This window comes from Photobacterium rosenbergii (assembly GCF_033022775.1).
GTDB classification, from domain to species: Bacteria; Pseudomonadota; Gammaproteobacteria; order Enterobacterales; family Vibrionaceae; genus Photobacterium; species Photobacterium rosenbergii_A.
The window spans coordinates 230,687-288,357 of record NZ_JAWJZI010000005.1; the positions used below are offsets into that span (position 1 = coordinate 230,687).

The window sequence follows — 57,671 nt, forward strand, 5'->3', positions numbered from 1 at the left end:
ATACCCTTGCTGGCCGTACTGTTGCTGTCACCGGTAACCAGCCAGCGGTTACCCGCCAGCAGCAGCGCATCAACCTACAAAACGGTATCGTGCTTTCTGACACACCGGGGATCCTGTGGCCCAAAGTAGAAAACCCGCACAGTGGTTTCCGCTTGGCCGCGACAGGGGCGGTTAAAGACACGGCCATGGACTACATCGATGTGGCCTTCTTTACCATCGAGTACCTAATCAAGGCATACCCTAACCTTATCAAGGCCCGTTACGATCTTGACGAAGATGAAGTTCCAGAAACTGAAATCGAGCTAATGGAAGCCATTGGTCGAAAACGTGGCTGCCTGAAAGCCGGTGGCCGTGTTGATCTGCACAAAGCGTCCGAGATCCTAATCAATGAGCTGCGTAACGGTACACTAGGCCAAATCACCATGGAACGCCCTGAGATGATCACTCAGGAGCTGATCAACGTAGCAATCGAAGCTGAGCAGAAAGCAGAGCAAAAAGCGAAGAAGAAAGAAGAACGCCGCAAGCGCTACCTAAAAAACAAGCGTTAATCTGATTTCGTGCTTTACGGCACAGCCGAAATACGAAGCCCTCATGTGCTCAGCTCATGAGGGCTTTCTTTATTTCACTAATTTATAGCATGCAAACAACGCCTATTTACATATTCGCCTTGCACATCAGTTGCGGTATAGAAGGAAAAAATAGAAAATGACCGTCAGCCAACTTACAGTGAAACTTTTTTTTCCGCGTACGGTCTGAATGTCATTGCAATAAATCAAATAGTTACTGAGAGAGTTAATGAGCAAAGCGGTAAACCGAAGCCAAACAGCGAGATATACCCTGCTGTTAGTAATGGCCGTCATTTTTGTCTGTTCCGGGCAAAATTTCGGCTTTGCATCGGCGTGCACCTTGAACTCATCATCAACCCATGAAGGCACTCAAGCTAAACAAACTGTTGCTCAACTCACGGTAACAGACAACTCCAGTACTGACTCATCTGAACAGGGTCACTGCTCGCTTGCAGACCATTTACTTCAGATGCATCAACACTCGGTTGATCATGCCATTGTAAGCCTGTTTGTCATAGTACTGGCACTGTTAATCTATGCTGCCTTCACCAAAGCTACACCAGTATTCACTGAACCTATTGCTCCCACACGGCGACGTCATCTAACGTTGTGTGTGTTCCGAGAATAAACCTAAGCCTTTTTCTATCAAGCCTTGCTTGAGTTTGCTTTAGTTATTCTTGGAGTTATTACATTGAAAAATATGATTTTTAAACGATTTTCCGTCCTGACCTCCCTGCTTATTTTGCTGGGTAGCCTTTTCTCATTCTCGGCTTCTGCGGTTGAGTATTCTACCGGCTGGTTACAAATCCCTGACCACCCACCTGTCCAACTTCGCTATATGCTGACAGGCCAACAAGACCCACAAAACAAGACAGTCGAAGCCCTGTTAGAAGTGAAGCTCGACACAGATTGGAAAACCTACTGGCGCAGCCCGGGCGAAGGTGGCGTTGCGCCATCTATTGACTGGTCGCTTTCCAACAATCTCGAAAACGTTGACTGGCATTGGCCGATGCCCAAGCGTTATGAGTTTTTGGGGGTTGAAACACTAGGTTACAAGCACACTATCATCTTCCCGATGACTATCCACATCAAAGACATGTCCAAGCCTGTATTTCTCTCGGGCGTCCTGACTATGTCTTCGTGTACCAATATTTGTGTACTGACTGATTACGAAATCTCACTCGATTTTAACCCGGCCAATTTGACTGCTTCTGAGCAGGCAATGCATTTGTACAACCAAGGAATGAGCCACGTACCGACAGAGCAACCAAGCGTCGAAATCAAGGCCCTTTCTTGGGACAAGAATAAGAAAGTATTGTCTGTCGTCGCCAGCAATACACTTGGTTGGAACCAGCCAGACGTGTTCATTGATGGCGAATCACAGAACGTTCAAGATGCGTCTTTCCTAAAACCCAAAGTCAATGTGGACGGCAACACGCTTACTGCACAGATGAAAGTCAGCAGTTGGTTCGGTGAGCCGAAACTGCTTGGGGAAACGCTTAATATCACCATCAGTGACACCGACTTTTCAGTTGAAACCAAAGGTGTTGCCAATGATATTCCCGTTACCATTACAGCAAGTAGCAATAACTTACTCGAAATCATCGGTATAGCCCTGCTTGGTGGTTTGATTCTAAACATCATGCCTTGTGTGCTACCGGTATTGGGTATGAAGTTAAGCAGTGTGATTGCGGCTGAAGGATTGGAAAAACGCCAAATCCGCATGCAATTCCTGTCATCTGCAGCCGGTATCCTGACCTCTTTCTGGCTATTGGCAGGCTTCCTGATTGCACTTAAGCTTTCAGGGCAAGCTCTTGGCTGGGGTGTGCAGTTCCAAAGCCCTTATTTCATTGGCGCTATGGTGATCATCACCGCCCTGTTCGCCGCTAACATGCTTGGTTTGTTTGAAATTCGCCTATCAAGCGGCGCCAATACATGGATGGCGACTAAAGGTGATGACTCTTATGTTGGTCACTTTGTACAAGGTATGTTCGCTACCTTGCTGGCAACCCCCTGCAGCGCCCCTTTCCTTGGCACCGCCGTCGCTTTCGCACTCGGTGCTGATGTCGTTACCCTAGTTGCAATCTTTACAGCCCTGGCGATAGGCATGGCTGCACCTTGGCTACTGATTGCCCTGTTCCCACGCCTAGCTAATCTACTGCCGAAACCAGGCATGTGGATGGACAAAGTTAAAAGCTTATTCGGTTTGATGATGCTGGCTACCAGCTTATGGCTACTGAGCTTGATGACCAGCTTCTTCTCAACCGCTGCAGTCATTCTAATTGGCGTATTAATGGTTGTGGTATTGCTGTGGCGCCTAGGTAAGGTCAAAGGCCGCAAGCCGGTCATTCTGGCGATGGCTTTCATCATTGTCGGCTCTGGTGGTGGTTTGATCGCAGGCAGCATGACTGCCGATAATTGGGCGACACCTCTGCCAAAAGAGCATGCATGGCAACCGCTCAATATCGATGCTATCCAACAACAAGTCAGCCATGGCAAGACTGTGTTTGTCGATGTGACCGCAGACTGGTGTATTACCTGTAAGGTCAACAAGGTCAGTGTACTGCTTCAAGATCCGGTTTACTCAGCCCTCGAGCAAGACCATATGGTGCTGATGAAAGGGGATTGGACCAAGCCTTCTGACTATGTCACCGGCTACCTGCGCTCCAATGGTCGCTTTGGTGTGCCATTCAACATCGTTTATGGGCCAAATGCCCCCACGGGCATTGCCCTACCGGTTATCCTGACCAGTAACGATGTTATCAAGGCGATTGAAGCCGCCAGCGGCAAAGGAGTTGAGTGATGGCATCGAAATCAACTGATGAGTCAGATAAAGCTAAACCCTCGAGGCTGATAAAGTGGATAAGAGAAGCGCTGCTAATGGGCCTTGTACTCATTGCTGTTTCGACGGGGTTGGATGTTTGGCGTAGCCAGAGCATGCCACAAGACGAAATTCCGCCCTTGGTCGCCAAGTCAACCACAGGTGAACATATCGATCTTATCACTCGTAGCCATGAAAAACCGGTCTTAGTCTATTTTTGGGGAACCTGGTGCAGTGTCTGCCGCTTTGTCAGCCCAACGATAAATTGGCTGGATGACAGCTTCGATGTGGTCTCTATCGCGGTGAAATCTGGCGATAACCGCCGCCTGAACGCTTACCTCGGTCACCATGAATATGGCTTTACCACCATCAATGATAACCGTGGTAGTTTGATGCAACAGTGGGGAATTTCAGCAGTTCCTTCAGTTTTCATCATTAAAGACGGTGAAGTATCTTCAGTCACCACAGGCTTTAGCACCCCGCCGGGTTTATGGCTCAGAATGAAAATGGCTAGTTAAGCCAGAAAAAACAGCCCAGTCGATGACTGGGCTGTTTTCTTCATAAGATGCTAGACCATATATATCAAAGTATATTCCAGACAATTCCTACTTCTACTCCCACTCCCAGTGCCTGCCTTCATGGCCATCAGAAAACATCATCCGGTATCCGCTGATGTTCCTATGGGGGATATCATGCATGATTTTGTGGAACTGCTTACTGTCGACATGGATCAAGTTCTCATGATCCCCTGACTCAATAAATAGCTCGTCTTGATCAAACAGCATATCATCCACCAGCATATCTACCTGATAAGCTTGGCCAATTGATGGAACCGCTCCGGGTTCACAGTCTTGGAAAATACCTGAAAGTTCATGCTCACCGACAAGGAAAAATTGTTTCCCCATCATGCGGCTGATCTTATCTATCATTACGCGGCGGTTTGAAGGAACCACAGCCATCAAGAACTCACCGTTTTGATCTTTCAGCATTACCGCTTTCGCAACCTGTGAGGTTGGAACATGGGCCGATATGGCCGAGCTAAATGATGTATCGGTATGTTTGTGTCGAGTCAGACTAAAATCGACATTGTGGCTGTTGAGGAATTGCCCTACTGTCAGTGCCATAGCCATGGGATCACCTCCTGATCAATCATCAAGCCACTTCCCAACACTAGAAATCGGGCCTGATGGAAACTGGGCCTACAGCCTCAGTATGGAAGGTGATGGCCAATTTCGCGAGCTAAATTCGGCACCAGAACCGTAAAGAAATTCACACAGAAAGAAGTGCTATTGGACAACCCGTCTAGCTTGCCAGTAAGTGCTACGCCAATAAGGGTTTTTAAGATTCGAAATCATCACACCTTGTGATGTTGAGGCATGTAGGAATTGTGAGTCTCCAAGATATATCCCAACGTGTCGTAGGGTTCGGCCAGTCTTGAAGAAAACTAAATCGCCTTCTTCCAGCTCTGTAATCGCCACCCACTTGCCCTGCCTTACCTGCTCACCGGTCGTTCTTGGGAGCTTTTTCTGAAACACCTCGGCAAGACCAATCTGGACAAAGGCCGAACAGTCGATACCAGCCTTAGTCGTGCCACCCAAGCGATATGGCGTACCTCGCCATTGGCGGTAAACAGAATCAAGCGAGGTGGACTGATGAATGGGCACATTCATTTCGACAAATTCAAAGCGCGGGGTATTGGCTTTTTGTTCACTAGAAGCCTCATCGCTTTCTAGAGAGTCAGGGGAAGAGGAACAACCCGAAAGCCAAATTGTCAAAGCCAGTGATAGTAACTGCTTCTTCACTGCGGTTGACTCCTTTACTGCGCTGAAATGGTCAGGCTGTGAAATATTTGTGGTAATAATTTACTAGGTTAGTCAAAAATATCCGATTCGGAAACACTATCGTGCGTTTAAGGCAAAAATTTGACATAACTGATGAGAAAGTCAGCAAAGGCAGTACAATGCTGGAAGGCAAGCAAAAAAAAGGCTGACAGAAGTCAGCCCACAAAACTCCACACAACAGAAGAGATAGATACCTTGCGCTCACCCAACCAAGGAGAGCATATTGCATCTATCGGAAGTATTTATCTCTTTAATTCAGCAGCTTATCCAGTTCTTTTTGGCTAGTACGACCACAACTGCGAGCAACTTCACGCATTTATGAACGTCAACTCATTATTTGTTCAATAATTTACATTTTTGACCATACACCTAATTTTTATAGGCAAATCAATGAAAAGTAAATTTGTTACTGAATCCCGATGAACAAGATCTAAACATTTGTAACCTTCTATCAATTATTCAAATAAAACTTGCATCGATTTACTGGTCATACAACTAAAAAGATTTCATAATGCACACAGTTTTTCATTAAATCGCTAAGGAGTAAGCGTGCTTGCATTCTTCCGTATTTTCCTCGCGGCCATTTTTATAGTCTTTACTACACTCTTCGCACTGGTGTATTGCACCCTGTTTAAACCACGCGATCCCAAGCACGTGCATTTCTTCTGCCGCTGGTTTAATCAACTGCAGCGCATCGTAGGGGTCGAGCTCATTCATCGGGGCCAAGAAAAGATTGCTGACACTTCCAAGGCCGTTTACATCTCGAACCACCAGAATGTCTTCGACTTTGTTACCTCGCCGGGCATGCTGCCCCCTCGAGCAGTCACCATCGGCAAAAAGAGCCTGTTATGGATCCCTTTCTTCGGCCAACTATATTGGATCACAGGCAATATCCTGATTGACCGTGAAAACAAGTCCAGCGCCCGCAATACCATCCAGCAGGTGGCTGATGCTATTCATAAGCGCAACCTGTCAGTTTGGATGTATCCGGAAGGTACTCGTAGTAAAGGACGTGGTCTACTTCCATTTAAGACAGGTGCTTTTCGTATGGCCATCGAAGCGGGTGTGCCGATCGTCCCTATGTGCGTAAGCTCGATTCACAATAAGATTTCACTCTCAAACCGTGACAATGGCATTGTCATTGCCGAGATGCTGGACCCAATTGATGTCTCAGGCTATGAGCTAGCTGACGCCCGTAAATTAGCCGATCACTGTCATGAACTGATGGAAAAGAAAATTGCAGAACTAGACGCAGAAGTTGCCCAGCTTGAACAAGCTCGCACGGGTGATAAAGTCACTATCAGCTCTTAACCTACCCCCTTAATCAACAACAGGCTTGCCAACCAGCAAGCCTGTTTTGTTTCAAGCGCTTACAACAACCTATTGCAACAAGTGTCCTTAGTGCTCACCCTTGATTAGCAAATCGAACCCACTCTTGAGCTGATCACTTTGCAAGATCCTGCCATGGCCCAGGCCTTCTGTCGCAATCAAGGTGACATGCTGGTTAGCACTCGCTAGCTCAGAGTGCGTATAAGAAGCAAAGCGGTCATATCTATCATGGACAATTACCGCTTTCGCCTCCCTACCCTCGAGACGATCCATAGGGTTAATACTCTCTAGCGGGTATTGGTATTGCTCAGCAATATCATCTACCACTTCATGAAACAACTTCATGGAATAACCCGACTGCGCAACGGTCGACACCAGGTTCTCGGTATAATTTAATACCGGTGCAACCAGCAATACGGGTTTATCTTGTAATAAAGGGTGGCGGCTTTCCAATACCATTGCACCACCCATGCTATGCGCTACAACGCCAGCAATCGATTCCTGTTGCTCTAGAACACTATCAAACGCTGCGATAAAGCCCGGCAAGTGGCCAAATCGCCCTTCACTCTCGCCATGGGCAGGGTTATCGAAAGCCAATGCCTTGTAACCTGAGGCGGCAATATGCTCCATCAAGGAAAAGAACTGACGCGATGAACCCGACCAGCCATGGCCTAGCACCCATGTCGGCCCTTCTCCCAAGCTATAGGTCATCAACATACCTTCAGAGGTTGCGATAGTTTTTTTCTCCATACCCATTGGTTCTGCAACCATTTTTTTGCTTCGTACCGGCGTGAGCAGTACCTTACGTGCCATACGCTTTGCGTGCTCAGGAGCAAGACGGTGATGTAGGCTGGTTGTCAGGTTGATAAGCTTTCGACGTACATCAAAGCCTCGACTTTTTTTGAAATAAATCTTGCTGCTCATGACTTTCTCACTTATTTAAATAGAACGACCGTGCTATTTGTGTTCATTGTAATTTTCACATATGCGGCTTCATCACTGATGAAACTACGATAAAGCTCAATTGTTGACTAAACTCGCCACTGACCAAGAAGACCTTCTACCCCTTGCCAAAACCGCTGGTGATCATCCGTTTCTAGCTCCATGCTAAGGAACAAGTGACTACTAAGATAAACACCATAAACCTGGTAAACACACTGCCAGCTATCCAACGTCGATTTAAACTCGCCTTGCTCCTTGCCTTGCTCAATCTGACGATACAAATAGCCAAGCCAGCGCTTGGTGACTTCTTTTAGCCTCAGCTGCATTGACGGCTCTTTTTCGCCCCGTTCAGTCCAGGCATCCAAAAACATACAGCTGCCCTGAAACGAACGATTCCAGGCCAACCAATTTGTCAGCAAAAGCCGTAACTTTTGCTCAATGGTAACTGGATTTTGCCGGCGAGCAGGTTGAATGACCCGTTCCACAAATTGCTCTCCGGCAAAGTCAAGGACGGCAATCTGCAAATTCTCGCGTGAGTTAAAGTGGGCAAACAAACCGCTTTTGGACATACCAGAGGCTTTCGCCAACTGACCAATCGTTAAGCTATCAAGCCCTTCTCGACTCGCCAACGAAAAAGCGGTATTCAAAATGTGGAGGCGAGTGGCCTCTTTCTTACTCATTGCTTGTTTGTCCATTACAAAAACTCATTGTTAGCGTCAGTTTTCGATCACCTTGTATTTTTAGCACGATCGTACTTTTATGGGAAGATTTAATTAAGCTGGTACACGATCCTTCGTACCAGTAGCTAAGATACAGGCACGAAGGAGGAGGAATTAACGCTCAGCAAAGCGGAACAAGCTATCTATGCGAACTGGACAGTCACCAACCTGGTGAACTATATCTTCCGCTTGTTTAAGCGAATCATAACTACATGGAATCCCGTAACTATCCGTTATGGGATACTCATTACCCTGATCATCGATAAAATTAACACCCCATCCAGCACTGAGAAAATCATGCACCAAACGCGCTTCCACAATTGCATTTTCTGCCATCAATTGGCGACATTCTGACAGGACCATAATACCCTCCTAGCAGAAAGAGCCTGTTACCCAGCTAACTCTCCATCGCTCGAGTAAGAATCGGCTCAGCTAATGATAGTTTTATTATAGCAAGGGTATTAAAAAGGCCACCAAACGGTAGCCTTAAGAGTTCTTGTTGAATGGGATGTACTTATAGGTACATTTTCGCCACATCAGAAGGCTCAGCTTCAGAACCTTCAAGTTGATCAGTCCAGTTCAAGCCAACCAATACACCGTCTTCAGCCAGTGTAATCATCCAATCTTCAACAAACACATCTAGCGGGATCATCACTGCAGTAAACTCAGCCCACTCATCAACACAATGAACGGCTGCGTCTGCTTCGTTAGACCAGAAAGGCATTACTTCAGATTCTTCGAACTCGCTAGAGTCAACAGAAAGCCAGTCACCCTCTTCGTTACAAAGACCCCATACCTGCTGAGTATCTTTGGTTTCTTCAACAAACAGATCGCAATTTGCCTTAATGTCTGTGGTTAACTTAGTCATTCTATTCTCTCTTATATATGTTTATATCCAAGTAACTCGGATACAGCATCAGTAACTTGATGTGAGCTAATAATACCAGAGATTCATGGCAGAAGATGTACAATTTATCGTGATATCTGCTGCTTACCTCATCAGATTATTATCTCTTCAACCTGTGCATCGATAAGGTAGCTATACTTGTTTAGATCACCGGAACAATAATACTTAACGGGCAGTTTTAGAGGATATCGCATGGCAACCGTTGACTGGCTTTCTAACCTGAGTAATCAGGCTCTTCTGAATCCGCGATCTCACCTTATTGAAGCCCACGAGTACATCGGCGAGCGCGGTGACAGAAAAGTTGCAGTTGATTGTGCTTGCGGTAACGGCAGAGATACTCTTTATCTATTGGAGCAAGGCTACCATGTCTATGCCTTTGACAATGATCGCCCTAGACTAAAAGCCTTATCGGAACACCCGCTAATAGGGGTTCACCCCAATTTGGACATCCAAATTAGTAGTTTTGCCGAATATGAGTTCCCACGGGCGAACCTAATCAATGCCAGTGCCTGTCTTTTCTTTTGCACCCCCCATGACTTCAACACACTGTGGACCAATATCTCCAGCAGCTTAAAGAAAAGCGGGATTTTTTGTGGCCACTTCTTAGGTAAAGAGGCCCTAGAGCCCAATGAGAATTTACCGATTCTTACCCATAGCCAGTTTGAATTAGAGCAACTGTTCGCGGACTTTTACATTATTTCCTGGAAGAAGAAACAAGAATACTCCGCTAACCTAACCGGGAAAAAGCGCCTATGGCTTATCCACACCATCATTGCGATGAAGAAATAACACCCAATACATCACCTCACTAAATGTATTTAAAAAACTAGCGCTATATGTTCATTTTTTGTTCTTGTTTAGAGAAATACATGACAAAATAGAACGTCCCCAGCAGGTTTAACCTGCTTTTCACCGAATCACATTCAATCAAATCCTTGAATGAGTGTGATTGGGGTTTTGTCTTTCATGTACTTATGTAGGTTTGCTGCTATGCACACTCAACGTGCCGGAAATGCACTTGCTGCATTTTCTTTTGTGCTTTGGGGGATCCTCCCTCTTTACTATCAGTTTCTGCCGAAAGCAGATATCAATGATTTGCTGGCATTGAGGATTGTTTTTTCAATCCCGTTTATGTTGCTCGTCATGTTGCTATTACGCCGACCGATGCCGAAACTCACACAAGTTTGGCAGGACAAGCGTTCTCTGATCATGGCTGGCCTGGCCGGGATAATCATGTGTGTATCTTGGTATGCTTTCACTTGGGCTATGACCCATGATCAAGTGCTTGCTGCCAGCTTGGGCTTTTTTATCAACCCCCTGTTTGCCATTGCCCTAGGCGTTCTATTTCTCAAAGAGAAACTCAGCAAAGCACAATCGGCAGCGGTTGTATTAGGCATCGTAGGCATTGGCTACCAAGTTTGGCACTACGGTGAACTGCCGTGGATCTCACTGATTATGGGCAGTTTTTTTGCCATTTATGGGCTGTGTAAAAAACACATCCGCTACGATGCACTCACATCCGTAACTCTTGAGGCAGTGATCCTAGCGCCGTTTGCCCTGATGTACTTGGGGTATACCTATGCCAATGACACCTCAACGGCATTGTCAGCAGACTTTAGCACCCTGCTACTCTATATCGGCTCGGCACCTGTAACACTTGCGCCTTTGATATTCTTCGCGCTGGCTATCAGCCGTACTAGCTTAACAATGGTTGGATTGATGCAATACATCGAGCCGACGCTACAATTTTTACTTGCTGTATTTCTGTTTGGTGAAGTCTTCGATCAAGTCAAAACGATCAGCTTCAGCTTTATTTGGTTAGGTTTACTACTGTGCAGCCTTGAAGCGCTAAGTGGCTTGGCCTTAAGGCGACTCAGAACATCGTAATAGCTCATTAGCTACTAAGCCACTGTTCGCTATCAATGATAACTTTCAGTGGCTTACCTATTTATGTCCAGTGTTGCATACTTGTTTTTTATTGCCATAATATGTGTATGGCTTTAAACAGAGGCTCGCTGCGGTATGGATACCCACGAAATCTTTAATGACAGTTACGAGCGTTGTCAACGTAACAAACAGTTCTACCACATTTTCTACCACCATTTCTGGCAACAAGACCAACGTTTCAAAGACATGTTCGATGGCGTCGATATGGAACGACAAATTAGTATGCTCAAGCTCTCAATTTCTATGATCATGCTGGCATCTACCTCTGATCAGGCAAGGGAAGTTGTTCGTCGCTATGGGAAAGCTCATGGACCAAATGGAGTCGGGGTTAAACCCGAAGATTTTGAGTTATGGCTAGAATCTCTAATTGAAACTGTCCAGCTTTGCGATCCGAAATTCAATGATGAGATTGCCTTGGCATGGAGAAACTGCTTCAAAGCAGGTATCGCTATAATGAAAGAGGAATGTATATAGAGAAATGTGATGCCTTCAAACTTTCAGTCTGATGACACCTCACCCCAGCAAGACAAGAAGCCAGCGGCAAAGGAGCGTTCGCTATTTGACTGGCGGTATGTCCTTCTTATCGCAATTGCTTTGATCCTTGGCGCATTGGCGGTCTATTTCTCACCGATTAAACAAAGCCGTAATTTCTATGACTATGCCGACCAGCGGCTGTTATTGGGTATTCCTCATTTTTGGAATGTCATCAGCAATGTGGGTTTTCTCATCGTCGGGGTCATGGGTTTAATAGAGAACAAGCGCCAATCACTCGCGATTAAACCCTCCATGTCTTTTGCCTATCAACTCTTTTTTATCAGCCTTATCGGTGCTTTTTTAGGCTCTAGCATTTATCATTTAGCTCCGGGCGCCTTCACCTTGATGATAGATAGGATCCCTATCACTATTGGCTTCATCAGCTTATACTGCATCATTCTCGCTGAATACCTATCACCGAAACTTGGTAGAGCGATGCTAGTGCCAACACTAGCATATGGGGTGATTTCGGTAATTTATTGGTATATGACGGATGTCATCACCGGACGTGGTGATATGGCCCCTTATGTACTGGTTCAGCTCTTGCCTATTATTCACATCCCACTCATTGTGTGGCTCTATCCCAACAAGCAAAACCCGACTCGATACTACCTTTACGCTCTGGGTTTATATGTACTGTGTAAATGGGCTGAATCAAACGATGATGAGATCTATGAACTTACTTCGCAGGTTAGTGGGCACTGCATCAAGCATATCCTGGCGGCTATAGCTGGCTATTACGTCTACCTTGGCTGGAAAAGTACGGCGACAAAAAAGCCCTGCGGCTAGCAGGGCTTCTGGGTGCAGCTTAACGGCTTACTTCTTACCGACACCACGATTTTCTTTTTGCATCAATGCAATCTTGCCAAAGCCAAGCTTGCGGAAGTGGCTATCACGGAAATCCCTCACCGCCTTACTACCGGAAGATACAGCTTCAACCTGCTGCTCCATTTTAAGGTATTCAGTCAAATCAATGCCTTCTGCTGCTGCAACCGCCTCATGAATCGTATGATACTGAGAGTAAGAAAACGTGATTGTTTTCTCTTCTTTCTTGTAGGTATAAATAATAGTGCGTGACATAACGCCTCCAACAGCAAAATCAAGACAGGGAATTTACCCTACTTCAATTTCAGAAGAAACCTTTTTTCCAGTTTGGCTAGAACGTGTCGGCACAATATGTTCAACCATGATCTGCGTTTTAGTCATTGGTCGGTAAAAAAAGAATCCCTGTACGTACTGCACGCCTTTTTCTTGGATAAAGTCTAGCTCTTTAGCTGTCTCAACACCTTCTACGACAATCTTGGCCTGTGTAATGTGGCCCAGTTGGACAACAACATCAAACAAACTGCGACCGCGCTCTGAATCAAGGTTTTCAACCAGTGAGCGATCAATTTTAATCTTATCAAAGTCAAATCGAGAGAGATAAGCCAATGACGAATATCCAGTACCAAAATCGTCCAAGGCGACAGATACTCCAAGAGCCTTGATATCTTGAATAACCTTCGCAGTGCGCACTTCATCTTGAATAAGCATCTCTTCAGTCACTTCAATTTCAACTTGGTTATAGTCCAAATGACTACTGTCAATGACCTGCTTAAGAGACTGAACAAACCCTCTCTTTAGTATTGTATCTGCCGACACATTGACCGAAATGGTAAAGTTAGGGGTATGCACCATTTCAGATGCGTCGGAAATGGCCCTTTCAAGCACCCAAAAATCCACATCGGAAAGCAGGCCTAGCTGGCCAAAAGATTTCAAAAAAGTCGGTCCCTTAACCCTCCCCTTAACATCTTCATGTCGAATCAAAGCTTCAAGAGCAACAACTTCTGCACTGTGAATATCCACTTGCGGCTGATAGTGCAACACAAATGAACCACTATTCTGAAGCTGCTCCACCTCACGTTGGGCATTCATGTTGTCCTGTATAGAAGGAATAAAGCTGTTCAGCTTCGACTTTACAGGAACTTCATCGTCCTTAAAGACATGGGTCCGGAACATAGAGGAGACATCTACCCCTAGAGAACGTTTGTCCATCACTTTAAAGAAAGGGTAATAGATCGCAACACCCAGCAAAATAAGAAACAGCTGAAAAGCAGCTACCGAGACAGCGCCACCTGAAGACACATATCCGCTGATTATTGGCGGGATCAACCAGCTATGCACTTCGCTCAAAGGAGGAATAAGCCCTGCAGCGATTGCCCCATAGGCAAGCATGAAGCTGATGAGCGGTACGCACAGGAATGGGACTATCATTATCGGATTAAAAATCACCGGAATACCGAACAATATTGGTTCGTTGATATTGAAAATGGTCAGAATCAACGCAGCCTTCGCTAGCAGGCGATATCCTTTACCTTTTGCAAAAAAGAGCATGCAGATTACCAAACTTATCGTGTTACCACTTCCCCCCATACCGGTGAAAAAGTCATAGAAGTTAGTGCTGATTATGTTGAGGTCAGTCCCAAAGTTTTTCCAGTCTGCCATATTAGCTATACTGATATCGTATAACTCAGTCTTGTACATATGTAGAATATTATGACCGTTTACACCAACACTCCATAACAGCCCACGAATAAATTCATATAACAGCCCATCATAAAATGATGTTGGATCTAGTTTAGGAAAGACTATTTCCGGCTCAATAAATTGAGTAAAGATAAAGGATAATAAGTGTGAACCAATAATTAGTATTGCCAATGTAAATACACACGTAACAATCATCTGAATAGATGCATCAACAGTACTGATAAACTTGTCAAAGTTGAATAAACGTAGCTTATTTACTTTCGCAATAATGATACAGGAAGCATATGCACTCAGTAAGGAGAGAGCGAAATTATTAGGTAACGCTATTACTGGTGAAATAAGATCCCATTGCTGTGAAATAATGAAAAAGGAGGCAAGCGCACATGATATCGGCGCAGCCTTAGGTAACCTGAGTATCGACGCGTAGTATGTTGCCAGAAAGATATTCAGCAACAGTGGGAACATATGTCCTGTCATCTCTCCCACATAACCCAGTGTCACACTGACGCTGTCGTAACCCAATCTCCCCGAAAATATGGACAGTAAGTTAAAAAACGCTGCTATTAATGAGACCGGCAATGCCATGATGAAGACATTGCTAATAGCAACTAAAAAGGGATTAGTAGATAACTTTGAAAGTAAAAGAGGCAATGTACACTATCCAATTTCTAAAACACTAAGTCACTTACACCTAGTAATAAAGGCACCATAGCAACTTGATTAGCTGTTAATTTTAATCATATCAAATTAGATTTATAAGCACACTACAATTACGTTTTATATAGCTGATTGTCATATCTTATAGTTGGGAGATATTCTATAAACCACGAAATAAATCAGAAGAAAGAATAATTGAAATTTTATTCATCAACATTGATTATACCTTCATAAAATGAGAAATTCCTGAAAGTTATTCAATCGATACTTCCTTAGGAAAATAAACAAGAGAATATATACTTTGATTCATAATCAATGTTGAAGCTAATTTAATTTTATGAAAGAAAACAAAGAATTATTTACTAGAGATTACATCAGGTATCGAAATGTCATGCTTAAAAGTCATTCCCTTATTCATCGACATCATCTATTCAAACTGTTTTCCCAGAGTTATGCACAGAAACAGTGGATAACCCTCTGATTTAAACAAAAGTTTAACAAAAGAGGGCTCTTTAGAGCAAACTTGGCCTATGTAGAGTCAGAATTACAACTTAACTCCGATCATTTTGCTTACTTTGGGTCTTTAAGGTAGTGGATAACTTGATTACTACTACCCCGCCAAATCAACTCAGGGTCATGCAGTTCAGTTTCAAATTTACCATCAACCACAACATCAACATATTCAAGCACTGCCTTCTGTTGGTCATCAAGTTCTTCTAGTCGGTAGCCACTCCACAACCAAATATCCTTACCCGGGCATTCTGCATGTACACGTTGAACCAATTGCAAAATAGCGGGAACATTCGCTGGATGAAGTGGGTCTCCTCCGGACAAAGACAAGCCTCGGCGCTTTATGCGGCTGTCATTAAGATCTGCAATGATTTGGTCTTCCATCTCCTGAGTATAAACATGCCCTGCATCAATACGCCATGTACTCTGGTTGTAACAACCACGGCATTGATGCACACACCCTGACACAAACAAGGTACAACGCGTGCCAGGACCATTGACTACATCAACAGGATAATAGTTGTGGTAATTCATTGCAGCTCCAAACAAAAAGTGCCGATAACTCGGCACTTGATTCAATATGAGGTGTTTAAACCAGTAATTACATGTGTTTTACGCGGCGTTTAACTTCTTCTTGTTTACCGAAGTTAAATGGACGGGCATCCGGGCTGCCTAGGTAACCACATACTCGGCGGGTAACCGACACTTTGGATGGCTCATGGTTGCCACATTTAGGACACGTAAAGCCTTTGCTGGTACAGTCGAACTCACCGGTAAACCCACACTCGTAACACTCATCAATCGGTGTGTTTGTCCCATAGTATGGCACACGGGTGTAGCTGTAATCCCAAACGTTTTCTAACGCTTCTACGTTGTGCTGAATATTCGGGTATTCGCCGTAACAGATAAATCCACCATTTGCGATTTCAGGATATGGCATCTCGAAATCAATCTTGTCGTAAGGGTTTACCTTCTTCTCTACATCTAGGTGGAAGCTGTTGGTGTAGTAACCTTTATCGGTAACGCCATCTACCACACCAAACTCTTTGGTGTCGATAGAACAGAAGCGGCTACACAAGTTTTCACTTGGTGTGCTGTAAAGGCTAAAGCCGTAACCTGTTTCGTTTTTCCAGCTGTCTGTTGCTGCTTTCAGGCGCTCAACGATAGCAATCGCTTTTTGGCGAAGTTCTTCACTATCGTAAACATGCGTTTCTGTGCCGTACAATGCATTAATAGTTTCATGGATACCAATGTAGCCCAGTGAAATCGAAGCGCGGCCATTTTTGAAGATCTCAGACACATTGTCATCTGGTTGCAAACGCACACCACACGCACCTTCCATATACAGGATAGGTGCAACACGTGCTTTCACACCTTCAAGACGGCTAATACGGGATTCCAAAGCACGGCGCGCAAGGCCAAGCTTTTCATCCAGCAATGCAAAGAACTTCGCTTCATCGCCTTTAGCTTGCAAAGCGATACGCGGCAAGTTGAGGCTGACTACACCTAGGTTGTTACGACCTTCATGGATCAGTTCGCCATTTTCTTCATAGGCACCCAAGAAGCTACGGCAACCCATAGGGGTTTTGAACGAACCTGTTACTTCAACCACTTTGTCGTAGTTCAAGATATCCGGGTACATACGCTTAGATGCACACTCTAGTGCTAGCTGCTTGATATCATAGTTAGCATCACCCTGCTTATGGTTCAAGCCATCACGAATAGCAAACACAAGTTTAGGGAAGACAGCTGTTTTACGGTTTTTACCCAAGCCTGCGATACGGTTCTTCAGGATCGACGATTGGATCATGCGCGATTCCCATGAAGTTCCCAAGCCGAAACCGAAGGTCACGAACGGTGTTTGGCCGTTTGCGGTGTGAAGGGTGTTTACTTCGTATTCAAGAGACTGGAATGCGTCGTAACACTCTTTCTCAGTACGCGCCTTTGCGAATTCCTCTGGCTGAGGAATATCCCACTCTTTCGCTACTTTGAGGTGTTTTTCGTAGCTCACAGTGACGTACGGTGCCAGCACTTCATCGATACGGTTAATTGTTGTACCACCGTAAATATGGCTAGCAACCTGGGCGATGATCTGAGCGGTCACGGCAGTTGCTGTAGAAATCGATTTAGGCGTATCGATCTCTGCATTACCCATTTTAAAGCCATGGGTCAGCATGCCATTAAGGTCAATCAACATGCAGTTGAACATAGGGAAGAATGGTGAATAGTCCAGATCGTGGAAATGGATGTCACCGTCTTCATGTGCCTTCACAATATCACGAGGCAGCAAGTGCTGCTTAGCGTAGTGTTTAGCAACAATACCCGCCAGCAGGTCACGCTGGGTTGGGATAACCTTGCTGTCTTTATTCGCGTTTTCGTTAAGCAAAGACGCATTGCTTTGCTCAATCAAACCACGAATTTCGTTATTGAGGTGACTTTTCTTCTCACGGGCAATATCACGATCGTGGCGGTACTCGATATATGCACGCGCAACCGCTTTGTGTGGACCCATCATCAGATGATTTTCAACCGCGTCTTGAATGGCGTGGATCTCGACCTGATCCTGGTCAGCAAACTGAGAAAGTACTAGCTCAGCAACAGACTCAGCATAAGTGGCATCCATTGCCTCTACAGATTCGGCAGCGCTTAATACCGCTTCTTTAATACGCTTGGTATTAAACGGTACAAGGCAACCATCACGCTTAATCACAACAGGGTTCACACAAGGCTCCTAAAAATGACAGTGTCACGAAAACCACTAAATATAGGGCTAACTAAATTGACCAATACAAGATGTGGTGTATTAAGCGAGAATTCAGGAATGGAAACATTGATCTATGTCAGTATTTTACCAAGAGCGTACACCTATCGACCGATGTTTTCGGTGACCTCTCAAATTGGACATTTTCACTCGTTGCATTGCAAAAATGTCAACCCATTTATTTTCCCTCGATGCTGAAAACACTAAAAAAATCACTTGAATTAATTTTAGAGTTTAAGTTCAAATTTAGATCACAATTCGAGCTTAATTCGGGAGCATTTTGTCGGTTACCCTCTCGCACTCTATACTCAAAAGCATTATTGTGAAGAGTATTGCCTATGCGAACCGCATTGCCTTTCTTGTTCATGATTGGCGTACTGTTGTCTTCCGTCAGCGGCGCATTCCAAATCACCCCGCAGAAATACGAAAGATACACTGGTGATCTTCCTGTGATGGAAGAGAAGCGTGTGATTAGAGTTCTCGTTGCCGCAGATCTTGGGTTTTACTACCTGGATAGAGGTCAACCTAAAGGTCTCATTTCTGAGATGCTGTTACTGTTTGAAAAATTTGTCATAGAGAAAACCCAGCGTAAATTTCGCATACAAATCATCCCAGTAAACCGCGATCAACTCCTGCCTGCGTTAACTGCTGGAATTGGTGATCTGGTCACGGCAAACCTGACCATTACCCCAAGACGTATGAAGCTAGTGGACTTCAGCACCCCTATCCTCTCTGATATTCAAGAGTTGTTCATCACCCACTCAACTCGTAGCCCTATCACAAACATTAGGCAACTATCGAAAAAGAGTGTCTGGCTACGTGCCAGCTCCAGCTATTACCAAAGTATTCGCCGCATAAACAAACGACTTGAAAAACTCGGAAAAGAGCCTATGTTCGTCCATTTTCTTGAGGAAACACTTCAAGACTTTGAAATGTTACAGATGGTTCAGGAAGGCATCATTCCAATGACGGTGCTGGATTCTCACAAAGCAGAGTTTTGGGATCTCGTTACCGACGATTTACAGATCCACTACGAATACCCAATCCGCAAAAATGGGGCTATCGGCTGGAGCTTTCGCAAAAATAGCCCTGAATTTGAAGCATTAGTCGATGAGTTTGTAGAGAATAATCGACGCGGGACACTCAACGGTAACGTCTTGTTCAACCGCTACCTCAATGGTAAGCAGTGGTTCCAGAAAGTGATGAGCCAAGAAAACATTCAACATTTCAAAGAGCTGGAGGATAAGTTTATCCGTTACGGTAACATGTACGATATCGACTGGTTAATCATTGCTGCCCAGGCCTATCAGGAATCAGGATTTGATCAATCAAAGCGCTCACATGCCGGCGCTATCGGTATCATGCAAGTTCTACCACAAACGGCCAGTGAACCTTACATCAACATTCGCAACATCCAGAACATTGAAAACAATATCCATGCCGGGGTGAAATATATGGACTTCATCCGCGAGCAGTACGTAACGGACGACGATACCGATAAGCTCAACCAACTCTACTTCGCCCTTGCGAGCTACAATGCCGGGCCAAACCGGATAAGACGACTGAGAAAAGTCGCTGAAGAACGCGGCTATGACCCAACCAAGTGGTTCAACAATGTCGAAGTGATCGTCAAAGAGGAGGTCGGCATGGAGCCGATTACCTATGTGGGGAATATCAACCGCTACTTCACTATCTACAAACAAATATTTTCTTTACAGAATGCCGCCGGACAACGCATGGCGAGCCAAAACCGACTGCGTTTTAAGCTGTCTCGTTAGACTATTTCGTTCAGCCATCTCCCTGCTTAAAATTCATCCAAATAATAGCAAGGCGGGCTTGATGGTGAGATCAATGTCTCGCTTTCATCAATCTGTCATTTAACGCCTCTACTCTTGCCAGTACAACATTAAGTAATGGAAGTCCTCTTGAGGATAAACTGGCTATGGGCCTCTGCCATAGCGCTATACAAGGTGTGTAACTATGGATTTACTGAACAATACAACAATTGTCGTACCAACAGATGAAGAGCTATTGGCAAACTGCCCCGATAGCCTTAACTTAAATGATGAAGAAGGCGAGCTTGCCAATGAGATTATTGTGCTCTAGCTCTCGATGCTGCTGTCATCAAAGTGCTCCAAAAGAGCGAGTCTGTGACTTGCTCTTTTTGTATTAACATATAGAGGCAGGGATTTTCTTCAGCTTCGACTCGATTAACCGTTAGAGGCATAATCCGGCCTGATCCGCGACATCAGCACCATATCAATATACCTACCCGCCTTGAACGTACTCAGTCGCTTGATCCCTTCGGTTTCAAAGCCCACTTTTTGATACAGCGCACATGCCACTTCGTTATCCACATGGACTTCAAGCTCAAGACGGATCAAATTTAGCCAGTTGTCAGCTTGCTCAACAGCTTGCTCCATAAGGTATCGTCCTACCCCTTTACCGTGGCACGAAGGATGCACGGCTATCGCCAAGAAAGCCGCATGCCTATCCCTGACTTTGTTGGTCAAAAACAAGGTAACGTGACCAACGACCTTTTCATCGACTTCAGCGACCAGCGTGTAATTTTCAGGGTTATCAAACAACTGCTCTACCTTATCCGAGTTGATATACGGCAGTTGTGAAGTATTCGCCGTGACTTCCGGTAGGCGGTAAATCTCGAACAAATCAGCATTGTCCGTTTTCTCGTAGTGTCTAATCGATATTTCCACAAAATTCCTTTCTGCTTTGCTAACGTATTAATCCCGTCTCAATGGACGTATAACGCTCTCCAGCCCTTCAATTTTCATCTCGAGGGCTAATGCCATCAGTAAACCCAGTTCCCCCTCAGGAAAGCCTTTTTTCTGGAACCACAGCAAGTACTCTTCCGGCAGATCGATAATGACCCTTCCTGCATACTTACCAAACGGCATCTTCACATTAGCTAGCTTTACAATTTTTTCTTTATCAAACACGCTTAGGCTTTCTCTTTCGATATGACGTAGTTTATTCAACGTCTTACTTGGCAACCCATTGCGTTGAAACGATAACCTCTTCACCCGCCGTTACCTGAGCCTCAAACTGACTCCCGGCTTGTACTTTACCCACACCAGATGGTGTACCTGTCATCACAATATCACCATCATTAAGCGTCATGAAGGTTTGTACTTCTTGCAAAATCACATCAGGCGAATAAATCATCAGGGAGATATTTCCTTCCTGGATCACCTCACCATCAATATACAAACGTAAGCCTAGCTCTCCCAGCGCCTCTGAGGGCAAAGGGACAAACTCGCTAAACAGGGCTGAACCATCAAACGCTTTACTACGCTCCCAAGGAAGCCCTTTTTCTTTTAGCTTGCTTTGTACTCCACGCTTAGTGAGATCTAACCCCACAGCCACGGCATCAAAGCGGCCATTGCGAAAAAGAAAAGAAAGCTCAGCCTCGTAGTGAAGTTCATCACAGCGGTGGGAGGATGACAGTTCTTCAGCAATCGCCGAGTTAGGCTTGATGAAGAGTACCATCTCATCTGGGACTTCGTTGCCTAACTCATGAATATGGGCCACATAATTACGGCCAACACACACCACTTTATTTGGCACAACAACTTGTTTTTCGACGATAACTGTTTTCATTTCAATCCCTTTCAACATGTCCTTGAATTAGCAAAGTAACACCGATAAAAAAAGCCGACAATGGCCGGCTTTGAAAAAAGATGTACTACGGGTATTGGTTGTAGGTACAACCTACTGGGAATAAACTATCAACACTGAAGTGTTTGCCTACTCCGCAACAAACACCAAGTTTGCATTAACGGGTACTGTTAACAGAATCGAGTTGAGCTTTGCGATATCTCTGAGCTTACCAACCCCGGTATCAAGGCCGAAGGTGCCTGCCTGCACTTCAACTGGACTAATCGTCGACACCAACAAGCCGCCACCGTCTAGCCCTGTCACTTGAACTTTGGCCTTCAGCGCTTCTTCCTTGCCATGCAGATCGAGTTTAAACTCAACATCTTGCACCAGTGTTTGTCCGGCACTCAATCCACTAATAGCATCTCCATCCACTTTAGCTTCAACCGTAGTAAGCGGGTACTCTTCGGTATTAAAGAGCTCTTTCTTCATTCTCTCATCACGGATCTGGATCTTGGTATCTACACTGGTTAAGTCAATCGACAAAGATACATCACCACTATCAGAAATAGAGCCACTCAAGTTGCGAAAAACGTGTTGCTCCATCACGCTATCGTTTTTAACCGACGAGAACCCAACCGAGGAGTGAGTGCTGTCTAACTTCCAACCTGCCCATGCACTGCTAGCTCCTAGCATTAAGGCAACAGACATCCCCCCCACCACTAATTGCTTTTTCCAATTTTCCGCCATTGACTTCCCCTTCTCTTGTTATTTCTTTGAAATATCACTTAGAAATATAGGTCAGTAATTTACTTAGCGTTAATTGGAGGAAAGCTCACCCTCTGCCCTTCAGCCGTCAAGATAGCAATATCAACAGGCTTACCGTCGGCATCCAGCCTGACTTCTCCGATAGCACTGCGGTTGACCAGGCGATGATCCCCCGGCAAATCAGGATCACGCTTGAAGATTTTAAGGCGCTTGCGCTTGGTGAGCCAATTCAAAGGAGAACGAGGGCTATATAATATACGGTCCATGAAATCACAGAACCGCAGTAACGTGTTGGGAAACTCGTTTTTTAACCCACTTGAGGTGATCTGGTAAATGCTGGGAGCAGAGTTTCTAGAGCGCAGCTTGAGGTCGTAGGCGAACGAATAGTGGACATCGCCAGAGAGAATAACAAAGTTGGTTGGAGTTTTGGTATGGGTAAAAATACTGATCAAGGTATTGGCCGAGCCTGGGTGTGCCATCCAGTTTTCGGCGTCGATTAGCAATGGCTGTCCTAGCCATGTCATCCCGCGCTGTAGCGATTCTATAAACTTGACCCCGAACATCGGTGCGGCCGAAACCAGGATCACGGCGGGCTCGTTGAGCAAAGACATCTGCAGCTCGCAGAGGGCTTCCCAGTCCATTAAACCTGAGGGTTTGTTCATCTTGGACTCTGAGCGCCAGCGACGGGTACGGGTATCCAGTACCAGCATTTTAGGCGTGACATCGATGGTATAATGCCACTGTTCAAAGCGATAGAGATAATCAATCAAACTGTCTTGGCTATCACTGGTGGGAAGCTCGAAATAGGCATTTACATGGTTGTGAAACGTCTCGTCGAAGCTCTCCGGGGCATTTCCCCAACCCTGGCATAACCAATAGCTGATTAAACCGTTACCGATGATCCGCCGAGAGAAATGATTATGATAGGCTGCTTGCTCCCACCCCACAGTCAGATTCCAGTCGTCTGTTATGTCATGGTCATCAAAGATCATATAGGTTGGAATATGCGCCATCAACCGACGTACTTGTGATAATCCCTCAACAAACAGATCAATCTGGACTTTCTCTTCGGCCCATAGCGTCTGCCATTTCTCCTCTAGGGTATTGCCTTGCCACTGGAAGTGGTTGTTCTCCAGTCTTGCGTTATCGACCAACCTCCACAGCTCCGGCGACCATACCAACAAATACATGGCATTGAACTCACTCAGATTGATCAGGTGGTTACCCGCTTCTCGAGAGCTGAACACCGGCGACCTTCGCTTCAGCCAGTTTGCGACGAAGGGAATGCGCTCAAGAAGCTCGTTACCCCCTTCTAGATAATGGGGTAAAAGCTGCTCCCTGCCATAGAAATTATTAGCATGGCAAAACAGCTCCTGCGTGTTGTTGACCGGCGCCTTACCGAATTCCTCACCATAAAGCCCGAGTAACTCAATAACCTGCTCAATACTATCAAGCGTTGGGCCGGCAACATGATCGGCATAGATCTGATCACCACTCATCATTAGTAGTGATGGCCTCTCAAGAATATCTTGGCCTGCCACTTTAACATCAGCCGCGACTAAGCTGTCTTTGCTCGGATAATGCGGGTTTCGGCAAGAGCCGTGCATCACATAGTCGGCTTGGGTTTTGATGATAAAGGCCGGGCGAGATTCACCGTCATAAAGCAGATCAGGAATGAGTTCAGTGACTAAACCATGCTGTGTTTCAACCTGATATTCCAATGGTGTATCAGCAGGAAACTCACCGAAAAAAGTAACTTGGTAAACCCAAGCCCGCTCACCGATTTGGATATGTTTGCCCTGCGAAAGATCACCGGAATAAAGCTGTGCTTGGTCGGCTCGCTGATAAAGCACAAAGCGACCTTCAAGCGGACTTGAGACCGCAAACCACAACGTCAGCTCCTTGGGTGTTACCTTGCGCAATATTGGCCCCGCAAGGATAAGGGGTAATGGCTGAGAGTTAACTTGGGTCGTATTTGACGGTGATTCAACGGTCATAACTTGGCTTTACTCTACTTTTTTATATTTTGCTTTGTTATAAGTACGACATTAGCAGCAACAATTTGTTTAATAAAGATAACTAGAAATTGATACACAACTAAAATATTTTTGCCAACTCGTCATACATCCAATTCATCACTTGGCCGACTCCCTTGTCCCTGCGCTTAACTACCCCCATCTCAACCATTAGAGGCTCAGGGATTTCTTCACAGGATAACTCCACCAGTTCATCGACATACCATATTTCCTTCGCAACGTGCTCCGGAACTAATGCCCAGCCTATGCCACGAATCACCATGGAGGAAATCAAGTAATAGGAATCAATATGCCAGTAATTTGAAGAGATAGGTTTCGCCTTGCCTATCCCCATCCGATCGCGAATCACTAGCTGCCTGTACCGGGTTAGATCAGCAATTTCTGGGATAGAGATCTTTGCCAGGGGGTGTGCTCTTGACACAATCAAGGCATGTTTAAACTGGCCTATTGAAGTAAATTCCAAACTCTCAGGTAAGACATCTTGGTGAAACAGCACCCCAAGATCAGCCTTTTCAGCCTCCACCCACTGGGCAATGTCTTGCTGCGAGCCATTAATAATCGTCAGTTTCAGCAGTGGGTAGCGCTCTGACAGCAAAGCAAACAAACTCTCGAACGCGGTAATCGGCACTGCTTCATCGATTGCAATGGTAAACGTCGACTCCTCACCCGAAGATACGGTCATGGCTCTGGCCGATAATCGCTGGCACTGCGCAAGTACCGTCTGGGCTTCAATGTACATCTCTTCACCTGCGGGAGTTAATACCGGTAACCGGGCACTCCGATCAAACAACTCAAACCCTAAATCCAGTTCAAGATTGCTAATAGCGTTACTCACTCTAGATTGGGCTTTACCCAGGTGACGGGCTGCGGCTGAAAAAGACCCTTGTTGCACTGCACAAACAAAAGCGTCCAGTTGATCTATCGTCCAATTCACACTGTTCATCTCACTGTCATTCGATACTCTACCATTTTAACCCATCCGAAAAGCGGATAGATACTAACTTCAACCAATCTTTAAAATAGCGATAATAACTCCAAAGTCATAAAAGCCAGATATCCCTATGCAAGAGAACAGCACCCAAGCGTCACCACAGTCAAACAACAGAATCGATAACAAGAGTATCAGTAAAACATTCTGGCGATATGCAATTCCTTCCGTTGCCGCCATGTTGGTTAACGGCCTGTACCAAGTCATTGATGGTATATTTGTTGGCCACTATATTGGTTTTGAAGGCTTGGCTGGTATCAATATGGCCTGGCCTATCATCGGCCTGATTGCTGGTCTCGGCTTGCTTGTTGGCATGGGCACAGGCAGCCTAATTTCGATCTACAAAGGTGAAGGCAACCAAACCAAAGCGCATCAGGCACTATCAACTGGTCTGGGTCTGATCGCTATCTTTGGTTTATTGGTGATGGCATTACTCACCATGATTGCACCATCCCTGTTGCTCGCTCAGGGCGCAACAGGAGCACCTTTGGCAATGGGCAGCGCCTATATCGAAGTCTTCACTTGGGGAGCGGTATTTACGATCGCCGCAGGTGCCCTGCCCATGCTCATTCGTAACGATGATAGCCCTAACTTCTCAACCGCGCTGATGATGGCGGGTGCAGTAATTAATATCATCCTCGATTATATTCTCATTGCCCAATTGGACATGGGGCTTAAAGGGGCTGCGATTGCGACAATCATTGCCCAGATTTCTATCACCATTGTGGCGGTAGGCTATTTTTTTACGCATTACTCAAAGCTAAGACTCAATTTAAGCACACTGAGATTTAACTTCCGTATCGCCGCCAATGCGGTAAGCCTGGGTACATCCAGCTTGTTCATGTACGTCTATTTCAGCTTTATTATTGCCGTACACAACAAGCTTTTCATGGATTACGGCAGCGCCGTCCATGTCGGGGCATTTGCCATTGTTGGCTACTTGATGACTATGTACTACCTACTGGCGGAAGGTATCGCCAGCGGTATGCAACCACCAGTCAGCTATTACTATGGTGCAGGCCATGGCAAAAAGATCCGGGCAACGCTCATTCTTGCCAGCAAAGTGGTTGTACTCACTGGAGTCGGTTCAGTTATCTTCCTGAACCTGTTCCCAAATACCTTGGTAAGCTTGTTCAGCAACGGTGCCCCTGCTCTTGCCACTGAAACAGTCAATGGGCTGCGCCTGCATCTGTTTGCTATGTTCCTGGACGGCTTTATTGCCCTAGCCTCCGTTTACTTCATGTCGGTTAACCAAGACGGGAAGGCGCTCGGGATTTCTGCAGGTAACATGCTGGTGCAATTACCATTCCTGTACTTTTTGCCGCAATGGCTTGGTGTCAATGGTGTTTGGCTGTCGGTGCCGCTATCGAACATTCTACTGGCAGCGATTGTTGTGCCTTTGGTATGGAAAGATATTCAGAGAAAGCAGCGTAACGATGTTTCATTTAACACTGTGACGGCTTAATACAGCCATAGAAATTTAAGCAAAACCCAATACAAAAGTACACGCCTAAAGCGTGTACTTTTACCTTAATTTGCAGCAGGAGGATATTGCTAGAAAATCCCTTTCTTCTTGATCTTCTGCACATGGGCTAGGCGCTCATTGAGATCAACAACAGGCGTTTCATTCTTCTCTTGTGTTGATTGCTCCTGTTGAGCCCCAACACTGCCATTAGCTAAGTTACGGATCAATTCGGTCTGAGCTGTGAGTAATCTCTTCAGCTCAGCAATCTCTTGCGATTGTTCCTCTACCCGCTTCAACAACTCTGGCTGTGGTGGTTGCTGCACTTGTGATGCCTGCTTTTGAGACAACAGCTCACGGGTATGGCTTGCTTCAGTTTGAATGTGCTCGACAATTGAGGCTTTCATCGCCTCAAGCATTTCACTCTGTGCCTGTTGGCTGGCCTCCGGCTCAAACTCTTTAACTAAAAGGCCCAATCCATTCAGGGTTCTCTCTAATGTGGAAGCCGACACCTGCGATTCCGTCACCTGCAAACTCAGTTGCTGGGACAATTCAGGATTCAATAAGTGCAGAAACAAGCCACTTAGATAGACCTGTTTCTGAACATTCCGTGCATTGATTAATGCCAACCCGTTTTCTTCTGGCGACTCAGCTTTCAAGCGCGAAAAATCATCAGCCCATTGATGAAGGATTTTACTCGCATAAAGATCAGCCGGGTTGTTCAGCGGGTCGAGGTAAATCGAATAATTAATCCGCTTCAAACGATCAGCCATTGACAGCCTCTTGCACAGGCATGTTCACGGCCTCGCCGTCTGCATGGTACAAGCACAGTTCGCGGGCCAAGGCTTCTTGTGGCTCTTCCACCAGCACGACTCGCTCGCCCAAGGTCTCATAGGCTTTTTTCACAGCCGGATAGATTAAGCTAGCTCCACCGCCAACCAAATAGACACGATTTGGGTTCTTGGCAAACTTCTTTGCCTCGTAAGCAACTTGCTTACCCAATTCATCAATTTTTGTTTCAATTTTGTCGAGAATGACTGAGATCTGGCTTTCGTCATTGACCACCTCGCGAACAAAATCTAGGTTATCACGTTGCTTGATAAGCTCGTTTGCCACCAGATAGCTTGAATCACTGTCAGCAACGGCCAGCGACTTGCGCGCCACATCCGTCACCATGGATACACCGATTTCATTATTCCCGTAGATGGCCGACACATCATCAAACTCACCGACAATCACGCCCATATCCAATGTTGTACCACCGATATCAATCACCAGAGAACGGTTAAACTGGCTAACAGACTGCATAGTCAGGGTAGAAAGCACCGCAGGTAAGCTTTCCGGCATCACCTCTACATCAACGATTTCAAACAACTCGCCTTTGTTAAGCTCAATCTGGCGCATCAAATTGTCACGCTTACGGGCAATTTTATCTTCGTTCTTCTGACAGTCTTCAGCGTTGTAGTATTCCGTAATAGGCAGGGTCACCACCAATTTTACTGGTCCTGGTGCAATGCCAGTTTGTAATAAAGCATGATGGACAGACAACAGGTTCAAATCATCATACTGGTAGTCGACATGCGTTGTTTCCAGTGCCTTGTCTGAGGTCATGTCGTAGGTATATTTGGTTGAGCCAATCGTATAGTTAAAGATCTTCTTGTCTTTTCTTAGTGCGGCACTTTTCCAGTTTTTACGGAACGAATTAGGAGAGATAACGGTATGTAGTTCACCTTGTTCAATCCAACTTACTTTAACGTTGGTTGAGCCATCATCAACCGCAAATTTACGTGGCGTCATTGTTTTCCTGCTTTTCTCGGAAGAGTGATTTGTCTGCGCGAAAGTAAATAAAAACCGCAGGCTAATGGCAAACGCAAAGAGAGAGATTTGAAGCAGTTCAGCAAAATAGAAATAATCTTAATATTTCATTTAATTTCTTCGAAAACACGTCGTTCCGCTTGCTTAACTGGAATATCCCGCCACTTAAAATGAAAAGTTAAATGACAAAAAAACAGCGGCTTACTGAGCCGCTGTTTTTCAAATTATCGCCATCTTCAAGTTAGTCGCGCGTTAGCTTCAACTCAACCCGATCCCACTCAATGACCTGCTCTTCAATATACCCCGTCTCTTCCGACGGCATATCCGCGGTTCGGTAAATGACAAAAGGCTGCACGGTATCCCACTCGCCATCGTAAAAATCGTACCTGTCTATCAATGACTTGTCGACAACCGTATAGGTAACAAGACGGTTTGTCGGCCCAAACAGGCAGTAGTTTGATTTATGCAAAGGCAATGCTTGCTTCTGTGCCGCTAATTCAGCCAAGTTCAAGATATTCACGGATGTTGCGCACCCCTCATAACGCTGAACATATATACGCACTGTCTCTACACGTTGATGCCCGGTATCCCCAATGGGTTCTGCTGAGATCACATCAACGGACAACGCTTTACCCACCCCCAACTTTTGGATTTCCTCCATGGTTGGCTGCATGACTTTTGCCCCCGCAAAACGAAGCTCCGTCTCATGATATGGCGTTTTGCTGTCATCGATAGTGCTCTCTAACACATTGAACACATTAGAAAGGCTCACATCTCGACTGGCTTTTCCCTTTGCAGGGGGCACAACTGACATAAAACTGGCTAACACCGGCCCCACAGGTTTGTAGAACTCGCTTTCTTGCTCACTCACTTGCAAAGAAAAAGACGTGGACGGCGCATAGTCCAGCAAGGAGAGCTCCCCGGTATTGGGTTCAACACTCAGGTACTGACCTACCCAGCCTCCGGTGACACTTTGCAAGCTGTAGCTTCTTGCTCCGTATTCAGCAGCAAGATCGAGTGTGACTTTTTTCAATGGCTCGTATTCCAGCGCATCACGGCGAACAGCAAAGCCAGGATGCTCGGCCTTGTCGATAAACGCACCGGCATAACCAGAAGCGGCTAAGTAATTTCGCGATTCCGCCGCATCAAAGTAGACAAAGAACGAACCTGTCGAGTGCATTTTCACTGTGCCGGTGCTCGTTACGGTCACCGGTGAGGTATCTGCTTCATACACACGAAAACTAATGGTCCCTTTGAGGTTTTCGATTGTCGGTATAATTTCCCCATCTTGCGAATAGACCGTATCGGGGTAAGTCACCGTCACTGGGTTTACCGCCTTGTCGATCTTCACGGCAAACGAAGTAGTCGCAGGGCCATAGAGTTCATCGCCAGCGTCAGAGACCTCAACAACGGCATGCCCGGCATTAAGGATAGTGATGTCGCCGTTTGATTCATTGACAGCAATAACACCGCTTTCACTTTTCTCCTCAAGCAACTTAAAGCTTAAATTACCAGTTCCACCACTCACTGCAGGGGCATGCACAATAGGCTGGCCTGCGGTAAATGTTCGTGATAGATCGTCCCCCACAAGCAACCGAGAATCAGCCGCATGGATGACAACACTCATGCGCTTGGGTTCTGACGCAAAATAGTTTTCGCTTTCTTCACGTACAACATTGAAATTGGCAATGCCGCTGCGCTTGAGCAAAAAACAGTCTCTTGCTGAATCGTATTCTGCAATATCGCTATCGTTACCTGATACAGGGGTAACCAGCAGTGCTCCAACCTGAGCCTCAAAGCTTGCCTGTTCACAACGATCCGGAGAGTATGTGGTCGTCAGGTTGCTAACAGTAAAACCGGGATGCGGAGCCTTAAGCACGTTAACGGTCAGCAAGGCTGGAGCTGAAGGCTGGAAATTGTCGCCACCATCATCGATTGCGGTGAGCTTAGCTACACCGGCCCGCAGCACTGTTAACTTGTTGCCATTCAACGAAACGACATTCGTGTCTCCGCTTAGGGACAAATCACCGATTTGCCCTTCTAAAGTCGGGGTTACCAACTTCGCCTGCGAATAGGTATAGGTCACTTCCCCGGCCTTAATGCCTGGGTGTACCGCCGGAGCCACACTTACCTTGAACTGGCGTTCTTCCGCGGCATAGTTGGCATCCAGATCATCGATAGCTTTCACTTCGGCTTGGCCTACCCCCAACATACGGAGCAACCCGGTTTGAGCATCAACTTCTACCACATCCTCACCGCTAAGGATCTCATAGCGAACCGGGGCGATATTGTTGTTTACCGCAGGCGTAAATAGCTCACTCCGGTCAAACAACAAGACGGTATCCTCTACGGACAAGTCAGCTCGCTGTCCAAGCCCAATACGAACATTGAAATAGGCTTCCTGCCGTGCATTACCATATTCATCGCCTAAGTATTGCGTCGCTTTGACCTTAGCTTCACCCACTTTCAGGACGGTTATCAAACCTGAGTCTGCTGATACCGAGATAACAGGGTCGGCCTCATCTCCCTCTACCAATTCATATTGAAAACGTCCCCCATCAGGACCACCTACTTGGATGGGGCTCAGCGTTAAACCGGTCTTGAATGGACGCTCCAACGACGAGAATACGAGCGAATCAGGGGCAAGCGCCTCAATCGAAATGGTGGAAGATTTAATCGTTTCTCGGTAATTTCGATCGCCACTATCGGTAACGATTACTTCAACCTCGCCGGGAATGCCTACTGCAGAGATGATCCCCGTTTTTGGGTCAAAGCTCACTAGCCCCTCTGGCCTAAACTCAACCGATACGTCACCTTTACTGCCGAGGAAAGGCAGTAATATTTCCTTATTAGAGAGGGTCGGAAGGGTAAAATCTGACAGCTCTAAAGCGTTATTAACCGCTTTTTCAACCACAACATTAAATTTTGCGGTTGAAGTCTTATACTCCCGGCTGCTGTCGACCACAGTGACTTGAGTCTCCCCCGCGGCAAGTATTGTTATCAACCCTGTGTTGGGATCGATCGCAATGACATCTTCGGGCTCTCCATCAGAAATACTGAACACAGTATCACCGACTTGATGATGTACCTGTGGGGTAGCAATGCCTCGCTCAGAAAAGGTTAAGGAAAGGTCTTGAGCCGATAGCGCTGCGCGTTCTTCTTTTTCAAGCGGCTTCACGGCTGAACCAGATTCACTAGAACCTCCGCCGCCACCGCCGCACCCACATAAAAGCAAGCTTAAGATTAATGCAGATAATTTTAATTTAATAGTCATGTCTTATTGCCTGAAACCCATATTTACCATTAAAGTAGTAACCCATCATTGAACACTGTTTTATTTTCGCGGCATTATATGTTCAGCAACCATTAAGGTTCAAGACATTAAATGAAGAAATATGTACAGAAGGTATATAAATATTTTATAAAACACTTAAACGAAAAATTTTTAATCTCTGTTAAACAAAAACTTAGCATAGATTATTTAATGCATTTAAAAGTCATAAATTGTTTTAGCCAAACAAACTTTTCAAATTTGAAAGAGATGCATCCAGTTAGTTTCATGTTTCTGGACGCAGAACTTATCAAGGAGTTCATTTCAAAAGGAGTTAAGGTAGATGTCCTTGTCATTTTTATCATCCAAGGACATAGATAAAGAGCCAAATGCCCGCTCAGCGGGGCAGGACAAATATTTATTGCTGAAGTAGCTGTACTGTCGTGACAACTTTGTCATTAAGATGCGGATGAATAATGCCGCCATTTTCAGCATCGAAATTCTCATAGAAACTTGGTACCGAAAGTGTTGCCTTCACTTCTGCACCGAAGAATGGCATTGATGCCTCTGCAGCTGCCAATACGTTCTTGGCACCACCAGGGCCTGGTGAAGTTGATAGCAAAACAACGGGTTTATCTTGATACACTTTAGGCTCGATGCGAGAAACCCAATCAAACAAATTCTTATAGGCCGCTGTGTATGAACCGTTGTGTTCCGCAAATGAAATCAGCAGTGCATCTGCAGATTGAACCTTCTTAAGGAATGCATGGGCGAATGCGGGTTGTCCCAGTTCATTTTCCTTATCTTGGCTGAATAGTGGCAACTCGAAGTCATTGAGATCCAACACTTCAACATTGATGCCTTCCAATTGCGAGGCGGCATAGGTGACAAGTTGTTTATTAATTGAGGAGCTGCTGTTGCTTGCGGCGAAGGCTATCACTTTCATTCTGTCATCCTTTTCAATGAGTATTATTTTACTTGCCGGATAACAGTAGCAACCCCTTTTAGGTAAGTAAACCTAACAGCTTATACAGTACCATTCCATATAACCCTATGAAAAAAGAGGAGAACTCAGTTCTCCCCTATTGATAACCCATTCAAACCTGTAATGTAGAAGGCTGATAATATGGCAGTTTTAAAATGGCGCCGTTGTTAAATCGACAAAATAACACCGGCAATAGAAGCACTCATCAAGTTTGCCAGTACACCGGCAGCAATGGCACGGAAACCCATCTTCGAAATAAAGGTACGACGCTCAGGGGCTAGGCTGCCCAAGCCACCAATCAGGATCGCCATGGTTGAAACATTGGCAAAACCACACAATGCAAAAGTGACAATCGCTTGTGAGTGCTCGCTCAGCTGCTCTTTCACTTCCATCATTTGAATGAAAGCCACGAATTCGTTGACCACCACCTTGCTACCAATCAAAGAGCCAGCCACCAAGGCCTCGTTCCATGGCACACCAATGAGGAATGCAATCGGCGCAAACATGTAGCCAAGGATAATTTCAAAGCTCAGCTGAATACCAAACAAGTCGCCGGCACTACCCAACAGGCCGTTAAGTAGCGCAATCACACTAATGAAAGCCAGCAGCGTTGCACCTACCGCAACGGCAATACGCACGCCGGACATAGCCCCGTCTGCCAAGGCTTCAACCACATTGGTTGCACGAGGCAGTTCAACAGAAGTGATTTCGTCTTCATCATTACTCTGCTCGCTTGGTGGTACCATCATTTTTGCCATCAACAAGCCAGCCGGGGCTGACATGAAGGCCGCAGCAATCAGGAAGTTCAATTCCACCCCCAGGGATGCATAGCCGACCAAGGTTCCACCTGCCACTGAAGCGAGGCCGCAAGTCATAACAGCAAAGAATTGCGAATCACTCATTTTTGTCAAGTAAGGCTTAACCACCAGCGGTGCCTCAACCATACCAACAAAGATATTAGCGGTTGCGGATAGCGATTCCGCACGGCCCGTGCCCAACAAGCGCTGAAGAGCACCGCCGATAACATTGATCACTTTCGGCATCAAGCCAATATGATAAAGCGCAGAAATAAGCGCAGAGAAGAAAATGATGATGCCCAGTACATTAATGGCAAACACAAACCCCACACTGCCGGTTGCCAAACCACCAAACAAAAAGCTAATTCCTTGCTGCCCATAATCGATAACACTGGATACACCTGCTGTAACTGCATTTAGGGCATCTTTACCTGCCGGGACATACAGCACCAACAAGGCAAAAATGATTTGCAGGCCGAATGCCAGTGATACAGTTCTGACAGGTATATTGCGGCGATCTGTTGATAGAAGATACGCAATAACCAGAATGGCGAAAATACCCAGTAAGGAAGACATGAAATTAGCACCTTTGCTCTAAATGTTGAGCCGCGCATTCTAGAGAGCAAAGGATTGCGTACAAGGCGGGTTTGCTATTTGTTTGTTACACGTTTAAACCACCCGACATAAAGGTAAGTTTAAGCACCTGATTTTAAATGACTTAACTGCATGTCTTTTTTGATTATTGCCGAATAGAAAAAGTATTTATGCCTTCGCGAACAATTATTTGCTATCAACTGTTGGAAATATCAGCAGTTTCTAGATTTTCACCCAAGGCTTTAATGCTTCATCCCAATAAGGGGCATCACCGATGTATTGTTTAAAGAAATCGATCACTGCACTTATCTTGCGGGGTAAGTGCTTGCGGCTTGGGTAAACGGCATAAAACGGCATGGTCTGATTCGCCGTCCAATCAGGTAATAGTTGAATCAATTTTCCATCCCGAAATTCATCAGTTAATAGATAACTGGCAAGATAGGCAACTCCCCAACCTGCGATTGCCGCATCCCTAACCGCTTCGGCCAAATCAACCCGGTAGTTTCCTGTCACCTTCACACTCAAAGACTCCCCCTCTTTGGAAAAGTCCCAACAGCTGTAATCTCGCTGACGGCTTTGGTAGGTCACACAATTATGGCTGGCAAGCTCTGACGGATGGTTGGGTGCAGGGTGTTCAATCAGGTATTTGGGTGAAGCGGTGACAATAAAACGCGTCTCTGCCAAACGCTGGGCAACATACCCTTCCGGAATATGCTCAAAGTTGGTGATCCACAAATCCAAACCGTCAGCCAGCATATCCGCTTTGTGGTCAAACAGGCTTAGCTCAACCTGCAAATCAGGATAGAGCTGACGCAGTTTTTCTATCGCAGGGATAATATGCATAGTGCCAAAAGACTGAGAGAGCCCCAATCGAATTACACCGGTTACGTCGTCACGCTCCAGTGCCATACTGTCATTGGCTTCATTAACTGCAGCAACAACCTGCTTGGCATAAGTAGCAAAGTGATGCCCTGCCTCTGTCATGGTTAAGCTGCGCGTTGTCCGCTGGATCAGCTTGACGTTCAAGTCACTTTCCAACATTCCTAACTGCTTGCTGACGTGGGAAGTCGATACGCCTAGAGTGCGCGCTGCCGCGGTAAAGCTCCCCACCTCGACTAAGGTATGAAAAATCACCATCTGGCTGGCTCGGTCATGGATCATGGTTTGTCCTCTTTACACACCATCCATGGCTCACATTCCAATACAAGGAATAAAAAAGCTCGCCAGTTTACTCCTGCACAGCAAAAAGTCACGTTTTAATGGGTTAATCGGTATTCAAGTATGAACCCATTTCCTACCATTAGAGACTATGATTAATTTCATGCCAAAACTTTTACGATTTACGCCACTTCTTATTGCTTTCAATGCGTCTGCCACGTTTGAACGGCCTGCAGTCCAATTTAGCGACGAGAATATTTCGTCCTGGAAAGTGAAACACTTCCAAGGGCGCACGCAATACTCGCGGGTTTGGCTTGATGATCAGCAAGTACTCAAAGCCACTAGCAGCAATAGCGCTACCATCATCACCAAACCGATACGTATTGATCTCGAGGAAACCCCCTACCTCAACTGGTCATGGCGGGTGGAGAACCAATTAAAAGGGCTCAATGAAACCACTAAAGACGGTGACGACTACGCGGCCCGGATTTATCTTGCCATCGGCTCTAACTGGCTTTCCTCCACCAGCAAAGCCATTAATTATGTGTGGTCCAGTAACCAACCACGCTTTTCTCGCTGGAGTAACGCCTTTGCAGGGGAAAGAGTGCAGATGATTGCGATACGGGGCACCACTGACAGCGTTTCGACATGGCAAAATGAAAAACGCAATGTCTACCAGGATTTCATCAATACATTCGGGGACAAAGGCAGCGAGCAAGCTAATCGCAAAGCCTATCGGTATCTCAATGGAATTGCCATCATGACCGATACCGATAACAGCGGCCAAGTGGTTACCGCTTATTACGGTGATATCTTCTTTTCAACCAAGTAACAAAGAGACAAATAACAAAGAAAAAAGTGTAATGGCAAACAAGCAGACGTTCGTTGCCATCACACTCCCCCAACCTGAGGTAAATAGACGAGATTTTAATAAAACATCATCAAAGGTCACGCAGACCGCATATTATCAGTACCAAGTACGGAACATCATACCATATAGTGGGTAATTTCATTTTTAAGGCATTTCGCGAGCATCAGGCCCTTCATAAGACCAAAGCAGGTTACGCGGAATCGGTCCTTTATTTCTGCCGCCCTGCCCTGTTTGCTCCCATGCATGGGCTAATATCCCCACCGAGCGAGACAGGCAAAACAGCCCCCTAGCAAGCGGGGCAGGAAAACCAAGCTCGGCATAAATCACAGCCGTAGCCCCGTCGATATTCATCGGAATACGTTTGCCTTTTTGCTGAAACAGGTAGTTTTCTACCCCCATGGCAATCTCGGCGAACTGCCCGGTTACAGTCCCACTGTCTGCAGCTTGCTTCACGAGCGCCATCAAAGCCGGGGCTCGGGGATCAACAGGATGGAAACGATGGCCAAAGCCAGGAATGAATTTACCGTGTAGCTCTTTGTGCGCAGTCACCTCTAACTCTATCGCTGCCTCCAACGACTCACCTTTGCCACAGCGGGCTGCAATAGCTTGGTATAAAGCGACGGCTTGCTCGCCCGCTCCACCATGTACATCGCCCAACACATTGACCGCCGAAGCCATGGCATTATTGAGGCCAACACCGCATGTCGCCGCCATTCTGGCAATCGCGATACTTGGGGCCTGAGGACCGTGATCGACCGCAGACATCAGCGCCGCATCAAGCAGCTTTGCCTGCGAGGGCGATGGAAGCTCACCGCTTACCATCAGCCAGATCATCTGGGCAAAGCTGACATTGCCTATTAGATCTTCAATGGGGTAACCATAATAGCGAATTACACCCGGTGACATATCAATGATATCGGTCTTCCACCAGTCGCTCACATCACGGCCAATTCCTTGCTGCGGTCTTTCGATACTCATATTGCCCCCTGTCCTTGTAACTGCTCGATGTCTTCCTTGCTCAACCCCAGATTCGTCAACCACTGTTCGGTATGCTCGCCTAACCGAGGAGGCGGCAATGTCACTGCCGGGCGCTCACCATCGAGTTTGAAGCCAGTTCTGACATAACGGACGTCTTGGTTTACCCCGGGGGAATCGACAAAACACCCGGTAAAGTCACGGCCTTGTACCTGAGGTAAATCCAATGCCTGTGGGACACTCAGCACCCTACCAGCAGGCACACCAATATGGTTAAGCGCAGATTCCCACTCTTTTGCTGATTTAACCGCAAAGGCAGCTTCGATGTGGCCGGTGAGTAACTCGCGATTTTCCAGCCTCGCCTGCCGCTCGGCAAAACGGGGATCGGCTATCAAATCGTCCCGCCCAATGAGTTGGCACAAAGCTTCAAACTGCTCCTGTTTGTTGGCAGCAATGTTCAACAAGCCCTCACCTGTTTTAAAGGTTCCCGACGGGCTGGCGGTGACATTGTTATTGCCAAGCGGCTGAGGCGCTTTATCTGCCACCAGAAAATTGGAAACCGCCCACCCCATAGTGGTCAATGTTGACTCCAGCATGGATACATCGATGAATGAGCCTTCGCCCGCTTTCTCCCTGCCTGCCAACGCAGCACAGATGGCAAATGCAGCGGTCATCCCCCCTATGGTATCGGCTATTGGGTACCCCACCCGGTAAGGGGCATTTTCCGGCTCTCCGGTAATGCTCATCACCCCGGACATCCCCTGGATAATCTGATCGTATGCGGGTAAATGGCGCATCGGGCCATCAGCGCCATAGCCAGAAATCGCACAATAAATAATATTGGGATTAACCGCTTTTAACTCTTCATAACCCAAACCAAGCCTGTCCATCACACCCGGGCGAAAGTTTTCAATCACCACATCAGCAGTTTCAACCAACTGTTTAAACAGGGATTTACCTTCATCGGTTTTCAAGTTCAGCGTAACTGATTGTTTGCCTACATTCTGGGCGAGGAATGAAATCCCCATCCCTACTTTGTTCAATGTGGGAGAAGCGCCCAACTGGCGGGCTAAGTCGCCACTTTTCGGCACTTCGACCTTAATAACTTCGGCTCCCAAGTGGGCCAGCTGATGGCCACAGAATGGCCCTGCTAGCACATTGGTCAGATCCAGCACTCGGTATTGGTTTAGTGGTGTCAGCATCCTTCGACTCCATCGTAGTAATTGTTATTTCTTCTGTTAAAAAGTGTGTTTACTGCTGTTCTGTTGCTGCTACGTCATCTGCCATTTGAGCTCGCTTGGCTTTTCGTGCATCTAACACGTTGCTGACCACAGGCATCATCAACGCCAGCACGGCACAAATCATGATGGACAACGTCAGTGGACGCTCCCACAAGAAGGCATAGCTGCCATCAGATAAGGTCAGAGAACGGCTAAGGTTCTTCTCAAGTATTTCGCCAAGAATAAAGCCCAGCAGCATAGGTGCCATCGGGAAGTTAAGCAGCTTCAAGAAAGTGGCGATGATCGTGATGATCACCATCATGTGAATGTCGAAGGTGTTAAAGCTCACCAAATAGACGCCAGTGATAGAGAAGAACAAGATCAATGGGATCAGGATTGGCCTTGGGATCACCAGCAGGCGTGAGATATACGGGATCAACGGTAGGTTCAAAATAAGCAGAACCAAGTTGCCAAAGTACATTGAGATAATCACCGACCAGAACACATCCGGGTTGTCGACAAACAAACGCGGTCCTGGCTGAATACCATAGGCAATCAACGCACCGAGCATAATCGCCGTCGTACCTGAGCCTGGAATACCCAATGTCAGTAGCGGCACGAAAGAGCCTGTTGAAGCGGCGTTATTGGCTGACTCTGGTGCAGCCAAACCACGCAGTGCACCTTTGCCGAATTTGGCTTTTTCTTCTTTGCTGGCAAGGTTTCGCTCCATGCCATAGCTCAAGAATGAGGCAATGGTTGCACCTGCACCAGGTAGTACCCCAACCAAGAACCCGAACACAGAAGAGCGGCCAACAGTCGGCGCGACATGTTTTACTTCCTCTTTGTTCAGCTTCATGCTGCCCAAAGAATCCATATCCATCTGCGGCTCTTTCTCTTTATGCTCGCCACGCAATACCGTCATGATCACTTCTGTCAGGGCAAACGTCGCCATTGCCAGCAGCAAGAAACTAATACCATCAATCAAGTTAACGTTATCAAAAGTAAAACGTGGGATCCCCGACATCACATCATTACCCACTGTGGCAATCATCAAGCCGAAAACCGTCATCATCAGCGCTTTGATAACCTGCCCTTTCCCTGAGAAGGCAGCAACAGCCGTCAGGCCTAAGATCATTAAGGCAAAATAGTCAGACGACTGGAAGCTGAGTGACACCTTGGCAAGTGCAGGTGCGGCAAACAACAGGATAATCGCGCCAATGGTACCGCCAGTAAAAGATGAGTAAGCCGCCAGTGCCAGCGCTTTACCCGCCTGCTTGCGCTGCGCCATTGGATAGCCATCAAACGCGGTAACAACCGTACTGGCACAGCCCGGCGCATTGATTAGAATCGACGATGTCGAGCCACCGAAGATCGCACCGTAGTAAACACCAGCCATCAAGATAATGCCCGATGAAGGATCCAGCCCGTATGTAATAGGGATCATCAAGGCAATGGCAGAAATCGGCCCTAACCCCGGTAGCATTCCGATGAAGGTACCGGCAAAGCAGCCGACCACCACCATCATTAAATTAAATGGCATAAATGCCGTTGTCAGTCCTGACATCATTCCATCAAACATGGAAGTCTCTCCCTTTTAGATAAATGCCCAAAAGCGGCCTGGGGCTAAGTAAATATCGAGCAACTGAGTCAGGACGTACCAAAAACCAGTAGCAAACGGCACCGATGCCAAAAACAGGATTTTCGGGCGACGCTCACCCAGTAACCAATATCCACCGGCTAGAAAGAAAACCGTGGAAATAAGGAAACCCACCCATTCCAGAGCAATAGCAAACAGCACCATCAAAACCAATAACTTGCTGATAATTTTGAAATCCAGCCCAGCTAAAGACAGCATGTCAGAGGCTTTTACTTGGTTTTTTCGATGAGCGGCAACTAACTGCAACAGCGATAGTGAGATGCCCAACATAGCCAGCATGGTTGGCATCGATTTAGCGTGGAAGGGTTCGTACTCGTCCCCAGGAAACAATGGTATTTGATTGGCGTAATAGCCGTAGCCAACTGAGAAGCACAAGAAGATCAGCCCGCCGATATGATCTTTGGTAAGCGTCATGGGTGTATCCCCTGATTGATATTATTTGAAATCTTTCGCTTTAGACGTGGGCAGAGCAGGCGTCTGCCCACCCTGCATGTTGGTAAGTCGTAGGGTTAATTCAAAAAGCCAAGCTCTTTCATCAAGTTACCCATCTCTTTTTCCTGCTCTTGCAAGAAAACTTCGAACTCTTCACGTGGCTTGTAGATTTCAGTCCAACCGTAGCGGTCTCGGACATTTGTCCACTCATCGGTTTGGTACATCTTCTCTAGCACGCTGGCAAACTCATCAGCCTGCTCATCGCTGATCCCCGGGGCAGCGAAGAAGCCACGCCAGTTAACAAAGCTCGCGTCATAGCCCAGCTCTTTCAGGGTTGGTACATTTGGTGCTACCGGCGAACGGCTTTCACCGGTCATGGCCAGAATGCGCACTTCACCCGCCTCGGCAAGGCTAAGCGCTTCGCTTAAACCCGTTGATAGCACCTGGGTTTCACCCGACAGCAAGCCAGCCATTGCTTTACCGCCTGCATCATAGGCAAGGTATTTTACGCGACGTGGTTCACCACCAGCGGCTTTGAAAGCCAATGCCGCAACAAGGTGATCCATACCACCACGAGATGAACCACCAGCTACAGAGACAGAACGAGGATTTTTCTTATAGGCTTCAGCGAGTTCATTAAAAGACTGATACGGAGAGTCTTTCGCCACGACAAAGGCTGCATAGTCACCAATAGTCGCTGCAACTGGGGTCAGGTCACGGAATGACTGAGGGAAAACTTTCGAAAGGGAGCGAATAACAATAGGAGTCGAATTGACCATCAAGGTATCTTGTGACTGTTCAGCCGTCTTGATCAGATAGGCAATTGCCTTACCGCCTCCACCACCAGACATGTTTTCATAAGACACTTTGTCGACCAATTCTGATTTCGAGAGTGCTTCACCGGTACCACGCGCTGTGCTATCCCAACCTCCACCTGCACCACCAGGCACCAAGAAGTGAATTTCGTCGACTTTCGCCTGCACCGAGCCAATGCTCATTGCAGAAGCCATAATCGTCGCCAGTAGGGTTACACGTTTGCGGGTAATAAACTGAGTAAGCATAGCTCTTTCCTCGTTGAGTGTTGTTTTTATCCTTCAACACAAAGGTAAGGCAGCTATTGAGCAAACTAAAGATTGTAAAATTAATGTGAATAACGGCTTTATTTATCATTTTGTTCATATTGTTCACAGCATGTCGCCACAAAAACAGGTAAAGTCGTTACATCATTAACGGTGAAAGGAATCACCCGCTTCATGTTACGTATGCTGTCGTTACGCCACCTCAGGTTAAAGTGGCGTATGGTATTGATTTTAGGTGTTATTGCCGTATTACAAACCGGTATGCTTGGCCATTTTGCTATCCGCTACCTCGATAGTGTGTTGGATGAACAAATCGGTCAGCAAGCTATGCGGGTTGCACTCGCGATTGCGGCTTCACCCGATGTGGTTCGCGCAGTAGAAGCCAGAGACTCTGATTTTCTGCAACCTTTAAGTTACAAACTGGCCCATTCAGCAGAAGCCCGATTTGTCGTTTTTGGCGATAAGGACGGTATTCGCCTAGCGCATCCCTTCCCACATATGATTGGTAAGTCCATGGCGGATGACGATGGTGATACTAATGAACCCGCCCTTGTGCATGGTAAGCCCTATGTATCTAAAGCCCTTGGCAGTATCGGCTGGTCAATGCGAGGCAAAGCACCGGTTTTCAATGCTGCCGGTACCAAGGTTATTGGTATCGTCTCTGTAGGTTATATGCTCGATACCGTCGATAGATTAGTGAGCAACCACCGCCTCAGCATGTTCTTCGCCATTGGTGGTGCTTTCCTCTTCAGTGTGTTTACCGCTGTCTGGTTTGCTTCCCATTTCAAAAAAGCTATTTTCAACTTAGAACCGGAACAAATCGGCCGGATGTTCCAAGAACGGAATGCAACTCTTGAGACCGTTCGAGAAGGGATTGTCGCTATCAACCACGAAGGAAAAATCACTACCTTCAACCACGCAGCAATCAAAACATTGGAGCTGCCGGAAGACGTCAATTACATCGGTAAACATATCCAATCGGTATTACCTGATAGCGGCATGCTCGATGTGCTTGAGCAAGGTGAGCCCCAGTATGATCAAGAGGTTTGGCTACACAACCACCTATTGATAGCTAACCGGATCCCACTGCTCCAAGGCGATCAGGTTACAGGTGTGGTCTCAAGTTTCAGGCTGAAAAATGAAGTTGATTTAGTCAGCCGCAAGCTTACCCGTATCAAGCAATACGCCGAAAGCTTGCGTAGCCAGTCGCACGAGTACAACAACAAACTCCATACTATTGCCGGGCTAATCCAGATTGATGCCAAAGATGAAGCACTGGCTGTAATTGGGCAAGAATCATCAAGCCATCAAGCTTTCATCCAGCAGTTAATGGAAGTGACCTCAGATAGCATTCTGGCAGGTTGTCTACTGGGTAAATACAACCGTGCCAAGTAGCTAGGGTTAGAACTGGTCATCGAGCAAGACAGCCAGATGTCAGCCCTGCCTGACACCCTGCCCCGAGAGCAACTGGTTAGCATTTTGGGGAACCTAATAGACAATGCATTAGAAGCGACCCTTTCCCATCATGGTAAAGGCGGCACAGTAACTCTTGTCCTTTCAGATTTTGGCAAAGAACTGATTTTTGAAGTAGAAGACCAAGGGCCCGGTATCTCAACTGACGATCAGGACAAAATCTTTACCCGTGGCTACACAACCAAAACCTCGCAAGGGCACGGTATCGGGTTGGATTTAGTGAAAAGTCTGACTGATCATCTCGGCGGACTCATTACCGTTGAATCTATTGAGGTTGGAACGGAAACCACCGGCAGTCGATTTACTTTATATCTACCCAAACAGCTAAACCACAATAACAAAAATATCCAGGACAAGGATTCAACGACGCACACGGAGGAGCAATCATGACCACCATGATTCGTATTGTTATCGCTGAGGATGACCCACAGATTGCCGAAATCCAACGCCGTTTCATTGAACGAATAGAAGGGTTCGAGGTGATAGGGATCGCACACGGCATTGATGAAGCGCGCGACCTAATTGAAGTGCTAACGCCAGAATTGGTACTGCTGGATAACCAGTTTCCGACGGGAACCGGCCTAGAGTTACTCAGAGAGCTACGTGCAAATGGCTGCAACACCGATGTCATTCTGGTCACCGCTGCCACTGAAGTCGATACCCTGCGTCAAGCGATGCACAGCGGTATTTTCGACTACATATTAAAACCTCTGGTATTCGAGAGACTGCAGGCCTCATTGCAAAAGTTTCGTGGTCACCTTGAACGTTTTTCCGATATCGACTCATTGCTCCAGAGCGATGTCGATGGTTTGTTACAAGCCTCAACGGACGATACCAGCCTGCAAGGCAGTGTTACCAAAGTATCAAATCGCCTGCCTAAAGGCATTGACGGGTTAACACTAGATAAAATCCGGGCAGTATTTTGTACGCAGGCTACCCTCCTAAATGCTGAAGAGGTCGGGCAACAAATTGGTGCCAGCAGGACAACCGCAAGGCGCTATCTTGAATATATGGTCAGTACCGATGAGCTCAGTGCCGAAGTCTCTTATGGCAGTGTCGGCCGGCCTGAACGCAGATACCAACTGTGCTAAAGATTTATAAACATGGGGAAGCCATTTCGGCTTCCCCTTTTGCTTAGTCTCTTTTTCTCTTATTTAAATGGTATCAAGTTGCTGTGGCACTACTTTCCCGCCCTCGGAAAGCATTCAAAGATGTAATCACCACAACCACGGCAACAGCCGCAAGCTTGATAGTCAGTCCGCTGAAAATCAGCGCAAAAGGCACCACCAATAACACTGCACGTTCGACCATAGACAGAGGTTTGATTAGCCGTCCTTCAATTGCCCCGGCAAAGGCGACAATCAAGGCAATCGTCGTGACAATCGCAAACATGAAGCCCAACAGGTTTTCTCCATCATAGATCAGTGGCGAGAATGCCATCATCAATGGGATCAGGAAGAAGCCCTGTGCCAATTTAAATGCCTGAACCGCTGACTGCATCGGTGATGCACCTGCAATCCCTGCGCCGGCAAATGCAGCCAAGGCAATAGGCGGCGTCACATTCGAGGTTTGTGACAGCCAGAACACAATCATGTGTGCGGCCAGGATACTCAAGCCCAGCTCTGTCAAAGCCGGTACTGCCATAATCGACAGTACGATATAAGCGGCAGTAACAGGCAAGCCCATACCCAGAATAACGGCGGCTACTGCTATCAAAGCCATCACCGACCACAAGTAACCACCAGACAGCGCCATTAGGAACTGGGTGAACTGCAGACCAATACCGGTTTGGCCAACAACCCCCACCACAATACCCGCGGTGGCACAGGCTACCGAGATTGGCAGTGCCAATAGTGCCCCTTCTTTCATCCCTTCAAAGAAAAGACGGATACTGATACGGCTGTGCTTACGGCACATGGCTGCGACCAAAATAGCACTACAGCCTGCGATACCCACCAGCACAGGCGAGTAACTCATCAGCAGCAAGGTAGTGATCAGCACCAAAGGCACAATAAAGTGCCAGCCTTGCTTCATCACCATTTTTAGCTGGGTGACTTTGTCCATGCCTTTTAGGCCAAGCTTACAGGCCATCAAGTGGACATAAAGCAAGGTACAACCAAAGTACAAAATAGCCGGTGCTATCGACACCAATAGAATTTCGCTATAGGCAATACCGGTGAACTGGGCCATGACAAAGGCCCCTGCACCCATTACCGGCGGCATAATTTGCCCACCCGTAGAGGCCGCAGCTTCAATACCCGCGGCTTGCTCAGGCTTATATCCGAGCTTTTTCATCATCGGAATGGTCAAGGCACCAGTGGTAACCGTATTGGCAATCGCCGAGCCGGAAATTGAGCCCAGTGCCGCTGAAGCCACAACACTTGCCTTGGCTGGGCCACCACGGTATTTGCCCGCAACCGCAAATGCCGCATCAATAAAGAATTGCCCTGCTCCAGTCACCTGCAGGAAAGCACCAAACAACACGAAGATAAAGACCACACCAGCGGCTATCGCCAACGGCGCACCGAACACCCCGTTGGTGGAATAAATATGGAAACGGATGATTTCATCCAGAGCGAAGCCTTTACTCGCCACACTGGCAGGCAAGACATCGCCAAACATGGCGTAAGCCAAAAATATCGCAGCAATCACCACCATGACCATACCCACGGTCCGGCGTGTCGCTTCAAGCAGTGTAACGATTAATATCGAGCCGGCCAACACATCATCAGCGCCTAGCCCGTCAAGCAAAAAACCAATATCGTCATAATCAAACCTGACGATATGCTGCGCAGCCCATAATGTGGCTAATACCATTGATAAATCGACAAGCCTTGCTGGAAGATAAAGTCGGCTATCTTCTTTGACTAATGGCCTAACGAGGAATACGAGAGCGAGGATCCAACATAGGTGGACAGGGCGAAATACAGGTGCGGAGAGGTTGGCAGTTAGCCCCTGCCAAATTTGAAACACTGATAATGCAATTGCAGCAATGGTTGCTATTTGCATTAACCGCTCAGTGAACCTGTGATTTAACGCCGAAGATTTGGTCATTGCGAACTCCTTGTACACTGCAATGTTTTCTACCCCCGAAATGCTTCGGGGGTATACGTTTACCTATCGATAGAGATAGGCATTACTTCGGTTCTCTTACTTTTTCTCATCCATGAACTGCTGAGAGCCTGGGTGCAGAGGAATACCTGCAAGCTTGTTCATGTTCTCAACCGTAGTGAACTTAGTCACGCCGATAGACTGTCGGATTTGATCGATGTTATCGAACGCTACCTTAGTCATCTCGTAAGCTAGATCTTTATCCAAGTCCCCTTTCACCACTAGTACATTCCATACTGCTGGCGCTTGGAAAGCAGGGACATTACGGTAGCTGTCGGCATCGACATCTAGCCCGCTGTATGACGCGTTAGCCTCATTGATTTGCGCAATTTCTTCATCGCTGAACGACAAGATACGAATATCACGAGTCAAAGCGAGCTCGGTAATGGCACCAACACCTAGGCTACCGACTATAACACCTGCATCAATCTGGCCATTAGCCAATGCTTCGGTCGTCGCCGTGTAATTCAGGGCCTGGCCACGCATATCACCTTCTTCGATACCCAGCGTTTTAAGGATGTTCAATGCGCTGACTCGGGTACCTGAACCCGGTGCACCAAGAGCAACACGCTTCCCTTTCAGATCAGCTACAGATTTAATGTCTGAGTTGGCAGGTACCATGAATTGAACAACGTTAGGGTACAGTGCAAACAGAACGGACACGTCCATCTTGCGTGGGAACGGCTCTGTGCCCTGGTAGGCTTGCTGTACAACATTGCCCATCGCGATACCGGCAAGCTGTTGCTTGGTCGATACTTTGATCACGTTCTCTACCGATGCTGCTGTGACTTCTGCTCGCATATTGAAGTCATCAATATTCTCACTCCAGATCTTTGCTAACAAACCACCCAAGGGATAGTAAGTACCACTTTGGCTTCCAGTGCCTATGGTGTAATTGTTCGCTGCAACAGGCAGAGAAACCGCTAGAGCCAAAGAGATAATCCCTTTTTTGATCATTGAACGCATTGAGTACTCCTTCTCGTTGAATGCCGGATACCAAGTGTCAAACTCGACACATACGCATCAGGTTTTATTGTCATACAGATGTTGCATCAAATGAAATCGCATTGAAATGTTAAAATTGTGAAAGTTGTGAAAATGAGATACCAGTACTGTTAATTACATCAATGGTATGTTCGTTCCTTACACAGCACAAAATCACCCACAACCCTCTAATTCCATCCCGGGGGATTTTACATTCCCTTACAGTTAACCATTTAAGGCATCACAACCTTGGTTTCTTATTTATCCGGAAAACCCAGAACTAAACTCACGCCAAAAAAAACAGCGCTTTATAATCATGCACATAGCTCTAATCTTTACATCGTTAAATTCTTACCTAAATAAAGCAGTCAATGACACATTTTGAAATATAAAAAACACTGTTCAATTCATACAGGAATGATTCAGTTTTAGGCTGTTAAATTAGCGCCATAACAAAACGCAATCACATCAGTGATAAGCCTTAAAGCATATTTATCAGCAGGAATCATCATGAACACTTTCGCTAAGAGCTCTATCGTTTCAATCATCGGCCTTACTCTTCTAACAGGCTGTGTCAACCCAGATACACAAGATGATCCAAACGCACTAACCAAACAAGGCGCAGCCGGTGGTGCTCTTCTTGGTCTTACTTTAGGCGCTCTTACCGGTGATGCAGACCTTGCTGTTAAAGGCGCAATCGCTGGCGGTGTATCAGGTGGTGTAGCGGGTGCTTCTGCTGATATTCAAAATAACCGTGATAACCAACGCCACGACAGCCGCAATGATGCATTGGCTCAAATAGGTAACGGTGGCCAAGTCGCAGCAACCAACGCACAGCCACAAAACTGGGATAAGCTCGACAACTTCACAGGTAATTGGAACGTAAGTATCTGGAGTGGAGCGACTGAAAAGCCAATTAATGCAACAGCCAAAGCGGCAGGCTCTCTAGCGAAGACCACCGAGGCCAGCGTTAACATTAATAACCTAAACATTGATGGTAAATCACAGGCACTCTCTTTTACAGCTAACTTTGCCTATACGCCTGAAGCAGGCTATAGCCTGACCGTTACTGATAACGCAACCAATGTACCAGTGACCTTTGCCGGTGAGTACCAGCAGAACATGAACCGTTACAACTTCTACCCAACAAATGCTCAGGCAAGCATTTACGAGAACTTTGACTCCTCAACCGTTCGTGTAGAGCTGGGTTTCGCTGGGCCGAGTGTTTGGATGGTTGACACCTACGCTCAAGTAAACGGTCAGGAGCAAAAGATTCAGACCTACCGCTTTACAAAAGGTTAATTCAACCCAACTTAATTTCCTGTAGCGCTGTGCCTTCAAGGGCGTCAATCGAAGGCACGGCGTCTTTTTCACTTCGCTTGAACATCTTATATACTGCACACCCTCCCCCCAAAAATCCCCCCCTTCCTCACTCACCGCCATCAAAATAGCAGCAGCGCCTATAAATAGCCCCTCACTTACCCCCACGACTTCTGTGGAAAAAAACAAGAAATAAACCACACTTTGTTCGGGGACAACGGTTCAATACAACCGTTGCAAGCTTTTTAACTCGTTCTGTAGAGCACTGACCATGGTGAAGGTAATTTTCAACAAGACGCTGGCTGAACATGCCAACCTTAAGGATTACAATCAAGCGCAAACCCTCTCTCCTCCTTCTTATACTCTCCCTAAAGGGCTTTCATCAGGGGGACTGAATATGGGGTATGAAGCCATCGACCGTCACCTTGGACTGCCTTGTGAAGATAAAATAGCCATCCGCTGGATTAGCAAGAAAGACCAGGTCATGGATCTGAGCTATCGAGATCTTTACCAGCAAACGAGTCGCTTTGCCAACCTACTTCGACAGCTAGCACTTCCCACTGGTAGCCGGGTCTTTAGCCTTGCCGGGCGTAGACCTGAACTCTATATCGCTGCATTAGGCACTTTGCGTGCTGGTTGTGTATTTACCCCGCTCTTTTCTGCTTTTGGCCCTGAACCCATTCGCTCCCGTATGGAAATTGGTGAAGCTAATCTGATCCTGACAACTCGCAGCCTATACCGTAAGAAACTCAAAGGCTGGTGGAATGAACTTCCCCATTTAAAGGCGGTATTGCTGATTGATGGTGATCCTGGCAACGAACCAGGCTGCTTTGACTACCCCACGATGATGGCAGCGGCCGAAGACCAATTTACCTGCCATCCTACCCATGCTGAAGATAACGCATTACTTCACTTTACCAGCGGAACAACGGGAAAACCCAAGGGGGTGCTCCACGTTCACCAAGCTGTTAGTCACCATATTCTATCCGCATACTATGCCCTTGATCTAAAACCTGATGATATTTACTGGTGTACCGCGGATCCCGGTTGGGTAACAGGTACCACCTACGGGATAATTGCCCCGCTTTGCCTAGGTGTCACAATGATTATTGATGAGGCGGAGTTTGATGCGAAAAGGTGGTATTGGGTTCTGCAGGATTTTCACGTATCGGTTTGGTATACCGCTCCCACGGCAATTCGTATGCTGATGAAAGCGGGGGAATCACTGCCGGCTCAATACAATTTATCCGCCCTTAGATTTATGGCCAGTGTCGGTGAGCCGCTCAATCCAGAAGCCGTTGAATGGGGAAACCAAGTACTCGGCATGCCTTTTCACGACAACTGGTGGCAAACAGAAACTGGCGGCATTTTGATTGCCAATTACCCCAGCGAACCAATAAAACCCGGCTCAATGGGCCAGCCTCTTCCTGGTATCGAGGCCGCTATTGTCAACCAAGATGAAGATGGCCAACTGACAGTCGAACAATCGCCAATGCAAGTTGGCGAGCTGGCAATCAAACCCAACTGGCCTTCGATGTTCCGCGGCTACCTCCATCAGCCCGAGAAATACCAGGCCTGTTTCGTTGGCGGCTGGTATTTAAGTGGTGACCTAGCCATGAAAGACGAAGATGGCTATTTCTGGTTTGTAGGAAGAAAGGATGACCTTATTAAGTCTTCTGGCCACCTTATCGGGCCTTTCGAAGTCGAAAGTGTCCTGATGGAACACCCTGCCGTTGCGGAAGCTGGCGTCATTGGCGTGCCCGATGCCGTAGCAGGTCAACTCGTTAAAGCATTTGTCGCTTTAAAACCTGGTATCCAGGCTGATGATGAATTGCAACAACAGTTGTTGGCGCTTGCCAGAAGTCGGCTTGGCGCAGCGGTTTCTCCCAAGGAAGTGGTCTTCCGAACCAACCTTCCGAAAACACGTAGCGGCAAGATCATGCGCCGCTTACTCAAGGCTCGTGAGCTTGGCCTGCCCGAGGGGGATATTTCAACCCTGGAGAGTGATGAACAATGACAAACCGACTCCATATAAACAGGCAGCACCTCATCGAGCAACTCCATCAAATGCTGCGTATCAGACGATTTGAAGAAAAGTGTGCTGAGTTATACGCACACGAGAAAATTCGGGGATTCCTTCACCTTTATATTGGCGAAGAAGCCATTGCGGTGGGTGTGATGTCCAGTCTTCGGCCCGATGACCAAATCGTTGCGACCTACCGGGAGCATGGCCATGCCCTTGCCCGGGGCATGAGTATGAATAGCATATTGGCAGAAATGTATGGCCGCTCTAATGGCTGTAGCCGCGGGCGGGGAGGCTCAATGCACCTTTTCGACAAAAGCTGCCACTTCTATGGCGGCAATGCGATTGTGGGAGGAGGGTTGCCGCTGGCAACCGGCCTAGCCATGGCTAACAAAAAGAAGCAACGAGACGCCATTGCCGTTTGTTTTTTCGGAGAAGGTGCCGTAGCTGAAGGCGAATTTCATGAAAGCTTGAATTTAGCGGCCCTTTGGCAGCTTCCTGTCCTGTTTGTCTGCGAAAATAACCAATACGCGATGGGAACCGCGCTGAATCTATCAGAATCTGAAACAGATATTACAAAGAAAGCACAAAGCTATGGCATCAATGCCACAAAGGTCGATGGCATGAATGTTGTTGACGTAGAAGCAGTCGCCAGTAACGCTGTTGAATATATCCGTCAGCACCAACGCCCATTTTTCATCGAGTGCCAAACCTATCGATTCCGTGGGCACTCAAGCTTTGACACCCAACTCTATCGCGACAAAGCAGAAATCGCCCACTGGGAAGAAAAAGGCCCGGTCAAAAAGCTGATTCAGTGGTTGCAGAAAAACAGCCACTTCCAAGATCATGAACTCACCCAGATCGAAGCTGCGATCGCCCAAGAAATCGATGCCGCTATCGCCTTTGCTGAGGCCGGTCAGCTGGAGCCAACCGAGGAACTCACCCGCTATGTTTACAGCCCGGGAAGCTGCCCGCCGCCATCAGAAGTGATCAGTACCCAGCAGCCGGCTGAGCTGACTTACCGCGAAAGCCTTCGCGCCGGAATTAAAGATGCTCTCAGCCATGACCCCCGGGTATTCTTGATGGGGGAAGATGTTGGGCGTTACGGTGGATGTTATGCCGTTAGCAAGGGGCTCATTGAGCAATTCGGCCCTGATCGAATCATTGACACACCATTGTGTGAGTCCGGTTTTGTCGGCGTCGGCATAGGCGCAGCGCTTGGCGGAATGAAACCGATTGTTGAAGTCATGACGGTGAATTTCAGCCTACTTGCGATGGATCAGATCATCAACAGTGCTGCAACCCTGCTTCATATGTCCGGCGGTCAATTCAATGTCCCCCTAGTGATCCGCATGGCCTGTGGCGCGGGCAAACAACTGGCTGCCCAGCACTCTCATAGCTGGGAAAACTTCTATGCCCATGTGCCAGGCTTGAAGGTGCTCAGCCCGGCGACACATAATGATGCCAGGCACATGCTGGGCCAGGCGCTTGTTGTTCCCGACCCTGTGCTGATTTTCGAGCATGTCATGCTACTCAACGAAAACGGTCCTGTCTCCGAGGGGCCTGACGCCCCCATGGACCAAGCCATGGTCAGGCGCCCCGGCTCCGATATCAGCTTGATCACCTACGGCGGCAGCCTGGGCAAGACTCTGGAAGCCGCGGTGCAACTCCAAAAGGAAGGGGTCAGTGCCGAAGTCATCGACCTGCGCTCCCTTAGACCACTCGATACGCCTACGATTATCGCCAGTGTAAATAAAACCCATAGAGCAGTCATCGTTGATGAGGGTTGGTATACGGGCAGCCTTGCGGGTGAAATCAGTGCCATTATCATGGAACAAGCCTTCTGGCAGTTGGACGCACCTGTTGGCCGAGTATGTACGATAGAAGTCCCAATACCTTATGCCCAACACCTCGAGCAGGCAGCACTGCCCCAATGCAATAAGATTATCGCAGCGGCAAGATCTGCTCTTGCCATAGCGGATTGGCAGGACAAAACAGGTAAGCCATCCCATGGATAAAATGCAATCAGAAGACACATTGATTGATATCACGATGCCTGCTCTAGGGGCTGACATGCATGATGGCACCCTTGTTGAGTGGCAAGTCAATCTGGGTGATGAAGTCCAAAAAGGCGATATCATCGCAGTTATCGAAACCAGCAAGGGAGCCATTGATATGGAGTCCTATCATGACGGTACGATCACTGATCTGCTGGTAGAGCCCGAAATCAAACTTCCCGTCGGGAGTGTCATGGCCCGTATGACAACTGCACAGCCAGCTAATACTGAGCCAAAAGCAAATGAGAGCCAACCTTCCGCGCCAAAGCCTAACTCAAACGAGCCTACATCGGCCTTCAGCGAAGACAATTACCCCTTCCCTCCTTTTGCCCTCGCCCGCCAACATAAAAACAATGACCAACATTCGACACGGGTGCTCATTTCTCCTGCTGCTCGGCACCGGGTCGAAGAAGACCATCTTGATGTCTCGTACCTACATGGCAGCGGCCCCGAGGGCGCGATTGTACTTCGTGATTTGCCTCCCCAGATACCCACCGGCAGCAAAACGAAAACGAGCACTAAGAGTAGCCAAATGCGGCAGGCAATCAGTGAAGCAATGAGTCGTTCTAAACAGCAAATCCCACATTACTACCTTTCCTTGGAGGCTGATTTATCAAAGGCTGAGCAGTGGTTAGTGCAATACAACCAGCAACGAGAGCCGGAAGACCGAATGCTGCTATCATCCCTTGTAATTACCGCCATTGCTCGGCAACTTACCAAATACCCTTCCCTGAACGGCTATTATATCAAAGGGGAATTTATCCCATCGCCTGCTGTAAATATCGGTAATGCCATTAGCTTGCGAGAAGGAGGCTTAGTCGTTCCAGCCATTATCAATGCCGATGAACTTTCCTTAGAACAGGTCATGATAAAGCTAAAAGAGCTGGCAGAAAGGGGACGTCATGGGCACCTACGCAGCACAGAGATCACTGACGCAACCATCACAGTAACAAGTATTGGCGAACGGGGTGCTGATATGATCACCGGGATCATATACCCCCCTCAAGTCGCTATCATTGGGCTTGGTCGGTTACGTGATGCCCCAGTAGTCAATAACGGCACGCTTACCGTGGGAAGTGTGATGACCATTACCCTCGCCGCGGATCACCGTGTCAGCGACGGCATCATCGGAGCCCGTTTTCTGCACTCCGTTGCCAAACAACTCCAAAAACCAGAGGCGCTCTACCATGATTGATCCTGCCAGCAGCATTGCCAATGCCTTGAAACGTATCGCCCCGGAAATTGACATCTCAGATATCGACCTTGATGAAGATTTGCGCGAGGAGTGCGATCTCGATTCCATGGATTTCCTCAACCTACTGGCTGCCATCAAGCAGCAGACCGGTGTCAGCATTCCCGAGGATGATTACCCCAAGGTAAGAAGCTACAGCCAGCTCATTGCCTACCTTTCGAACAGAGACCAAAGCTAGGGAGCGCATGATGGATAAACCAGAACTCATCTACTGGTACAGACAACTTCGAGCGACAGATGTCGGCCTTGTCGGTGGTAAAAATGCCAGTCTCGGGGAAATGTTAAGCCAACTTGACAAGGCCGGTATCCGGGTGCCGGATGGCTTCGCAACCAGCGCACAATTATTTCGAGATTTCCTTCACCAAAACCAACTCAATAGTCCCATCGACGACCAGCTCAATGCCATGCATACCGGTCAGGTGAGCCTGGCTGAAGCCGGGCATGAAATCCGGAAACGGATCATCCAGGGTCATTTTACCGCCGAGCAAGAGCAGGCAATTACCAGCGCCTACCTGCAGCTGTGCCAGCACGTTTCAGCCCCAGAACTTTCAGTGGCCGTCAGAAGCTCAGCGACAGCCGAAGATCTGCCTGAAGCCAGTTTTGCCGGCCAGCAAGAGAGCTACTTGAATATCCGAGGCGAGCAGCAAGTCATAACGGCCTGCAAAAAGTGCTTTGCCTCGCTGTATACCGACCGGGCCATTATCTACCGCGAAGAGCAAGGCTTTGCCCACCAGCAGGTCGCCTTATCGGTGGGGATTCAGCAAATGATCGAAGCAGAATGTGCGGGAGTGATGTTCACCCTTGATACCGAAAATGGCTTCCCTGATGTCGTTATGATCAATGGCAACTGGGGCCTGGGGGAAACCATCGTAAAAGGCACAGTGACCCCCGATCGGTTTATGGTCTTCAAACCTTTGCTCGCTGAGTCTGATAAAACACCGATTATCGAAAAGCATCTCGGCAAGAAAACAGAAAAGATGCAATTCGCTGCCACTGGCAGCGCCTCTCCCACTGTCACCCTGCCGACTAGCGAACATGAGCGCAGTCACCTGGTGCTGACTGATCAGGAAATACTGCAGCTAAGCCGGTGGGCCGTGCTGATTGAACAGCATTATGGCCATGCCATGGATATCGAATGGGTGAAAGACACCCATCGCCAGCAACTGTATATCGTGCAGGCCCGGCCGGAGACGGTAGAAGCACGCAAAGACTCCGCGGTATTGCTCAACTACCGGCTGGAGAAAAGCGAGGCACCAGTATTGCTAGAAGGTGCCAGCGTTGGTGGAGCCATCGCCAGTGGCAAAACCTTTACCATTCTCTCCCCCGAAGACAGCGAACAGTTTCCCGCAGGTGCCATTCTTGTGACCGAGCGAACCGATCCCGACTGGGTTCCCCTGATGCGCAAAGCGGCGGGCATCATCACCGATTCCGGGGGGCCGACCAGCCATGCCGCAATCGTCAGCCGGGAGCTAAAAGTCCCGGCTATCGTTGGTACCGAAGAGGCCACCCGGGTTTTACCATCGGGAAACCCCGTCACGATGAGCTGTGCCACTGGTGCTGTCGGGCAAATATTTGACGGTATCATCAACTTCACTACCGAGGAGATTGATCTTGCATCGCTGCCCAAAACACAAACCCAGATCATGATCAACGCGGCCATGCCAGACGGTATCTTTCACTGGTGGCAACTCCCGACCGCCGGTATTGGCTTGACGAGAATCGAGTTCATCATCTCTAGCCTGATAGGGATCCACCCGATGGCCCTACTCCATCCCGAACAAGTCACCGATCCCAAGGTCATGCAGGTCATACGCCAGCGCTGCACCGGGGTCGAAAGCCTGCCTGACTTCTTCGTTGAGAACCTCGCGCTCGGCGTCGGCAAAATTGCCGCCAGCCAGTACCCGAAACCGGTGATCGTAAGGATGTCGGATTTCAAGTCGAACGAATACCGCGGGCTTATCGGCGGCGAGTTCTTTGAACTGCACGAAGAAAACCCGATGCTAGGCTTGCGCGGCGCATCCCGCTATTACCATCCCCGCTACCAGGAAGCCTTCCAGCTCGAATGCCAGGCCATTGCAAAAGCACGTGATGAGATGGGCTTTAACAATATCATTGTGATGATCCCATTCTGCCGCACGGTCCAAGAAGCCGATAAAGTACTTGGCGTGATGGCCCAAGCAGGACTCGAGCGGGGTAAAAACGGACTGCAAGTCTACGTGATGTGTGAAATACCGTCGAACGTCATCCTCGCCGAGCGTTTTGCCGAACGGTTTGATGGCTTTTCCATCGGCAGTAACGATCTCACTCAGCTGGTATTGGGCATTGACCGGGATTCCGCAGAGCTGAAACCTATGTTTGATGCACGGGATGATGCAGTAAAGAGTTTAATTGAACAGGTGATCACGGTTGCCCACCCAAAAGGCTGTAAAGTTGGGATCTGCGGCCAAGCACCTTCTGATCATCCGGAGTTTGCCGCTTTTCTCGTCAGCCACGGCATCGACTCCATCTCCCTCAACCCTGACTCTTTTGCCAAGGGATGCAAAGTGATATCAGACGCTGAGCACCAACGCCTGGAGCGCCCAACCGCCTCCTCATCTCAAGGCAAGGAGGAATAGGCTGTAGCCAGTGAATTCTGGCTACCTTGTTCTTCGCCAGGCTGTGACTCCAGTGGCTATTGCTCGTCAATATGGAGCGGCACAAGCTCAGCCCAGGTAAAGGTTGGCCCATCCGTGCAGACATACCGGCTCTGCAGGTAACAGTGCCCACACAAGCCAACGGCACAGTGCATACGCCGCTCAACAGAAAGGTAAATGGACTGGGGATCGATGCCGTAGGCGGCAAGGTATTCGGCGGCCGCCTCCATCATTCCCTCAGGCCCGGCGATCAGCACCCTGTCCGGCTGCTCGGCAAAGGCATGTAACACTTTGGGCAAGATCCCTACCGCGGTTCCTGGATAAAACTCTTGCTCATTAAGATCCGTCATATCTTCAACAACGGTAAAAAAAGGAACACAGTGCTGCCAGCGATCTCGTTCAGGGTTGAGCATCAAGGTCGCTCGACTTCTCGCGGCATATACCACTTCAAGTTGAGTAAAACTCTGCGTATCAATAAGTCGATTAATGAGACTGGCTAGAGGCGCAATACCACACCCACCAGCAACTATGAGCAAGCGCTCTTTGGACATATCATCTACTGGCCACCCTCGGCCAAAAGGTCCTCTCGCGCCAATGACATCCCCGACAGAGCAATTAAATAAGGCGTGAGTGACACTGCCCACTTGGCGTACCAGAGCGCGGAACTCACCAGCTTCATTGGGTAACTCCGTAAAGGTAAAAGGCGCCTCACCAATACCTGGGAGGCAGAGCATAAAAAATTGACCATTTTGAGCCTTATGCCATGCAACATGCTTGTTCGATTTGTCGGCATCCATAAGTCGAAAACGATAATGGCGAGTGTCTTGACCATCGTCATAAAAGTCGAGTACTTCAATTGGCACTGGCGTCAGGCTAAACATCATCGGCAATCCTTTTCATTATGGCGTGTACACCAACAACCCCGGGGCAAGTCTGTTCACACCGCCCGCAACCTACACACCCATAGCGGCCAAATTCAGGTATAAAATCATCGCTGAATTTGTGGTACCAAAACCGCTGCATTCTTTGTCCAGC

General features: G+C 47.4%; 53 protein-coding genes (2 of these 53 running past the window's edge). 22 read left to right on the top strand and 31 right to left on the bottom strand.

Features of this window, described 5'->3' with window-relative positions:
* The 4 genes from ylqF to R2X38_RS14640 form a co-directional block, all read left to right on the top strand.
* On the top strand, window positions 1-548 hold the 3' portion of the coding sequence (gene ylqF / locus R2X38_RS14625; protein ID WP_317523032.1) for a ribosome biogenesis GTPase YlqF. It extends 406 nt beyond the left edge of the window; 548 of the gene's 954 nt are visible here — the last part of the coding sequence; its start codon lies beyond the left edge, outside the window; it ends in the stop codon at window positions 546-548.
* Window positions 549-795: 247 nt separating this feature from the next.
* A complete protein-coding gene (locus R2X38_RS14630; RefSeq protein WP_317523033.1) occupies window positions 796-1,194 on the top strand; it encodes a hypothetical protein in 399 nt (132 codons plus the stop codon).
* Between the two features lie 72 nt (window positions 1,195-1,266).
* Window positions 1,267-3,369 (top strand): protein-disulfide reductase DsbD family protein, encoded by a 2,103-nt coding sequence (locus R2X38_RS14635; protein ID WP_317523260.1) that lies wholly within the window; start codon window positions 1,267-1,269, stop codon window positions 3,367-3,369.
* Complete coding sequence (locus R2X38_RS14640; protein ID WP_317523034.1) at window positions 3,369-3,905, top strand: protein disulfide oxidoreductase; 537 nt, start codon at window positions 3,369-3,371, stop codon at window positions 3,903-3,905. Before R2X38_RS14635 ends, R2X38_RS14640 begins: the two co-directional genes overlap by 1 nt.
* A 93-nt stretch (window positions 3,906-3,998) precedes the next feature.
* On the opposite strand, the gene R2X38_RS14645 is transcribed toward R2X38_RS14640, so the two are convergent.
* Together R2X38_RS14645 and R2X38_RS14650 are read right to left on the bottom strand one after the other, a co-directional pair.
* The gene (locus tag R2X38_RS14645) at window positions 3,999-4,517 is read right to left on the bottom strand and encodes a YbaK/EbsC family protein (RefSeq protein WP_317523035.1); all 519 of its coding nucleotides are present in this window, start codon (window positions 4,515-4,517) and stop codon (window positions 3,999-4,001) included.
* A 156-nt stretch (window positions 4,518-4,673) separates the two neighbouring features.
* On the bottom strand, window positions 4,674-5,189 hold the full coding sequence (locus R2X38_RS14650; protein ID WP_317523036.1) for an NlpC/P60 family protein: 516 nt from the start codon (window positions 5,187-5,189) through the stop codon (window positions 4,674-4,676).
* A 588-nt stretch (window positions 5,190-5,777) separates the two neighbouring features.
* On the opposite strand from R2X38_RS14650, the gene R2X38_RS14655 reads away from it, so the two are divergent.
* Window positions 5,778-6,539, top strand: coding sequence for a 1-acylglycerol-3-phosphate O-acyltransferase (locus tag R2X38_RS14655; RefSeq protein WP_317523037.1), 762 nt, complete (start codon window positions 5,778-5,780; stop codon window positions 6,537-6,539).
* Window positions 6,540-6,626: 87 nt separating this feature from the next.
* On the opposite strand, the gene R2X38_RS14660 is transcribed toward R2X38_RS14655, so the two are convergent.
* The 4 genes from R2X38_RS14660 to R2X38_RS14675 form a co-directional block, all read right to left on the bottom strand.
* Complete coding sequence (locus R2X38_RS14660) at window positions 6,627-7,481, bottom strand: alpha/beta hydrolase (protein WP_317523038.1); 855 nt, start codon at window positions 7,479-7,481, stop codon at window positions 6,627-6,629.
* Between the two features lie 107 nt (window positions 7,482-7,588).
* On the bottom strand, window positions 7,589-8,179 hold the full coding sequence (locus R2X38_RS14665) for a TetR/AcrR family transcriptional regulator (protein WP_317523039.1): 591 nt from the start codon (window positions 8,177-8,179) through the stop codon (window positions 7,589-7,591).
* Between the two features lie 153 nt (window positions 8,180-8,332).
* The gene (locus R2X38_RS14670) at window positions 8,333-8,581 is read right to left on the bottom strand and encodes a hypothetical protein (RefSeq protein WP_317523041.1); all 249 of its coding nucleotides are present in this window, start codon (window positions 8,579-8,581) and stop codon (window positions 8,333-8,335) included.
* Between the two features lie 151 nt (window positions 8,582-8,732).
* The gene (locus tag R2X38_RS14675) at window positions 8,733-9,086 is read right to left on the bottom strand and encodes a DUF2750 domain-containing protein (protein WP_317523042.1); all 354 of its coding nucleotides are present in this window, start codon (window positions 9,084-9,086) and stop codon (window positions 8,733-8,735) included.
* A 231-nt stretch (window positions 9,087-9,317) separates the two neighbouring features.
* Between R2X38_RS14675 and R2X38_RS14680 the strand changes: the two genes are divergently transcribed.
* The 4 genes from R2X38_RS14680 to R2X38_RS14695 all read left to right on the top strand — a co-directional run bounded on the left by R2X38_RS14680 (window position 9,318) and on the right by R2X38_RS14695 (window position 12,395).
* Window positions 9,318-9,914, top strand: coding sequence for a class I SAM-dependent methyltransferase (locus R2X38_RS14680; RefSeq protein WP_317523043.1), 597 nt, complete (start codon window positions 9,318-9,320; stop codon window positions 9,912-9,914).
* A gap of 201 nt (window positions 9,915-10,115) precedes the next feature.
* Window positions 10,116-11,012: an EamA family transporter RarD gene (rarD, locus tag R2X38_RS14685; RefSeq protein ID WP_317523044.1), complete on the top strand. Its 897-nt coding sequence runs from the start codon at window positions 10,116-10,118 to the stop codon at window positions 11,010-11,012.
* A gap of 135 nt (window positions 11,013-11,147) precedes the next feature.
* Window positions 11,148-11,546, top strand: coding sequence for a globin (locus R2X38_RS14690; protein WP_317523045.1), 399 nt, complete (start codon window positions 11,148-11,150; stop codon window positions 11,544-11,546).
* A gap of 9 nt (window positions 11,547-11,555) precedes the next feature.
* Window positions 11,556-12,395 (top strand): hypothetical protein, encoded by an 840-nt coding sequence (locus R2X38_RS14695; RefSeq protein ID WP_317523047.1) that lies wholly within the window; start codon window positions 11,556-11,558, stop codon window positions 12,393-12,395.
* A gap of 27 nt (window positions 12,396-12,422) precedes the next feature.
* On the opposite strand, the gene R2X38_RS14700 is transcribed toward R2X38_RS14695, so the two are convergent.
* From R2X38_RS14700 to nrdD, 4 genes are all read right to left on the bottom strand, one after another.
* Window positions 12,423-12,686 (bottom strand): DUF2960 domain-containing protein, encoded by a 264-nt coding sequence (locus R2X38_RS14700; RefSeq protein ID WP_317523048.1) that lies wholly within the window; start codon window positions 12,684-12,686, stop codon window positions 12,423-12,425.
* Between the two features lie 33 nt (window positions 12,687-12,719).
* On the bottom strand, window positions 12,720-14,783 hold the full coding sequence (locus R2X38_RS14705; RefSeq protein ID WP_317523049.1) for an EAL domain-containing protein: 2,064 nt from the start codon (window positions 14,781-14,783) through the stop codon (window positions 12,720-12,722).
* A gap of 576 nt (window positions 14,784-15,359) precedes the next feature.
* Window positions 15,360-15,833, bottom strand: coding sequence for an anaerobic ribonucleoside-triphosphate reductase-activating protein (nrdG, locus tag R2X38_RS14710; protein ID WP_317523050.1), 474 nt, complete (start codon window positions 15,831-15,833; stop codon window positions 15,360-15,362).
* Window positions 15,834-15,900: 67 nt separating this feature from the next.
* A complete protein-coding gene (gene nrdD, locus R2X38_RS14715) occupies window positions 15,901-18,021 on the bottom strand; it encodes an anaerobic ribonucleoside-triphosphate reductase (RefSeq protein ID WP_317523051.1) in 2,121 nt (706 codons plus the stop codon).
* Window positions 18,022-18,398: 377 nt separating this feature from the next.
* Here nrdD and R2X38_RS14720 point away from each other — a divergent pair, with 377 nt between their 5' ends.
* Entirely contained in the window at window positions 18,399-19,838 is a 1,440-nt protein-coding gene (locus R2X38_RS14720; protein ID WP_317523052.1) for a lytic transglycosylase F, read from the top strand.
* A 202-nt stretch (window positions 19,839-20,040) separates the two neighbouring features.
* Window positions 20,041-20,166 (top strand): hypothetical protein, encoded by a 126-nt coding sequence (locus R2X38_RS14725; protein ID WP_317523053.1) that lies wholly within the window; start codon window positions 20,041-20,043, stop codon window positions 20,164-20,166.
* A 104-nt stretch (window positions 20,167-20,270) separates the two neighbouring features.
* Here R2X38_RS14725 and R2X38_RS14730 read toward each other — a convergent pair whose 3' ends face one another.
* The 6 genes from R2X38_RS14730 to R2X38_RS14755 form a co-directional block, all read right to left on the bottom strand.
* Complete coding sequence (locus R2X38_RS14730; RefSeq protein WP_317523054.1) at window positions 20,271-20,774, bottom strand: GNAT family N-acetyltransferase; 504 nt, start codon at window positions 20,772-20,774, stop codon at window positions 20,271-20,273.
* A gap of 27 nt (window positions 20,775-20,801) precedes the next feature.
* A complete protein-coding gene (locus tag R2X38_RS14735) occupies window positions 20,802-21,017 on the bottom strand; it encodes a DUF3820 family protein (RefSeq protein ID WP_039469726.1) in 216 nt (71 codons plus the stop codon).
* Between the two features lie 43 nt (window positions 21,018-21,060).
* A complete protein-coding gene (locus tag R2X38_RS14740; RefSeq protein WP_411185259.1) occupies window positions 21,061-21,678 on the bottom strand; it encodes a fumarylacetoacetate hydrolase family protein in 618 nt (205 codons plus the stop codon).
* 147 nt (window positions 21,679-21,825) lie between these two features.
* Window positions 21,826-22,425: a YceI family protein gene (locus R2X38_RS14745; protein WP_317523056.1), complete on the bottom strand. Its 600-nt coding sequence runs from the start codon at window positions 22,423-22,425 to the stop codon at window positions 21,826-21,828.
* Window positions 22,426-22,484: 59 nt separating this feature from the next.
* Window positions 22,485-24,440 carry an alkaline phosphatase D family protein gene (locus tag R2X38_RS14750; protein WP_317523058.1) on the bottom strand — a complete coding sequence of 652 codons (1,956 nt, stop codon included), beginning with the start codon at window positions 24,438-24,440 and terminating at the stop codon, window positions 22,485-22,487.
* A 100-nt stretch (window positions 24,441-24,540) separates the two neighbouring features.
* Window positions 24,541-25,413, bottom strand: coding sequence for a LysR family transcriptional regulator (locus R2X38_RS14755; RefSeq protein WP_317523261.1), 873 nt, complete (start codon window positions 25,411-25,413; stop codon window positions 24,541-24,543).
* Window positions 25,414-25,540: 127 nt separating this feature from the next.
* Here R2X38_RS14755 and R2X38_RS14760 point away from each other — a divergent pair, with 127 nt between their 5' ends.
* Window positions 25,541-26,932 carry an MATE family efflux transporter gene (locus R2X38_RS14760; RefSeq protein ID WP_317523059.1) on the top strand — a complete coding sequence of 464 codons (1,392 nt, stop codon included), beginning with the start codon at window positions 25,541-25,543 and terminating at the stop codon, window positions 26,930-26,932.
* An 89-nt stretch (window positions 26,933-27,021) separates the two neighbouring features.
* Here R2X38_RS14760 and R2X38_RS14765 read toward each other — a convergent pair whose 3' ends face one another.
* From R2X38_RS14765 to R2X38_RS14790, 6 genes are all read right to left on the bottom strand, one after another.
* On the bottom strand, window positions 27,022-27,702 hold the full coding sequence (locus tag R2X38_RS14765; RefSeq protein ID WP_317523060.1) for a hypothetical protein: 681 nt from the start codon (window positions 27,700-27,702) through the stop codon (window positions 27,022-27,024).
* Window positions 27,695-28,726, bottom strand: a complete 1,032-nt coding sequence (gene parM / locus R2X38_RS14770) for a plasmid segregation protein ParM domain-containing protein (protein ID WP_317523061.1) — start codon at window positions 28,724-28,726, stop codon at window positions 27,695-27,697. Before parM ends, R2X38_RS14765 begins: the two co-directional genes overlap by 8 nt.
* A 259-nt stretch (window positions 28,727-28,985) precedes the next feature.
* Window positions 28,986-32,018 carry a cadherin repeat domain-containing protein gene (locus tag R2X38_RS14775; protein ID WP_317523062.1) on the bottom strand — a complete coding sequence of 1,011 codons (3,033 nt, stop codon included), beginning with the start codon at window positions 32,016-32,018 and terminating at the stop codon, window positions 28,986-28,988.
* Window positions 32,019-32,433: 415 nt separating this feature from the next.
* Window positions 32,434-32,961, bottom strand: a complete 528-nt coding sequence (locus tag R2X38_RS14780; protein ID WP_317523063.1) for an NADPH-dependent FMN reductase — start codon at window positions 32,959-32,961, stop codon at window positions 32,434-32,436.
* A gap of 206 nt (window positions 32,962-33,167) precedes the next feature.
* Window positions 33,168-34,373: a NupC/NupG family nucleoside CNT transporter gene (locus R2X38_RS14785; RefSeq protein ID WP_317523064.1), complete on the bottom strand. Its 1,206-nt coding sequence runs from the start codon at window positions 34,371-34,373 to the stop codon at window positions 33,168-33,170.
* Window positions 34,374-34,613: 240 nt separating this feature from the next.
* Window positions 34,614-35,552: a LysR family transcriptional regulator gene (locus R2X38_RS14790; protein ID WP_317523065.1), complete on the bottom strand. Its 939-nt coding sequence runs from the start codon at window positions 35,550-35,552 to the stop codon at window positions 34,614-34,616.
* Window positions 35,553-35,712: 160 nt separating this feature from the next.
* Here R2X38_RS14790 and R2X38_RS14795 point away from each other — a divergent pair, with 160 nt between their 5' ends.
* Window positions 35,713-36,381: a DUF3047 domain-containing protein gene (locus R2X38_RS14795; RefSeq protein WP_317523066.1), complete on the top strand. Its 669-nt coding sequence runs from the start codon at window positions 35,713-35,715 to the stop codon at window positions 36,379-36,381.
* Window positions 36,382-36,564: 183 nt separating this feature from the next.
* Here the strand turns inward: R2X38_RS14795 and R2X38_RS14800 are convergent, their stop codons facing one another.
* From R2X38_RS14800 to R2X38_RS14820, 5 genes are all read right to left on the bottom strand, one after another.
* Window positions 36,565-37,398 carry a citryl-CoA lyase gene (locus R2X38_RS14800; protein WP_317523067.1) on the bottom strand — a complete coding sequence of 278 codons (834 nt, stop codon included), beginning with the start codon at window positions 37,396-37,398 and terminating at the stop codon, window positions 36,565-36,567.
* The gene (locus R2X38_RS14805) at window positions 37,395-38,597 is read right to left on the bottom strand and encodes a CaiB/BaiF CoA-transferase family protein (RefSeq protein WP_317523068.1); all 1,203 of its coding nucleotides are present in this window, start codon (window positions 38,595-38,597) and stop codon (window positions 37,395-37,397) included. The genes R2X38_RS14800 and R2X38_RS14805 overlap by 4 nt, the downstream gene beginning before the upstream one ends.
* Window positions 38,598-38,646: 49 nt before the next feature.
* Entirely contained in the window at window positions 38,647-40,194 is a 1,548-nt protein-coding gene (locus R2X38_RS14810) for a tripartite tricarboxylate transporter permease (RefSeq protein WP_317523070.1), read from the bottom strand.
* 15 nt (window positions 40,195-40,209) lie between these two features.
* Complete coding sequence (locus tag R2X38_RS14815; RefSeq protein ID WP_317523072.1) at window positions 40,210-40,686, bottom strand: tripartite tricarboxylate transporter TctB family protein; 477 nt, start codon at window positions 40,684-40,686, stop codon at window positions 40,210-40,212.
* A gap of 95 nt (window positions 40,687-40,781) precedes the next feature.
* Window positions 40,782-41,765 carry a tripartite tricarboxylate transporter substrate binding protein gene (locus tag R2X38_RS14820; protein ID WP_317523073.1) on the bottom strand — a complete coding sequence of 328 codons (984 nt, stop codon included), beginning with the start codon at window positions 41,763-41,765 and terminating at the stop codon, window positions 40,782-40,784.
* A 192-nt stretch (window positions 41,766-41,957) separates the two neighbouring features.
* On the opposite strand from R2X38_RS14820, the gene R2X38_RS14825 reads away from it, so the two are divergent.
* Genes R2X38_RS14825 through R2X38_RS14835 form a run of 3 tightly spaced genes read left to right on the top strand, consistent with a single transcriptional unit; the run spans window position 41,958 to window position 44,347 of the window.
* Window positions 41,958-43,178, top strand: coding sequence for a sensor histidine kinase (locus R2X38_RS14825; protein WP_317523074.1), 1,221 nt, complete (start codon window positions 41,958-41,960; stop codon window positions 43,176-43,178).
* A gap of 36 nt (window positions 43,179-43,214) precedes the next feature.
* Window positions 43,215-43,646, top strand: coding sequence for a sensor histidine kinase (locus R2X38_RS14830; RefSeq protein ID WP_317523075.1), 432 nt, complete (start codon window positions 43,215-43,217; stop codon window positions 43,644-43,646).
* A complete protein-coding gene (locus R2X38_RS14835) occupies window positions 43,643-44,347 on the top strand; it encodes a response regulator (protein WP_317523076.1) in 705 nt (234 codons plus the stop codon). The genes R2X38_RS14830 and R2X38_RS14835 overlap by 4 nt, the downstream gene beginning before the upstream one ends.
* 73 nt (window positions 44,348-44,420) lie before the next feature.
* On the opposite strand, the gene R2X38_RS14840 is transcribed toward R2X38_RS14835, so the two are convergent.
* Both R2X38_RS14840 and R2X38_RS14845 read right to left on the bottom strand, forming a co-directional pair.
* On the bottom strand, window positions 44,421-46,310 hold the full coding sequence (locus R2X38_RS14840; protein ID WP_317523077.1) for a TRAP transporter fused permease subunit: 1,890 nt from the start codon (window positions 46,308-46,310) through the stop codon (window positions 44,421-44,423).
* 96 nt (window positions 46,311-46,406) lie between these two features.
* Window positions 46,407-47,333, bottom strand: coding sequence for a TAXI family TRAP transporter solute-binding subunit (locus R2X38_RS14845; RefSeq protein ID WP_317523079.1), 927 nt, complete (start codon window positions 47,331-47,333; stop codon window positions 46,407-46,409).
* A 528-nt stretch (window positions 47,334-47,861) separates the two neighbouring features.
* Between R2X38_RS14845 and R2X38_RS14850 the strand changes: the two genes are divergently transcribed.
* The 6 genes from R2X38_RS14850 to ppsA all read left to right on the top strand — a co-directional run bounded on the left by R2X38_RS14850 (window position 47,862) and on the right by ppsA (window position 56,618).
* Window positions 47,862-48,653 carry a hypothetical protein gene (locus R2X38_RS14850; RefSeq protein WP_317523080.1) on the top strand — a complete coding sequence of 264 codons (792 nt, stop codon included), beginning with the start codon at window positions 47,862-47,864 and terminating at the stop codon, window positions 48,651-48,653.
* A 289-nt stretch (window positions 48,654-48,942) separates the two neighbouring features.
* Complete coding sequence (gene acsA / locus R2X38_RS14855) at window positions 48,943-50,688, top strand: acetate--CoA ligase (RefSeq protein ID WP_317523081.1); 1,746 nt, start codon at window positions 48,943-48,945, stop codon at window positions 50,686-50,688.
* Window positions 50,685-52,712: a pyruvate dehydrogenase (acetyl-transferring) E1 component subunit alpha gene (gene pdhA, locus R2X38_RS14860; RefSeq protein WP_317523082.1), complete on the top strand. Its 2,028-nt coding sequence runs from the start codon at window positions 50,685-50,687 to the stop codon at window positions 52,710-52,712. Before acsA ends, pdhA begins: the two co-directional genes overlap by 4 nt.
* Complete coding sequence (locus R2X38_RS14865; protein WP_317523083.1) at window positions 52,705-53,946, top strand: dihydrolipoamide acetyltransferase family protein; 1,242 nt, start codon at window positions 52,705-52,707, stop codon at window positions 53,944-53,946. The genes pdhA and R2X38_RS14865 overlap by 8 nt, the downstream gene beginning before the upstream one ends.
* Complete coding sequence (locus R2X38_RS14870) at window positions 53,939-54,181, top strand: acyl carrier protein (RefSeq protein WP_317523084.1); 243 nt, start codon at window positions 53,939-53,941, stop codon at window positions 54,179-54,181. Before R2X38_RS14865 ends, R2X38_RS14870 begins: the two co-directional genes overlap by 8 nt.
* Window positions 54,182-54,191: 10 nt before the next feature.
* Window positions 54,192-56,618: a phosphoenolpyruvate synthase gene (gene ppsA / locus R2X38_RS14875; RefSeq protein ID WP_317523085.1), complete on the top strand. Its 2,427-nt coding sequence runs from the start codon at window positions 54,192-54,194 to the stop codon at window positions 56,616-56,618.
* A gap of 56 nt (window positions 56,619-56,674) precedes the next feature.
* Here ppsA and R2X38_RS14880 read toward each other — a convergent pair whose 3' ends face one another.
* Both R2X38_RS14880 and R2X38_RS14885 read right to left on the bottom strand, forming a co-directional pair.
* Window positions 56,675-57,520: an FAD-binding oxidoreductase gene (locus R2X38_RS14880; protein WP_317523086.1), complete on the bottom strand. Its 846-nt coding sequence runs from the start codon at window positions 57,518-57,520 to the stop codon at window positions 56,675-56,677.
* Window positions 57,510-57,671 carry the final stretch of a 4Fe-4S dicluster domain-containing protein gene (locus R2X38_RS14885; protein ID WP_317523087.1) on the bottom strand. The gene runs 873 nt beyond the window's last position, so 162 of the gene's 1,035 nt are visible here — the last part of the coding sequence; its start codon lies off the right edge, out of view — the gene reads right to left on this strand; its stop codon occupies window positions 57,510-57,512. Before R2X38_RS14885 ends, R2X38_RS14880 begins: the two co-directional genes overlap by 11 nt.

Coding starts and splice junctions, on each gene's coding strand:
- parM (WP_317523061.1), bottom strand. CDS start 28,726: ATGACGCCACGTAAATTTGCGGTTGATGATGGCTCAACCAACGTTAAA.
- R2X38_RS14660 (WP_317523038.1), bottom strand. CDS start 7,481: ATGAGCAGCAAGATTTATTTCAAAAAAAGTCGAGGCTTTGATGTACGT.
- pdhA (WP_317523082.1), top strand. CDS start 50,685: ATGACAAACCGACTCCATATAAACAGGCAGCACCTCATCGAGCAACTC.
- nrdG (WP_317523050.1), bottom strand. CDS start 15,833: ATGAATTACCACAACTATTATCCTGTTGATGTAGTCAATGGTCCTGGC.
- R2X38_RS14845 (WP_317523079.1), bottom strand. CDS start 47,333: ATGCGTTCAATGATCAAAAAAGGGATTATCTCTTTGGCTCTAGCGGTT.
- R2X38_RS14690 (WP_317523045.1), top strand. CDS start 11,148: ATGGATACCCACGAAATCTTTAATGACAGTTACGAGCGTTGTCAACGT.
- R2X38_RS14815 (WP_317523072.1), bottom strand. CDS start 40,686: ATGACGCTTACCAAAGATCATATCGGCGGGCTGATCTTCTTGTGCTTC.
- R2X38_RS14810 (WP_317523070.1), bottom strand. CDS start 40,194: ATGTTTGATGGAATGATGTCAGGACTGACAACGGCATTTATGCCATTT.
- R2X38_RS14670 (WP_317523041.1), bottom strand. CDS start 8,581: ATGGTCCTGTCAGAATGTCGCCAATTGATGGCAGAAAATGCAATTGTG.
- R2X38_RS14870 (WP_317523084.1), top strand. CDS start 53,939: ATGATTGATCCTGCCAGCAGCATTGCCAATGCCTTGAAACGTATCGCC.
- R2X38_RS14800 (WP_317523067.1), bottom strand. CDS start 37,398: ATGAGTATCGAAAGACCGCAGCAAGGAATTGGCCGTGATGTGAGCGAC.
- R2X38_RS14775 (WP_317523062.1), bottom strand. CDS start 32,018: ATGACTATTAAATTAAAATTATCTGCATTAATCTTAAGCTTGCTTTTA.
- R2X38_RS14880 (WP_317523086.1), bottom strand. CDS start 57,520: ATGATGTTTAGCCTGACGCCAGTGCCAATTGAAGTACTCGACTTTTAT.
- R2X38_RS14665 (WP_317523039.1), bottom strand. CDS start 8,179: ATGAGTAAGAAAGAGGCCACTCGCCTCCACATTTTGAATACCGCTTTT.
- R2X38_RS14765 (WP_317523060.1), bottom strand. CDS start 27,702: ATGGCTGATCGTTTGAAGCGGATTAATTATTCGATTTACCTCGACCCG.
- R2X38_RS14850 (WP_317523080.1), top strand. CDS start 47,862: ATGAACACTTTCGCTAAGAGCTCTATCGTTTCAATCATCGGCCTTACT.
- R2X38_RS14795 (WP_317523066.1), top strand. CDS start 35,713: ATGCCAAAACTTTTACGATTTACGCCACTTCTTATTGCTTTCAATGCG.
- acsA (WP_317523081.1), top strand. CDS start 48,943: ATGGTGAAGGTAATTTTCAACAAGACGCTGGCTGAACATGCCAACCTT.
- R2X38_RS14865 (WP_317523083.1), top strand. CDS start 52,705: ATGGATAAAATGCAATCAGAAGACACATTGATTGATATCACGATGCCT.
- R2X38_RS14780 (WP_317523063.1), bottom strand. CDS start 32,961: ATGAAAGTGATAGCCTTCGCCGCAAGCAACAGCAGCTCCTCAATTAAT.
- R2X38_RS14825 (WP_317523074.1), top strand. CDS start 41,958: ATGTTACGTATGCTGTCGTTACGCCACCTCAGGTTAAAGTGGCGTATG.
- R2X38_RS14645 (WP_317523035.1), bottom strand. CDS start 4,517: ATGGCTATGGCACTGACAGTAGGGCAATTCCTCAACAGCCACAATGTC.
- R2X38_RS14680 (WP_317523043.1), top strand. CDS start 9,318: ATGGCAACCGTTGACTGGCTTTCTAACCTGAGTAATCAGGCTCTTCTG.
- R2X38_RS14740 (WP_411185259.1), bottom strand. CDS start 21,678: ATGAAAACAGTTATCGTCGAAAAACAAGTTGTTGTGCCAAATAAAGTG.
- R2X38_RS14640 (WP_317523034.1), top strand. CDS start 3,369: ATGGCATCGAAATCAACTGATGAGTCAGATAAAGCTAAACCCTCGAGG.
- R2X38_RS14630 (WP_317523033.1), top strand. CDS start 796: ATGAGCAAAGCGGTAAACCGAAGCCAAACAGCGAGATATACCCTGCTG.
- R2X38_RS14830 (WP_317523075.1), top strand. CDS start 43,215: ATGTCAGCCCTGCCTGACACCCTGCCCCGAGAGCAACTGGTTAGCATT.
- R2X38_RS14750 (WP_317523058.1), bottom strand. CDS start 24,440: ATGACCGTTGAATCACCGTCAAATACGACCCAAGTTAACTCTCAGCCA.
- R2X38_RS14785 (WP_317523064.1), bottom strand. CDS start 34,373: ATGTCTTCCTTACTGGGTATTTTCGCCATTCTGGTTATTGCGTATCTT.
- R2X38_RS14720 (WP_317523052.1), top strand. CDS start 18,399: ATGCGAACCGCATTGCCTTTCTTGTTCATGATTGGCGTACTGTTGTCT.
- R2X38_RS14835 (WP_317523076.1), top strand. CDS start 43,643: ATGACCACCATGATTCGTATTGTTATCGCTGAGGATGACCCACAGATT.
- rarD (WP_317523044.1), top strand. CDS start 10,116: ATGCACACTCAACGTGCCGGAAATGCACTTGCTGCATTTTCTTTTGTG.
- R2X38_RS14745 (WP_317523056.1), bottom strand. CDS start 22,425: ATGGCGGAAAATTGGAAAAAGCAATTAGTGGTGGGGGGGATGTCTGTT.
- R2X38_RS14700 (WP_317523048.1), bottom strand. CDS start 12,686: ATGTCACGCACTATTATTTATACCTACAAGAAAGAAGAGAAAACAATC.
- R2X38_RS14820 (WP_317523073.1), bottom strand. CDS start 41,765: ATGCTTACTCAGTTTATTACCCGCAAACGTGTAACCCTACTGGCGACG.
- R2X38_RS14790 (WP_317523065.1), bottom strand. CDS start 35,552: ATGATCCATGACCGAGCCAGCCAGATGGTGATTTTTCATACCTTAGTC.
- R2X38_RS14635 (WP_317523260.1), top strand. CDS start 1,267: ATGATTTTTAAACGATTTTCCGTCCTGACCTCCCTGCTTATTTTGCTG.
- R2X38_RS14675 (WP_317523042.1), bottom strand. CDS start 9,086: ATGACTAAGTTAACCACAGACATTAAGGCAAATTGCGATCTGTTTGTT.
- R2X38_RS14805 (WP_317523068.1), bottom strand. CDS start 38,597: ATGCTGACACCACTAAACCAATACCGAGTGCTGGATCTGACCAATGTG.
- R2X38_RS14695 (WP_317523047.1), top strand. CDS start 11,556: ATGCCTTCAAACTTTCAGTCTGATGACACCTCACCCCAGCAAGACAAG.
- R2X38_RS14760 (WP_317523059.1), top strand. CDS start 25,541: ATGCAAGAGAACAGCACCCAAGCGTCACCACAGTCAAACAACAGAATC.
- R2X38_RS14840 (WP_317523077.1), bottom strand. CDS start 46,310: ATGACCAAATCTTCGGCGTTAAATCACAGGTTCACTGAGCGGTTAATG.
- ppsA (WP_317523085.1), top strand. CDS start 54,192: ATGGATAAACCAGAACTCATCTACTGGTACAGACAACTTCGAGCGACA.
- R2X38_RS14725 (WP_317523053.1), top strand. CDS start 20,041: ATGGATTTACTGAACAATACAACAATTGTCGTACCAACAGATGAAGAG.